Source organism: Sporosarcina sp. QA0331, assembly GCF_055808055.1.
In genome coordinates this window covers 3073014-3130684 of record NZ_CM147850.1, presented here as the reverse complement: position 1 = coordinate 3130684, position 57671 = coordinate 3073014, and the positions used below count along the sequence as shown (strand labels likewise).

The following is a 57671-nucleotide window of genomic DNA, read 5'->3' as shown; positions in this document are numbered from 1 at the left end:
ACGACAGTGACGATGACATTCCAAGAAAGGGACGGAAGTACACTTATTGAAGTGACTGAGTCGGGAATGAATGCGGACGATCCCGACATCACAGCTAAAATGCTTGGCCAAAAAGAAGGCTGGGTGTATATGCTCACATGCTTGAAAGGGTATATGGAAAACGGGATTACGACGTTGCGGGCATCGTTAGTTCATTGAAAGAAAAGGGGGATGGGATGAACGCGCTGCAGGAGAAATTAGACGATCGCTTGAAGAATGCGAACGGGATATGGGCCGTTGCGGTAGAGGATGTAAATGAAGGCACCTTATTTTCAATAAATGGAGACGAATGCTTTTACGCAGCAAGCATCATCAAAGTTCCGATTATGGCGTCGGTATTTGCGGCGGCGGAAAAAGAAGGCGTCCGGTTAGGGGATCGTTTGCCATTACGAAGGGATGACATCGTCGGTGGCAGTGGAGTACTACAGTTCATGTCACCCGGCATTGAGGTGCCGATCTATGATTTGCTGACATTGATGATCATTCAAAGTGATAATACTGCGACAAATATGTTGATTGATTTGATTGGGATGAAAAAGATTCAGGCTTTCATGAAAGAACTAGGGATGGAACGAAGTGAGATTCATCATAAATTGATGATTGTTCAAGCAAATCGGGTGAATAGCAATGAAATATCCGCTTCTGAGATGACTGCATTATTGGCAAAGATTGCCCAGGGGGAGTGCGTTTCGTTGCACGCTTCGGAGCAGATGATGCGCATTATGAAGCAACAACAGCTTTCGAATGGTTTTATCGACAGCTTGCCTGCAATCAATAACCCGATTGTTGGCGCCATTCCAGAGTGGGAGTTTGCTGGGAAGGGCGGTAATGTCGAAGGAATTAAGCATGAGTGCGCGTTGCTTTACGTACGCGGACGATGCATGGCGGTTACCGTGCTCTCCAAAGGATGTGCGGAAGATGAGGCGCAGGGGATGATTGCGCAAATTGGCAGCGACGTGTATTCGTATGCTGTAGGAGAATAGTGGAAAATGCCAGATGAGGGAAAGTCCTTATCTGGTTTTTTCATTTCTGACATCGAATTGTAGTCAATCGGTGATAAACGGTGCCAAGTCGGTGATAAAGTCGTCAGAGTCGGTAATAAACTACAGCGAGTCGGTGATAACAACTTCCGCCCCCCTTGCCATGGCATTCGACCAAATGAATCTTATAATATTTTACGCGTTATGCGTGTTTGTGGGAGTTTATGCGTGTCTGCGCCGATTTATGCGTGAGTTCATAATGTTATGCGCGGATTTCGAGTTTTATGGACTTCTGCAACGGTTTATGCGTTAAATAAACGATTTATGCGTTTTTGCGACGCCAGAGGATGGCCATACAGCAATAAAAGAGGAAAATCATATTTAACGGCGAATAATCTTAGTAAGGAACAGCAAACAGGGGGGATTTACATGGGGGAAACAGTTGCGGTCAAAACGTATGATACGTATGCGCAAGAATATGTTGAGAAACATTTGATTACGGGAGCTATGATTGGCATTGAGGCGGAAGGGCAGCGGGTATATGAGAAAAGCTTAGGCTATCGGAATGTCGAGCAGCAGCTGTCAGCGACGGGGGATACTGTTTTTGGAATCGCTTCGATGACAAAGTCGTTTACGAGTGCGGGCATTATGAAACTGCAGGAGGCAGGAAAGTTATCGGTGAATGATAAAATCGTCGACTACTTGCCAGAATTGAAGAAGCCGGGTACACAGGTGGAGCGGATTACACTCCATCATCTGATGACGCATACGGCAGGCTATCCGCCGCTTGCGACACATGTGTATGCGAGGAAAAATAGCATTGAGCAAGACCCTTCCGCGAAAGATTATGGACTGGATCTGTTGAACAATCCGGGGCCGCATATCGAGACATACGACGAAATGCTTGCGTTTATGGCGACAGTCGATTTTGAATGGCTCGGCGAACCAGGTCAGTTTTATAGTTACTCGAATGATTCGTACGGGTTGCTCGGCGTCATCATTAGCAGAGTGAGCGGTCAGCCTTATGAAGAATTCATTGAAGAAAATATTGTAAAGCCTGCGGGCATGAAAAATAGCTTTTTTGCGATGGAGAGATTGGACCAAACCGAAGACGTGACGACACTTTACATGAAAGCGAAAGATGGCTCGCATGTGTATGAGGCACCGCTTTGGTGGGATGCGCCGTCGATGCGCGCGGTCGGTTATTTGAAGTCGACGGCTAATGATATTCTCCGTTATTTAGAAATGTATTGGAATGAAGGCGTCGTTGCTGGAACGCGGATTTTATCGAAGGAAAGCATTGAGCAGATGATCCATCCGCATATCGAATACGAACCTGGTAAATGCTACGGCTATGGGCTGCGGATCATTCCTGATTATTTCGGCTCGACATTGATCAGTCACGGAGGCGGCTTAAAAGGTGTGTCGTCATATATGTGCGCGATTATCGAGAAGAAAAAAGCGGGCGTGATTTTGACGAATGTTTCGGATGTTCCTGCGGGCGATCTGCTAATGAATGCGATTAATGTTACGGAAGGCAGGGAATTGAACGCCTCCTCTTCAGCATATGAAGTGAAAGAATTCGATGCCGAAGATCTGCAGAAATACGTCGGCACCTATATTTCGAGTGAGGGAATGAACGTAAAGGTGTCACTAAAAGGAGACCGGCTTACTGTTGAATCGAATGAAGTAAGCAGGACGTTAAAATGCATCGGGGAAAATGTTTTTATTGATGAAGATGAGAATGATGGTATTTTGCAATTCGTTGAAAATCGAAGCGGAGAAATTGAGCGTATCGTATATGGGGGAAGGCATATTATGAAGGAGAGGAATTCTTCACTTGCCTAAAAATTGTTGGGCTTTCACGGTTATGTGAGAGCTCTTTTTTATTTCCGGAAGCTGTATGAGGCATATACTAGGGGAATGTCATGGGCATGGATGTTTTGACTACATAGAATAACAGCATCAAGTGTTTTGGAGGTGTAGAAGAATGTCGAATGAAGTTGGTCACGGTACAGGATATGGCGGCGGTTACACTTTAATTGTCGTTTTGTTTATATTATTAATAATTGTTGGAGCTTCCTATTGGGGTGGAGGATACTGAAAAGGTAAATTTTTTTGTTAATAAATTTATAGAAAATGCATGAAAATCGGAAAAATAGAGAGTGGATATTGAATCCTTCTCTATTTTTTTATGTACTAATTTTGTCAATTTCTCTATTGTTGAATTTATGTTATCATGTTCAAGTTGAGAAAAAAATATAACATTTTCATACTTGTTTGATAATACGGAAGTTTGTCATGAGTATTTATTTCGTATATAAACAACCGATTTGTCGAATAACTAAAACGATTACGAAAAGAAGTTTTCGGGAACATATGAGAAAATGTGATTTTTGCTCCGCACAACAACAGTTTATGCACATAGAGAGGGGGAAACCGCTTTGAAATTCCTCATATTCATTGCGGCGTTACTTGTTATATTTTTCCTTGCTTTTATCGCAAGCAACGGCAAAAAGAAGATTAAATACAAACCGATTATCATAATGATCGTTTTGCAGTTAGTTTTGGCTTTCGTCCTATTGAATACGGAAATTGGTCTTTTTCTAGTTAAAGGCGTATCGAGCGTATTCGAGAAACTTTTAGCCTATGCAGCAGAAGGGATCGGCTTTGTTTTCGGAGGGCTCGCGAATGATGGTGCAAGTCCGTTTTTCCTAAATGTCTTAATGCCAATCGTCTTTATCTCTGCACTCATCGGGATCGCTCAGTATATAAGGCTACTCCCGCTGATCATCCGTTTCCTCGGATCCATCTTGAGCAAGGTGAATGGTCTAGGGAAATTGGAGTCTTTCAACGCGGTCGCCTCGGCGATTTTTGGACAATCCGAGGTGTTCATTTCCCTTAAGAAACAGTTGCCGCATATTCCGAAGCATCGGATGTACACGATGTGTACGTCTGCTATGTCAACAGTGTCCGCATCCATTTTAGGGGCATACATGACGATGATTGAACCGGAATATGTTATTACGGCACTCGTTTTGAATCTCTTTGGCGGATTTATCATCGCGAATATCATCAACCCATATGAAGTGACGGAGGAAGAAGATATTATCGATGTGAAGGAAGAAAGACGCCAGTCCTTCTTTGAAATGTTGGGCGAGTATATTTTAGATGGCTTTAAAGTGGCTATCGTCGTTGGTGCGATGCTTATCGGCTTTGTCGCATTGATCGGCATGGTGAATAATGTCTTTGAAGCGGCAGTCGGTGTCAGCTTCCAAACAGCGTTAGGATATGTGTTTGCACCGTTAGCATTCATCGTCGGCGTTCCGGCATCGGAAGTTGTACAAGCCGGTACGATTATGGCGACGAAGTTGCTGACGAACGAATTCGTCGCAATGATCGATTTGTCGGATATGGCATCATCTTTATCGAGCCGAACGGTCGGCATCATTTCCGTCTTCCTCGTATCATTCGCGAACTTCTCCTCGATCGGTATTATTTCGGGAGCTGTTAAAGGATTGAACGAAGAACAAGGAAATACAGTCGCTAAATTTGGCTTGAAGCTGCTCTACGGAGCGACATTGGTCAGTTTGTTGACTGCGGCAGTTACAGGAATCATGTTGTAAGAGGAGGCCCTATGTTGGGCTTCCTTTTTTTATTGCGTATGCGTCAGTTCCCTTCAATGGAAGTAGTCGTGCCGAAGCGTTATCATAATATGGAAGTGATAAAGCCGACTAAAACTATTGGAGTGAGGCAATTGATAAATGATGTAGCGAAGAAATTCAACGGCATCCCTTTGTCGATCCTTGATCTTGCGATGATCAACGAAGGAAGCGATGCCAGGCAATCTTTTAGAAATAGCGTCGATCTTGCCCAGCATGCAGAGAAGTGGGGGTTTAACCGTTTTTGGCTTGCCGAACACCATAATATGCCTGGTGTTGCAAGTTCTGCGACGTCCGTTATTATCGGTCATGTGGCAGGTGCGACAAAAACGATCCGTGTCGGGGCAGGGGGCGTCATGCTTCCAAACCATGCGCCGCTCGTCATTGCCGAACAGTTCGGCACGCTAGATGCGTTATTTCCTGGCAGAATCGATCTAGGCCTTGGCCGAGCTCCCGGCAGCGACCAGGCGACAGCTTATGCGCTTCGGAGGACGTTGCAAAGCACCGGAGACGATTTTCCGTTGCAGTTGGACGAACTGCGCACCTTTTTCAAGTATGATCCTTCCGCACGCGTGCGGGCGATCCCTGGAGAAGGGAGCGACGTCCCGATATGGCTGCTTGGGTCAAGCGACTTTAGTGCGCGACTCGCTGCGGAACTTGGGCTTCCATTTTCATTCGCAGGCCATTTTGCTCCAACATATATGATGCATGCATTGAACTTATACCACCGAAATTTCAAGGCTTCAAAGGATCTTGAAAAGCCATATACAATGCTTGGCATTAATATTATCGCCGCAGATACGGATGAGAAGGCGCGATGGCTTGCCACTTCCCACCAGCAAATGTTTTTGAACATTCGTAAAGGGATTACGACGCACTTCAAGCCGCCAATCGATGACGTGGACGCTGTCTGGTCCGATCTTGAGAAAGCGGTAGTTACTGAGTTGTTGGAATGGCCGTCGACTATTGTCGGCAGTCCTGAAACGGTCAAACGTAAATTGGAAGCGTTCATGGAAATGACGCGGGCGGACGAATGCATTATTAGTTCAGGGATTTTCAACCACGAGGACCGCCTTCGCTCGTACGAAATTATTTCAGAAATGATGGGATGAATAACAGAGCCAAGCAATGGTTGAAAACCGTATGCTTGGCTTTTTTATATTTGATTTCTTTTCTCGTGTTGATCGATTAATCTTGTCCCAACGAGGTCGCCTGTAATGTTTACGGCGGTCGCCCCCATTCCAACGAGCGCGTCAATCGCGGTCAGCAGCGCCACCGCTTCCATCGGCAAGCCGAGTTGGACGAACACGGTCGCAATCATGACAATGCCGGCACCTGGAACCCCTGCCGTACCGATTGAAGCGAGCGTCCCGATCAACACGACCATCAGCATATCGGGAATCGTGAGCGGAGTGCCTGCGACATTGGCGGCAAAGACGGCGGAAACCGCTATACGGATTGCGGCACCGTCCATATTGACGGTCGCGCCGAGTGGAATGCTGAAGCTGTATAGACTTTTGGAAACCCCCATCTTTTTTGCCGCATCCAATGTAAGCGGCAATGTCCCTGTGCTGCTTTGGGTGACAAATGCCGTAATCATCGGCGTACGTGCATGTTTGAAAAACGAGCCTGGTTTTATTCCGAAAAGAAGTAGGAAAATGAAATACAGCGCGATATGAACGAGCAATGCAATATAAAAGACCCCGATCATTCCGCTTAATGAAATAAGTGTATCGATTCCTTGGCTGCCGACTGTATTCGCGATGATTGCGAAAATACCGATTGGCACGTATTGGAGAATCGCCTTCAAGATGATGAGGGATGCTTCATTCAAAGCGTTAACTGTCGTCAATAAGGAATCTCCTAGCGCAACATGTTTTTCAGAGGAGCGCATAGCAGAAATCGCAATTCCGAAAACGAGCGCAGTGAAAATGATGCCGAGCAGATTCATTTCCGTAAATGCCGTGACGATATTGGACGGTACAATATTGAGAAGCACTTGGATGATGCCTGGATTGTCCGGGACTTCGAATGTTTCATGGCCAGTGAGACTCATTCCTCTACCCGGCTGAAAGACAGTTGCGACAAGCAGGCCGACGACGATTGCTAGCGCAGAAGTCACTGTGTAATAAATGAATACTTTACTGCCCATACGTCCTAAGTTGGCAATGTTCGTCTGATTCACCCCGACGATGAGGGTAAATAAAATGAGTGGGATGATAAGAAAGGTGAGCAAGCGAAGAAGCAGATCGCCGAGGGGTACTAAAACGGCAGCTTGTTCCCCCAAAATGAAACCTGCTATAATCCCTAGAACTAAGGCGATTGAAATTTTAAAAATTAACGAAGCACGTAAATATGCAGTGAAAATACTTTTCACCATGACGCCTCCTTTTTAGAACAGCAAGTATTGAAGGAATTCTGAATTCTACGTTAATACAGTGTGGACAACGTGTCAAAATACATGCCTTGAAAAAGGGAAGTGACCGCGAGACGTCGAAAGAGTAGGAAAGGAGGGATTAGCGAATGGTCCTAGTGGAGGAAAAGAAGCAAGTGGAAAAACAACTGCAAGAGAAAGCGAAAGCAGAAGTTCAAGTGCAAGAAAAAGGTCAAGTGCAAGTTGAAAGTAGCGCGGGTCGGAAGGAATTTAGGGAGGCTCCTGTGACGACGGTATTCAAGAAATTCGGCAATAATAAGGATGTCTCTCTCGTTTTTGGGGAGCCGATCGAAGTTGGCTTAACGAAAGTAGTGCCTGTAGCGAAATTGAGATATGGATTCGGCGGCGGTGGTGATGGCAATGGTGCGGATGGCGGCGGCGGTGGCTTTTTAGTTAAACCGGTCGGCGTCTATGAAATTACGCCCGATCGGGTGAAATTCAAATCGACACACGATCCATTGCAAATCGCGGGGATGGCAATTCTTCTCGGACTTTCTTTCGTGTTAGGAAGGAATCTGCGTAAAAAGCGGTAAATGAAAAAGGACTCCTGCCGAGTCCTTTTTTTCATTTCTGCTGACTGGCATTTTTCCGAATGGAACCAATAATAAACCCAAGCGCTCCCAACACAATCGCGGGGACGATCCATCCGATCCCTTCTTCGTAAAGCGGCAAGTAGCTGAGAATATCGGCGACCGGAGCAATAGGTAAACCGAACGCTTTCAGCATATCGAAAAACCCGACAAATCCTGCCGCTGCTAACGCGAATAAATACACTTCCCGATAACCGTTGAAGCGGTTATGAAAGAAACTGATCGTAATTAACACGATTGCGAGCGGATAGATTCCGACAAGAACCGGCAAGGTAATCGAAATTAATTGCGTAAGCCCGATATTGGCAATCAACATGCTGAAGAGGCCGACAACCAGGACAACCGATCGATACGAAAGCTTAGGGAACGTGCTGGAGAAAAAGGTTGCACAGGACGAGACGAGTCCTACTGAAGTCGTTAAACAAGCAAGGAACACAGCAGCGCCGAGCACTACTTGTCCAGTCGTTCCCATCAATGTAAATGCAAGTTGAGTCAAAATTTCTCCGCCGTTTTCGGCATTTGGAGCGACTATTCGGCTTGTTGTACCTAGATAGGCAAGCCCGACATAAACGAGACAAAGCCCGACAACCGCAATAACACCTGATTTCATCGTGATGGAGGCAACTGCTTTGCGGTCTGAAATGCCTCTCGCCTTAATCGCGTTTATAACGATGATGCCGAAGACGAGCGCAGCAATCGCATCCATCGTCAAATATCCTTCAATGAATCCGTTTATGAATGGATTGTGGACGTATGGTTCTTGCGGCGGGCCACTTGTTCCGGCAGGCTTGAGGATTCCGACTGTGACGATGAAAGCGATGAGGGCAAGTAGAATTGGCGTCAGCACATTTCCGAAACGGTCGACTAATTTATTTGGCTTCAGGGAAAGCCATGCTGTTATTGAGAAAAAGAGGACCGTAAACAGAAACAATGCGATCTTTTCCGAGGAATCTGAAAGAAAAGGAGACAGTCCCATTTCAAAAGAGACCGTAGCCGTGCGCGGAACCCCGAAAAAAGGACCAATCGCCAAATAGACAAGGATTGTAAAAGCGATTCCGAAAAGTGGATGCGCCTTGCCTGCGAGATCCCTCAACTGGCTGCCGCTCAAGGCGACCGCGACAACACCGAGGAAGGGAAGACCGACTCCGGTAATGAGAAACCCTGTAATTGTAATCCAAACGTTATCTCCCGCTAGCTGTCCGACTAACGGTGGAAAGATCATATTGCCGGCGCCGAAAAATAGCGCGAACATTAATAATCCTAACTTTAACGTTTCTTTCTTCGAAAAATCATTCATTCAAAATTCCCTCCGTAAAAGCTCATAAATGGATTTTACCATATTAGTCTTTATAACTCGTATGACACTCCTTAAAAAGAGAAAAATTATTAATTTCAGATAATAACCTATTTACAAGTTTGGAAGTATGTTAATATTCAGAAGAGAGCACGATTTTATTATAATGAAATGGAATGAGGAGGAGTCGGGATGTTGAATGTGACGGAAAATCGCTTTGCGAATTACCCTCAACAGCCGCATGGGAGGAAACTGGTAGACAAAGTGTTGACGGGGGTCGAGAGGGAAGAGGAGTTGGAAAGGGCAAGGCTGCTGCCTTCGATCATGGTCGATTTGGAAGCGGTCATTACGCTTGAAATGATTGCAACAGGCGTATTGTCTCCGAATGAAGGGTTCATGAATGAAATCGACTATAAATCCGTGTTGAATGAAGGCAGGTTGGCGAACGGTACAGTATGGCCGGTTCCGCTCAGCTTTGCTCCGATCGGCAATCGCAACAAGGAAATCATCAAGACACTTTCTGTGGGGGATGAAGTGGCGCTTTCCGATGAACAGAACGAGCCGGTTGCGATTTTGAAGATCGAAGATATTTTTGATTATGATAAGGAATACCGTGCTTCCCATTTATTCGGCACGACCGATCGGAATCATCCAGGGGTGGACGCGATTTACAGACGGATGGGCGATGTCGCGCTCGGCGGACCGATCCGGTTATTGCGTCGAGTTGATTGGGGGCCGTTTGAAAAATTGCGGTTGGAGCCGAAAGATACGTGGCATGAATTTTACGAGGTGAAGAAGTTCCGTTCAGCAGCAGGCTTCATTACCGGGGCGAATCCTTTGCATCGAGGCCATGAATATATCCATAAAAACGCGTTGGAAGAAATCGACGGCTTGCTCCTTCAGCCGTTAGTCGAGATGGCGAAGCGTGAATATACACGTCATGAGTTCCGGATGCTATCCTATCGTAGTGTGCTGGATACGTATTATCCGAAAGGGCGGTCCATCCTTGCTCCGCTGCGAGTGACGTATATTTTTGCCGGCCCTCGGGAGACGGTGCTGCATGCGTTGATTATGAAAAACTACGGCTGCACTCATGCGCTTATCGGCCGAGATCACGCAGGAATCGGCGATTATTATGATAAGTATGCGAGCCATAGCATTTTTGACCAGTTCAAACCGGAAGAGCTCGGCATCGACGTAAGGCTTTTCCACGAAGTGTTCTATTGTACGCGTTGTGACAGCCCTGCGACAGAACAGTCATGCCCGCATGATATTCAATATCGGATCAATATTTCCGGAACGGGTATCCGTGAAATGCTTCGTCATGGCATTATGCCGCCGAAGGAAATCGTCCGTCCTGAATCGGCGAGGATTGCAATCCAAGGCGTCCAGCCGAAAGGTCTTGACGAGTTTGAAAGCGCTATCTCGCCTGTAGGGAAGGTCATTAAGAGCATGTTCCCGTTCTACTTGGAGAGGACGAGGCTCGGCGGACGGATTCGAAAAGCGCCTCTGTCGGTCGAGGACTTGACGAATGACGATTTAGAAGCGGTCAATTTGGACGTCCGAGCGAATGCCGACCGTATTTATCGGGAGGTTTTCGAGGAGTATTCGAGCGTTGGCGACACGAACCGGGGCATGCAGCCTGAATGGGTGATGGATGCAAGAGAATCATTGCATACGCAGCAGCAGATGGTCATCCAGGACTTGGAGGAGAAGGTGAAGCAGGCACCTGAGACCGCTTCGGATGAATTCATGTATCAGGATAAAGAGGAAGCGCAGCGGGAATTGGAAGTGGCGAAGAAAATCCTCGGCGACATTCCGAAAGTACTCCGTGCAGCAGACTTCGATTATCGGACGTGGAATGTGCTACCGTATAAGCGTTATCGCGGGGCAGACGAGCCTGAAGAAGAAAAATAAAATCCATATAGAGCGAGTAGTAATATACTTGGAGCTTTCCGCTTTTGTCGCGGAAAGCTTTTTCACGTTTCTGTAGGTCCTTTTGACTTCAAGGAATCATTCTTATGTATGGTCGAATGCAATCCATAAAACACCATTTACATTGCTTTGCGAGGTACCTCGTGTTACGATGTCGATAGAGAGGTGATTGAAATGGATCAAGAGATGATGAAAGGAAGCATCGATTTAATATTATTATCCCTCATCGCGCAACGGCATATGTACGGCTATGAAATCGTTAAAGTGTTGAAAAAGGTCAGTGACGATACGTATGAAATGAGTGAAGGGACTCTTTACTCTGCGTTGAAGCGTTTGGAAAAGAAACGGTGGGTCGACTCCTATTGGCAGGAAACGGAGGGCGGCAGGCGAAAGTATTATCGACTGACCGATGAAGGCGGCGCCGCTTTGGACAGCAAGCGCGAAAATTGGGAGTGGATGAATACGCTTGTGCATAAAAGTTCGGAAGGATTGCTATGAAGCAGCCCTTTCAACGGTTTGTCGAGGGAATTGTCCGGGAAACCGACAGCAATCATGAGGAGCGGAAAGACTTGTATGAAGAACTGCTCTCTCATTTGGAATGTTCATTCATAGATTACCAGAAGCAAGGATTATCAGAAGAGGAGGCTATGCGAACCGCCATGACAAACTTTGGAGAGGAACGGGAGATTGGCAAGCAGCTGCAACAGGCAATGTACCCATACCGAAGGGAAATGATGCTTTCATTATCGGTAGCATCACTGCTTTTCGCGTATAGCGTTTACGCATGTCAGTTATTTGTAATGGGAGATGCGCATATCCCTTGGTTAATCGTTGCCGTCTTCATTAGCACCGCAATACTAGTTATGACGGTTCGGCCGGTTTCTTCATTGAATCGGAGATTGTGGATGAATAGCATGCTGCTCATTCATATCATGACTTTTTTCTATGGATTTTTATTGGCGACTGACGTATATCCACCGTTGTCGACCGGCTTGTCAATCATTGCAGGACTGATTCTTTTGCTTGCGATCGTTCTTGTGTATCGGACGACGATTTACGATTATTCATCAAAACGCCAACAGCTAGTGAAGGATGCAAAACGATTTCATTTTATAAATATCACAACAGGTATATTCATTGTTTTCGCTACATTGTTTTTCTTATGGGCGTTTTTATTTTTCGGTGATATGTCGCCAAAAGTATTCATATTGTTTATACCGCTTGTCCTATGGATTGTTTCCTATGCAAGCCAATTGCAGTTGCTCTCGAAGCAAAAGAAACTGTGGGCGTATGCGATTCTGTTCATGCAAACAGCAGTCGTATTATCTGCGGTCGGATTTTGGGTGTTTGGAGTTGTAGGAGGGATGGCATGAATAAATCAATCAGTTTTCTCATTGGTAGTATCGGCTTCGTTACGATCGTTTTCGTTGTGCTAGGGTTCTTGTTTGAAAAAGAGGAAAATGAAAAGCAAAATGGGCTGACTGCCACTTTCGATGTCTCTGTAGATGGTTCGATTGCATATGTTGCCTATGATGACGGGAAAGCAGGTATTTATTTGCCTGATGGGAATGAATTGCCGATTGTACAGTTTCCTGTCGATCAAACAATTTTAGATATCAGCTTCTCGAAAGATGGTAAAAGACTAGCATATATTGTGACAGATAAAGAGATGAGTCCAGAAAGTGAAAGCTCCGTACATCTTTTGAATGTGGATACGGCTGCTGATCAACTTGCATTTCGTGAGCAAGGAATAATTACGGAACTGGCATTTGACCCGAAAGATTCGGAGCTTCTCTTTTATTTGCACGCCGCGACTTTTACGAACTATTCACCGATTGTAGGCGAAAGGCCACATGATTTTGATGTGCATAGCTTCCATCTTCAAACGCTTGAGCAGACAAAATATACCGATCTGAAAAAGTACAATATGCAGTCATTGCAAGTATCGGCGACAGATGAATCCGTGTATGTCCAAACGGATGACGATGAACATGTACAAACAGCGGACGATGTATTTGCATCCAAGCAGCGTATTTTTAAAATCCCGCTCGATGCGCCAGACGAAAAAACGGTCATAAGTGATCCGGCGGGGGAGGAAGATCTATATGACTTCGTACTGTTGCCGGATAGGGAAGAAATTATTTACCAAGCAGTCGGGGGCACTGGAGAAGATGGCATATTCGAGTACGAGTTGTTCAGCTTCAATTGGAATACGTATGAAAAGAAGCAACTGACCCATTTAAAGGAGTATGCGTCTGAACCAACCGTAGGGCAGGATAATAAAATCTACTTTTTGGTGGACCGTCAATTCGGAGGGCGGCAGCCTGACTATCGAATCTATCAGATGTCCGCAGATGGGGAAAATGTGAAAGAAATCTTGAGTGCACAATAAACGATTTGCATGACTATGAAAAATTGAAAAAAATGGAGGCGTACCCGTTGTCAATAAGCCGATTTCTATGATAAGCTAATTCCTGTTTTGAATATCTTAAATAGAAATGAAGGCGATATATAGATGGCAGCAGTTGCAGCCAACGGCCCGGGGAAGAAACTGAATTTGTTTCATCTGACGTGGCCGATTTTTCTTGAGTTATTTTTGTTCATGTTGATGGGATTGGCGGATACGTTCATGTTGAGTGCGCTGTCTGATGATGCGGTATCAGGCGTTGGGGCAGCGAACCAATATGTGCAAATCGCAATTCTTGTACTAGAAGTAGTCGGTAACGGTGCAGCAATCGTTGTTGCCCAATATTTAGGGTCTAGGCGTTTTATTGAAGCGTCGAAGATTTCTGCGCTTGCAGTTTCTTTGAATCTATTAGTCGGACTTGGCATTAGTGGTATCTTCATTTTGTTCACGAGCCGTATGATGGAAACGATGAATTTGCAAGGGGATGTCCTTGCACATGCGGAAGCGTATTTGGTCATCGTTGGAGGCGGGATTTTCCTACAGGCGATCATCAACTCGCTTGCAGCTGTCATTCGTGTTCACGGATTTACGAAACAGACGATGTTCGTATCACTCGGCATGAACATTATTCACGTCATCGGGAACTATGCGCTCATCTTCGGAAAGTTCGGGATGCCTGCGCTAGGCGTGCAAGGAGCGGCGATTTCGTCGGTCGGAAGCCGTGTAATCGCGATGTTCGTCTTCATTTGGCTATTGTACAAAGTGCTTGAATATCGTATCGAATTCCGTTATTACTTTACATGGTCGAAGGAATACATCAAAAAGATATTGAACATCGGATTGCCTTCAGCGTTCGAACAGATCCTGTACCAAGCATGCCAAATCGTATTCCTCTACTATGTCACTTATCTCGGTACGGAGGCGCTTGCTGCGAGACAGTATGCGACGAACATTTCGATGTTCAGTTATTTGTTTGCACTCGCAATCGGCCTCGGGACAGCAATCATCGTCGGCAGACTCGTTGGAAGCGGAGAAAAGGATGAAGTGTACCAGCAAGTTTGGTCCTCTTTGAAGCGTGCGCTTGTCTTTACCGTCGTGTTAGTGGCGATTGTCATGACGTTCCGTTATCCGCTTATGCGCCTGTTCACCGACAATGAGGAAATTATCGAGCTTGGAGCATCTGTGTTGTTATTAGCATGTTTGCTGGAAACAGGACGGACGTTCAATATCGTCATCATCAACTCGCTCCGTGCATCGGGCGACGCGAAATTCCCGGTTTTGATGGGAGCTCTATCGATGGTCATGATGAGTTTGCCGCTTGGCTATTTCTTCGTGTTCGTGCTAGACCTAGGACTTGTCGGAGTATGGCTAGCTATCGCGGCAGATGAATGGACACGCGCCATCATTATGATGCTGCGTTGGAAAAGCAGAGCATGGGAACGGTATGCGCTTGTTGAGCCTCTTGAAACAGAAGTAGAAGTGAAGCCGGAAGTCGTTTAAATGAAAAAGAAGGCCTCTCATATGTGAGAAGTCTTCTTTTTATTTTTATAATTACCAGAAGAACGGAAGCAAAGCGAAAGTTACGATGGAGCCGAGTGCAATTCCTAAGCCAAACGCTAATCCACGTCCTCCAAAGCCATATCCATATCTAAAACCGTATCCGAAACCACCCAAATTTCGTTGACGACCGAATGGCTCTAAATAGACTTTATTGCCCCTGACACATTGAATAATCCCCCTATGGGTTCGTCCATCCCGAGTCCCAATAACGACAGCTCTTCCGATATGCCTAGTGCACAAAGAATGGTATTGTTGAACTGACATCGTGTTGTCACCCCATTTCGATTGAACATAATACATCATATGTGAGGGATTTTTCTTCAAGGGGGACAAACACACCGTTGCATTCGTTTAGAGTGAAAGGCAGTATTACGACAGCTGTCCAATTTCGGAGGATGAAAGTGTAAAAAGATCCGCTACATGCAAGTCTTTAGCTCTTAGAAAGTTTTGAACCAAATAATAGCCGACAGCGTATCCAGTCATATGGGGACAATTGCCGAGGCCGTATAGCACTTTTTCATGGGTAGCACTCTCTTTCACATGATGTTTGTTTGGATTGACGAAGTCTTTCCACAATCGGGCCAGCTGTTTGTCGGAATAAAGAGAAGTCCACGAAGAAGTAGAGTCCTTCCCGAATCTTTCTGCCACAGCTGCTTCTGCCAACCCTTCCAAAATGATCGTATCTAATAATGTGTACTCTTCTCCCCGTTTCGGAAACTTGTTCAATCGGCACACATGATTGTACTCATGGGTAAGTAACGCCTTCATTTCAGTTTCCGTATTATGAGGTGAAATGAATAAAAAAAGCTTATCAGCATAAGCTAGCCCCGATTTTCCTTTGAATTGACGAATCAACACGCTGTTGTTGGAATCCGATGGGAAGATAAAGATAGGGACAGAAGGACCTTTCCATTTGCTTCTCAATCGCCCTATTTCATTCGACAACATTCCCCATGCATTTTTCTCCTGCAATTTCTTCGTTAACTCTCTCCCTTGTTTTGCAGTCTTGTACATGCCAAACGTCGTTAAGTGATGATGAATATCCGATGAGGAAGCTGATGTGAAGTATTTGATTAATTTAGCGCAAACTTTCGAAGGGTCTCCTTTGCATTCCTCGATCCAATTGTCAGTCCGGATTACGGCCATGCCATGGCACCTCTTTTTGAATTATCATATTCGCATGTTAGAAGGAAGGTCCACAACATGAAAACCAACTAAATTACTATGCATTGTAGGGATTATTCTGCTATAATCTACTAAACATACGTAATGAAGGAGCTGGACAGCTTGCGAGTAGTGAATAATATAGCCGAATTGATAGGCGAAACGCCTGTAGTGAGATTGAATCGCCTTCCTGATCCACAAGGTGCAGCCGTCTATGTGAAGCTTGAATATTTCAATCCGAGCAGAAGCGTCAAGGACCGGGCGGCATACAATATGATAATCGAAGCGGAAAAAGCGGGTTTATTACAACCGGGAGATACGATCATTGAACCGACGTCTGGAAACACAGGGATCGGACTCGCGATGAATGCCGCAGCCAGAGGCTACAAAACAATTATCGTCATGCCTGATTCTTCGACACTTGAGCGAATCAATATTTTAAAAGCTTACGGTGCAACAGTCGTGTTGACACCGAGTGATTTAAAAATGCCGGGAGCCATTCAAAAGGCAGAGGAAATTTCAGCGGAGATTCCAAATAGCTTCATTCCGATGCAATTTGAAAATGTAGCGAATCCGGATATTCACAGGTATACGACAGGACCGGAAATCATTCGAGCGATGGAATCGATGAACCGAAAACTGTCAGCGTTTGTTTGTACAGCGGGTACGGGCGGTACAGTTACAGGGACTGGTGAGTTTTTAAAAGGACACGACAGCGATATTACGGTTCATATAGCGGAGCCGGCAGGTTCTCCAGTACTATCTGGCGGGAAGCCCGGGAAGCATAAGCTTGTCGGAACGAGCCCCGGTTTTATCCCATCGATATTAAACACATCCGTTTACGACGAGATTTTCAAGATCGAAGATGAGGACGCCTATCGAACGGTACGCGAATTGGCGGCGCGTGAAGGCTTGCTGCTCGGTCCAAGCGGGGGTGCTTCCGTATTTGCTGCGATGCAAGTGGCGAAACGATTGACCCCAGCTGATACTGTTGTCTGTATTGCGCCAGACAATGGCGAACGGTATTTATCGAGCGATTTATTTGATGACTAAAGGAGAGGAATAAGCATCCTCTCCATTTTCATAAGTTTAATTCCGACTAAACAAATAAGATAAATAGAGGTGTGGAAAATGTATGTCACAATCGATGGAATCGAGAAGAGTTTCACGAATGAAAGAAAAGAGCAGGTTCTAGTACTGGATCACATTACTATCGATATGGAAAAAGGGAGCTTCGTCTCCATCGTCGGTCCTTCTGGCTGTGGCAAATCGACGCTGCTTTATATGATTGCAGGCTTAGAGAAGACGGATAAAGGCAGCATTCGCATCGCAGGGAATGAAGTGAAGAAGCCTGGTCCCGATCGAGTCGTCGTTTTTCAGGAAGCCGGGCTTTTCCCGTGGTTAACCGTGTTGGAAAATGTGAAATACGGCTTGCTGCTGAAGAAGATGCCGAAGCAAGAGGCTGAGGCAAAGGCAATCGAAATGTTGAAAATGGTCCACTTAAGCAACTATATCCATTCGTACCCGCATCAACTGTCGGGTGGGATGAAGCAAAGAGTATCTATTGCGAGAGCTTTAGTGATGGAACCGGATATTTTGCTGATGGATGAACCTTTCTCTGCGCTCGATGAACAGACGAGAATGGTGCTCCATAAAGAATTGCTGGAGATTTGGAAAAAGACGAAAGTGACGATTTTTTTCGTGACGCACAATATCCGAGAGGCTGTGTTGCTTTCGGAAAAAGTGATCGTGTTCGGCACGCGTCCTGGAAAGGTGAAGGAAATCATTCCAGTTCCGACTTCAACGGACGGCGTGTTGCCCGATAGTGTGACATTGCATACAGAACAACGGATTTTAGCCATTTTGGAGGAGGAAATTGAAAAGGTGTTAAAGGAGGAAATGGGTGATGACTACAGCTTTAAGACGAATCATCTTCATCGCGATGATAGCGGTGATATGGGAAGTCACATCTAGACTTTCGGTATTGCCAGATTTCATGTTTCCGCGTTTGACACAAGTGTTGGAAACTCTTTTTAACGGTCTTGTGAATGGGCAAATTGTAGCGGCAATCGGGAAAAGCATGAGCCGCCTGCTGATCGGATTTGCGATCGCAATCGTTTTAGGTGTCATTATGGGCTATCTCATTTGGCGATATAAATTAGTGGAGGATACACTCGGTTTTCTCGTAACCGCGTTGCAGTCCATCCCGAGCATCGTCTGGTTCCCGCTCGCGATTATTTGGTTCGGGTTGAATGATTTCTCGATTTTGTTCATTGTCACGATCGGCGCTACGTGGACGATGACTGTCAGTGCGACGAGCGGTTTCCGAAATGTACCGACGTTATACCAACGGGTCGCGAAGACATTTGGTTCGACAGGGCTCCATTTCATTCGAACCGTCATTTTGCCGGCATCTGTCCCGCAATTATTATCAGGACTACGCATTGCTTGGGCATTTTCATGGAGGGCATTGATGGCTGGGGAATTGCTTGGGTCAGGCGGAGGGCTAGGGCAATTGCTTGAAACAGGGCGTTCCCTCGGTCAAATGGACCTTGTCATCTCTGTCATGATCATCATTGCGGTGATCGGGACGATTATGGATAATGTCGTATTCTTACGTTTGGAACGTTCTGTACAGAAAAAATGGGGTCTAACATGACCTATACAAAGGAGATATCGACAATGAAAAAGTCAGTAGTCATGACATTGTTAACGGTTTTAGTAGTAGGAATCCTATCTGCTTGCGGTTCTTCCTCGTCTGGCAGCAAATCGGTAAAAATCGGATACTTCCCGAACTTGACGCATATCGCAACAATTGTCGGGCTTGAAAACGGCTATTTTGAAGAGGAATTCGGAGAGGATGTGAAGATTGAAACGAAAACAGTGAGCAATGGTGGTCTATTCATGGAAGCGATGACGACGAAATCAATCGATGTCGGTACAGTCGGTCCTGGTCCATTGTTGAATTTCTACGTGAAAAACCCGACGTTCCGCTTGATTTCAGGCGCAGTGAACGGAGGAGCTGTGCTCGTTGCGAGTGAAGGCGGAGGTGTTTCGGAGCTAGCCGATCTTGACGGCAAAAAAGTCGCCATCCCGGTCATCGGAAGCACGCAGGACGTCATGCTTCGAAAAGCATTGAAAGAAGTGAATCTCGAAACGACATCGAACGGCGGTACAGTCGAATTATTCGCAGCTGCGCCTGCTGACACCGCTACACTTTTCGTTCAAAACTCCGTCGATGCCGCGGCGACACAAGAGCCGTGGGGGAATATACTAGAGACGCAAGCAAACGGCAAGCTGATCCTCGACTGGGATGAATTTGCATGGGGGAAGGAATCGACAAACACAGTCGTTGCGGCAAGCGATGAATTCTTGAAGAATAAAGAGTTTGCGAGCGCTTATTTAAAAGCCCATAAACGGGCAGTCGAGTTCATTCAGCAAAACCCGGAAGAAGCTCAACAATTGGTCATTCAACATATTAAAGATTTGACTGGAAAAGAAATAAATGAGGACGAAACAGCCGCAGCATTTGCAAAGCTTGAAGTAACAACTGAGGTGAATGAACAAGTCATTCAGGAAATGGCGGATATTAGCAAGGAAGCTGGATATGTGACGAGCAGTGATATTGAAGGTATGATTGATCTTTCTTATTTGGAAGAGTAATAAAAATGGGACCCACCATAATTTTGGTGAGGTCCTTTGTACTTTATTCATCAATTGGCTTGTACTTCTTTCGCACGTCTTGCTTTGCCGGTTGCCATCGATATCGAAACGGCAGCGCACAAAAATGCAATGACGACAACTCCAGCCCCGACAGTCGTTGTGCTTGTGACCGAATCGGTTTGGCCTAATACGACAGCGCCGATTCCTGAACCCAATGCGATCCCGACCTGCAATGCGGAATTGTTTAGACTTTGATGGATATCAGACGAAACGGGATCGGTCTCGATAATATAATCCTGCTGCGGCGGTGCAAGGGCCCAGCTTAATGCTCCCCAAATCATCATGATGACAATGAAGAACGGAAACGAAAATGTCGAGTAGGGCAACACGAATAGGATCAAGGCAAAAGAACCGATAATAATGAGAATGCTTTTCTTGGATCCGACCCAACCGGCAAGGTTCCCCCCGAACGCTCCGCCAGCTACTGCTGCTATCCCGAAGAGGAAATAGGAGATACTGATCCAGTATTGGTTCAGGTTCAAATTCATTTCCAAGAATGGTGTAAGATAGGCGTAAACCGTATAATGGCCAGCTAGCATGAACATCGTTGCCAAGTGCGCGAAGACGATTTTTTTATTTGCGAGTGATTTGATTTGCATGGAAAGGGGCTGCACTTCACTCATCGGAATCTTCCCAAGGAAAATAGAAACGAAAACGAATGAGCAGATCGATAGAACCGCAATTCCTAAAAAGACGCTGCGCCAACCGAAAGCGTTCGTAATGAGAATGCCAAGTGGCACGCCTAACACGAGGGAAGAACTGATTCCCATCACAATATAACTGATGGCCTTTGCACGCTTGGGTGCTTCAACGATCCGCGCGGCAATCGTTAAGGAAAGGACGATGAGCAGCGCCGCACTCGTCGCGGTGATGACACGTGCGATCATGACAAATGTGAAAGTGGGACTGAAAAAGGTCATAATGTTTCCGGTGAAAAAGATCACCATCGTAACTAAATAAAGCTTTTTCCTTTCGATTTTAGCGGTCAATGACAATAAAACCGGACCGGCAATGGCGAACACAAGCGCATAGACCGAAATGAGCTGCCCGGCCGTCCCGATAGAAACATTTAAATCATCTGCGATAATCGGCAATATGCCTCCGACGATCAATTCAACAAGTCCAACTGTAATCGTTGATATCGCAAGGATGAAAACTCGTAAATCCATAAAAAAATCCTCCTCTATAAAATAAAAAAATCCCGACTGCAAAGTAAGTTACCTTTGTAGTCAGGAGTTAATGGTTCCTGGTAGAGACCCTCAAACCGTATTATTGAGGTTATACATATATGTTGAAGTTATGAAATTTCCATTCACCAATCTACCATGGTTCGACATAAATATCAAGAGCAATTTCCTTTTTATGATCGATTATGGTTACATAGAAATAACAATTACATCTGTTTTGGAGGAACCAATATGTACGATCCAACTGTTTTCGAAAACTTAAAAGTCGCATTTGAAAACCGGGTGTATGATCTTGATACGATCGATCGCGATATACGGATCGTCAACCGATCAGATCAAATGGATTTCGCGGTTCTAGCACGAAAATTCATTTTACAATTTACACTTTTTCATTTGGAAGATGTGTCTGCCGAAATCATTTTGGAGGCATCTTTACAAGACTTGGCGGATGAAATATTGGAAGCACCCGGAGAAAATCCCGGCTGTTCATTGACAGTACGCTTTCTGAAGCGTGTTCGAGAAGAAGAGGAGCAGTGCGGACAAATCGAGGAAACATTGAATGACATATGGGAAAATGAAGTTCTTGTTACCCAAACGTTAAGTTTCATATACGGAGAGGACGCACCCGGTTACTTGAACAATATTGAAGTGAAATTCAAGGCGAAAATCAATGAGGAGCACATGGGGAAGCTGCCCGATTTTTTAAATAGTGTTCTCGACGCGCTGCGTGTACTGAACGCCATTTGACGATGAAAAAACTTTGCATCTTCTCTATCCCGAATTGGGAAATGGCTATATAATGAAGGACGTATGCATCTTTGTATGATTTATTCGTTTTTAGACTGATTTTTTGATTTTACTTTGACAGAAGGAAAAGGTGTACAACATATGAGTTTATTGACAGTAAGTAATTTAAGCCATGGGTTCGGGGACCGGGCGATTTTTGATGATGTTTCGTTCCGTTTATTGCAAGGGGAGCATATCGGCCTGATCGGTGCGAACGGGGAAGGTAAATCGACGTTCATGAATATCATCACGCGTAAGCTTGAGCCGGATGCTGGAACGGTCGCTTGGGCGAAGCGTGTGCGCGTCGGATATTTGGATCAGCATGTCGTGCTACAACAAGGGATGAGCATCCGTGATGTGCTGCGGACTGCGTTTCAATACCTTTATGATCTGGAGGCGGAGATGAACGCTCTTTTCGCGAAGATGGGCGAAGTCGATGCCGATGAGCTTGAGAAGCTGCTAGAGGAAACAGGGCAGATGCAAGATGAGCTGACGAATAACGACTTTTATATTATCGATTCCAAAGTGGATGAAGTGGCGAATGGACTTGGATTGGATGAGTTCGGGCTTGACCGTGACGTCCACGATTTAAGCGGCGGGCAACGTACGAAAGTGTTACTCGGTAAGCTCCTCCTTGAGAAGCCTGATATTCTGCTTCTTGATGAGCCGACAAACTATTTGGACGTCGAGCATATCGAGTGGCTGCGTAATTATTTGCAGAACTACGAAAATGCATTCATCCTCATTTCGCATGATATTCCTTTTTTGAACAGCGTCATTAACTTGATCTACCATATGGAAAACCAGCAAATTACACGGTACGCAGGGGATTATGATGAGTTTTTGCGTGTCCATGAAATGAAGAAGCAGCAAGTAGAGGCTGCATATAAAAAGCAGCAAAAGGAAATCGCCAACTTGAAGGACTTTGTTGCGCGCAATAAAGCGAATGCAGCAACGAGCCGGATGGCGATGTCCCGCCAGAAGAAGCTCGATAAGATGGATATCATTGAACTGGATGCTGAAAAGCCGAAGCCGCAATTTGATTTCAAGCTTGCGCGTACGCCGGGACGTTATTTATTCCAAACGAAAGACCTCGTCATCGGGTATGATGAGCCGCTGTCAAAGGAACTCAACTTGACGATGGAGCGCGGGCAGAAGATTGCTTTGTCCGGGGCGAATGGTATCGGGAAAACGACGCTATTACGAAGCATTCTCGGTGAAATCCCATCTCTTGCGGGTTCTGTCGAGCTTGGCGACCATATTGAAATCGGCTACTTCGAGCAGGAGATAAAGTCGGAAAATAATCGCACTTGCTTGGAAGAAGTGTGGGATGAATTCCCGCATTTCACGCAGTATGAAGTGCGTGCCGCGTTGGCGCGCTGCGGATTGACGACGAAGCATATCGAGAGCAAGGTGAAAGTGCTGAGTGGTGGAGAGCGGGCAAAAGTTCGCCTTTGCAAGCTCATTAACAGGGAAACGAATTTGCTCGTTCTCGACGAGCCGACGAACCACTTGGATGTCGATGCGAAAGCTGAATTGAAGCGCGCGTTAAAGGAATATAAGGGCAGTGTGTTGCTCATTTCCCATGAGCCTGATTTCTACGAAGGCGTTGTGACGGATGTGTGGAACGGAGAAAACTGGACGACGAAGATGTTTTAGTGGAAGAGACATATTTATAAATGACAATTCTATCGGAGTTTTATAAATTGGAAACTTTAAATAAGATTTGTAATAGGACACCAGCTTGGCTTAGCTGGTGTTTTTATTTTATTGGGTATTACAACATCTACTAAAGAGATGTCATTACTTCCGAAGTTCAAGAATAAACAAGCGTCTCCCAATTATCTTTTAAGATTATGTTTAATGTTGTAATATATACATTATAATATTAAGATGTAACAAAAATACCATTGCGGTGAAAAGAGTGAAGAGATTGAGTAATCCAATTGAGAAGTTGAAAACTAAGATGCATGAGTTAACGGATACACAGAAAAAAGTTGCGGACTATATTATTAAAAATCCCATGGATGTTGCATTTTATACAATTGATCAACTGGCTGGCATTGTGAGCACCAGCACAACAACTATTATGAGGCTAACATTTAGCTTAGGATATTCCGGATACTCCGAATTCCAGAAGGGTCTCCAAGAGATACTGAGAAGCAAGGCGGCTCCACATACGCGACTTGAAGCGAATTTAAAGGATATAACCAACAATGATTTATGGCATCAATACGCAGAATTTCAAATAAATAGCATCCAAAATACATTTGAATTAATAACAAAGGAATCATTAGATAAGACGATAAAGATGCTTGTGAATGCACGGCATATTTATTGTACTGGCGTAAGAAGCGGATTGCCTGTAGCCCAGTATTTAACGCATGGTCTTAATCGTTTATTGGGAAATACAAAATTAAGAAATGCAGATCAAAGCGATTGGATTGACGATGTTGCTGGATTAGATTCTTCTGATGTAGTGATAGCAATTAGTTATCCGAGATATGCACGTCGAGTTGTTGACTTAGTGTCGGAATCGAAAAAAGCAGAAGCAACGATTATCGCAATTACAGATAGTTATTCATCTCCTTTAGCTAAGTATGCAGATGTAATTCTACCTTGTAGCTCTAGTAGCCTCTCTTTTCATAATTCAATCACCTCATCTATTTTCCTTGCAGACTATTTAATTACAGCAATGGCCACACAGAACCATGAGAAAATTAAAGCCAGACTAGATAAAGTAAACGATATTTTAACAAACATCAACTATCACCATTTACCTCCAAACAATTAATGTAAACCTAGACAACTCTCTCGTTATTTATTGAGGAGTGTCTTTTTTTTGAACTAATTTATGAAATGTATTTACTTTTCTAAAGTGGGGTGCTATTCTAAATGCGATGGAAGTAATAAATTTTACATATTGAAATAAGGAAGAAAAATTTACGACAACATGAAAGCGCTTTAGCAATAAGGGGGAGAAGCAATGAGTAGTTCTAATTTTAATTTACCGAAGAATTTAATCGACCGAGTGGGGCACCTAAATTCTACATTGCTATGTGATGGGTTAAAGAATTCAGGTGCAATGGATTATGAAATTAAACCTGTTACTTCAGAACAAAACGTTTTTGGTCCAGCGTTTACAGTTGCATTAGAACCGGGAGATAATTTGTTTTTACATGAAGCTATTCACACTGCTCCTGAAGATTGTGTACTAGTTGTGGATGGAAAAGGCTATAAGCACCGTGCCTATTTAGGAGAACTAATGGCGTTCGCAGCAGAAGCAAAAAATATTAAGGGCATTATCATTGATGGATTGGTTCGTGATTATGATGTGCTATCCAAAATGAAATTCCCTATTTTCGCCAAAGGTTTTATTCCGGCAGGTCCATTTAAAGAAGGGCCCGGATCAATTAACCAAAGGATCTCTTGTGGCGGTGTTGTCGTGAATCCTGGTGATTTAATAGTTGGGGATACAGATGGTGTAGTAGTTATTCCTCAAGATGTATTGGAAAATACAGTTGCGAATGCTGAAAAGAAACTGGCATATGAAAATAACAGAGTCGAAGAAATTATGAAATACAAAAAGTTGAAAAGCGAAGGTTCACCTACAAACAGTATTGAACCTAGTTGGTTAAGAGATAAAATGAAGCAATTTTAAGGCTGTTAATTTGGGAGATGATTGGACATGCAAGTAGGTTTTATTGGTTTTGGTGAAGCTTCATTTAACATGGCATTAGGTTTTAGTGGAGAAGGAAAAGGAGGTATTATTGCATTTGATGCTTCTATTAATAATCCGGTTACTGGAAAGGTAGTACAAGAGAGGGCTAATATAGCGAATGTGAAGTTACTTTTAAGTTTAGAAGATGTAGTTCAACAATCCACAGTAATATTTGCAGCGGTTCCAGCGGACAAGGCACTTGACGTTTGCACAGCAGCATTGCCCTTTATTCAAAAAAATACGCTTTATATTGACGTATCGGCATCCAGTCCAGAGATAAAAAAAGCAATTAATGAAAAAGTTATTCAAAAGGATGCTTTGTTTGTAGACGCCGCTTTAATGGGGCCATTACCAGTTTATAAACATAAAGTGCCGATTTATGCGAGTGGTAATGGAGTTGACCTAATGATGACTTTGCTTGCTGAATATCATATGGATTTGACAAAAATTAGTGATATTGCTGGTGAAGCATCAGCGGTAAAATTAGTGAGAAGTATATTCATGAAGGGTTTATCAGTTCTATGTGTAGAAATGTTAGAGGCAGCACGCAAATTGGAAATTGAACAATTAGTCATTCAATCAGTTTCAGAAACAATGAATAAGACGGATTTTGAAAATACATTAAACCGATTAGTAACGGGAACGGCAATTCATGCAGAGAGAAGATTTACTGAGATGTCTGGTTCTAATCAAATGTTGGAGTCACTAGGCGTGAACTCTGTTATGGCAACAGCAGTACGCCAAAAACTTGAATACATGCTTAACTTTGGGCTGAAAGAAAAATTTAATGGTTTAACACCGTCATCTTGGTCAGATGTTTTGGAACAAATGAATTAAGTTAAGCTGAAAAAATTTACGAGGGGGATTACTAATGGGAACTAAATTTACGAAGATGATTTCGTTTATGGTGTTGGCTTTAATCGTAGTGTTAGCGGGATGTTCGAATGACAAGGCTGGGGATAAAGGTGAACTTGATTATCCTAAAAAACCAATAAAAATAATCAATCCTTTTTCGGCCGGGGGTCCAGCAGATAATACATCTAGAATTCTTGCAAGCCATGCAGAAGAGATCGTTGGCAAGTCTATAGTGATTGAAAATAGAGACGGTGGCGGTGGCAGTATCGGACAAACAGCTGGTGTGACTGCAAAGCCCGATGGCTATACATTAACTTTAATTACTTCTTCAATTGTAAGCAATCCAATCTTCAATAATGTTTCTTATACACATGAAGATTTTGTGCCAATTATTATGACGGTTAATGACCCATTCTTTTTAGTAGTAGGGAAAGATGCTCCATATGATGATGCTGAATCATTTCTTAAGTACGCAAAAGAAAATCCAGGCAAAATTAATGTTGGCGTTTCAGGCGCGCAAACAGTTCCAGCGTTTACAAGTAAAGAGCTTGCAGAAGTTGCAGATATCGATATTACAACTGTTCCATTCGATGGTGAAGCTTTAGCCGTTGCAGCTGTTGCAGGTGGACATATCGATGCATTGATCGGCAATTATTCAGGGTTCGAAAGTCAATTAAAAAGCGGCGCAATGAAAGCAATTCTTCTATTTGATAGTGAAAGATCTGATTTGATTCCGGATGCTCCAACAGCTAGTGAAAAGGGATTAGATATTGTTTCAGGTTCATGGAGAGGTTTTGCGGCTCCAAAAGGAACAGATCCGAAAATAATTGAGTTCTTACACGATAAGTTTAAAGAAATCATTGATCAAAAAGAGTATCAAGACCAAATGACCAATTCAGGAATTAATATTACGTATAAGAATGCAGAAGAATTTAAAGAAATAATCGGTGATACTTATGATAAATATATGAAGTTCGCAGAAAAATAAATGAAAAAGAGAAGGTGATTCTTCTCTTTATTCTTTTCTATTTGTATATCAAGATATTAATTTGAAGTAGGTGAAGTAATGTTTAAAATTAATGGTCTTTTAGCGGGGATATTCTTTGCATTGGGTCTGTTCGCCTTCTTATATTCCTTCCAATTTAGTGAAGCAGCGGCACTTTGGCCAAAGTTTTTCGCAGTCGTTCTTATGATTTTGTCAATAGCTCTTATTGTGGATACAAAGCTTAAACCTGACCGGGAACAGGCTTCGGAAAATACTATATCACAACATGAATATAAACTTTTAGGTATCATTGCAGCGACGACGGTTATTTACATGATTGCGATGGATCTATTAGGTTTCACGATATCATCCATTGCGTTATTGTTTATCTTATTTTGGATTTTTGGATACCGACAACTTAAGAACGTGTTGATTATATCAATTACATCATCTGTGGTTGTAACAGTTATTTTTCAAGTTTTATTAAAAGTTCCATTACCGCAAGGCTTTTTTGAAAGCTTTTATTGAAAGAGGTGAAGCATCTTGTTAGAAATATGGATATCAGCAGCAGGAAACGTTTTTACACCCACTAATATATTTGCAATTCTTTGTGGAGTGCTATTTGGAGTGTTTACCGGAGCATTACCTGGATTAAGTTCTACAATGGCACTCGCAATATTAATTCCTTTTACATTCTCAATGGATCCAGCAACTGGTTTAATATTACTAGGTGCAGTCTACTCAGCATCGGTTTACTCTGGTTCAATCTCAGCGATTCTATTAAATACACCCGGAACTCCATCAGCAGCAGCAACGGTAATAGATGGTTATGAAATGACTAAAAAAGGCGAAAGTGCTAAAGCTTTAGGTATTGCAGCTATTGCATCAGGTTTCGGCGGAATTGTAAGCGTTATCGCATTGTCAGCTTTTGCTCCCTTTTTAGCACAGCAATCTTTACGATTCGGACCGCCTGAGTATTTTGCTTTAGCTGTATTTGGATTAACAATTATTTCAAGTTTGACTGGTAAAAGTCCTGTAAAAGGCTTATTGGCAGGGGTTTTCGGAATCTTGATAGCGACAGTTGGCATGGATCCGATTTCAGGATATCCAAGATTTACTTTCAGTCATCCTGCTTTATTGGACGGATTTGCACTTATCCCTGTCTTAATCGGATTATTCTCAGCTTCACAGGCATTCAGTTTAATGATTTCTAGTAAGTTATCAAGAGATCAGGGAATAGAACTTTCACAAATTCCAACAGTTGCCGGAAGGGTAGTTCCTAAGTTTAAAGAAATTTTGCGATTAACCCCAAACATGGGTCGCTCCTCAATTATTGGCACCATTATTGGAATAATCCCTGGAGTAGGAACAGATCCAGCCGCTTTTATTGCTTACAATGAAGCTAAAAGATGGTCAAAAGATAAAGACTCGTTTGGTAAAGGATCCATTCAAGGAGTTGCTGCGCCGGAATCATCAAATAATGCAGTAACTGGCGGTTCACTTATTCCTTTATTATCACTCGGTATTCCGGGTAATGCAGTATCCGCTGTATTTTTAGGTGGTCTCCTCATTCATGGTTTACGCCCGGGTGCAGAGCTATTTACATATAGTGGAGATATTGTGTATTCCCTATTTTTCAGTTTACTTGTTGCAAACATTCTAATTATCTTTATTGGAATTGGTGGCGCAAGAATTTTCTCGAAAGTATTAGTCGTAAAGCCGATCGTATTAGGACCGATTATTTTACTGTTAAGTATTGTCGGCTCTTATGCGATTCATAATAATGTTTACGATATTTGGATTATGTTGTTATTTGGTGTTATTGGTTTCATCCTAAGAAGATATGGATTTCCACTGGCTCCAATTGTTTTGGCAATTATTCTTGGACCGCTTGCAGAGACAAGCTATAATCAATCCATGTTAATTTCCCAAGACAATTTTGGTCTCTTCTTTAGCAGGCCTATTTCTGCAATATTGTTAATCGTAGCTTTCATCACTTTTATTTCACCGTTTTTAGGCGTCCTTAGGAAGAAAAAGAAAGTAGCATAAGAAAGACGTAAAAAGAAAACCAACCAATTAGAATACGTCCAGCTCAAGATGTCAAGACGTGAAAATGCACCCAGACGATTATATATAAATCGTTTAGGTGCATTTTTTCAAATGTATCCGTTGATCCGCGATTTGTTTTCCTGATGGATTTCTTCTTGCAATCCGTCAATCGCTTCTTTTCGGCGTTCGTTCTTCTCCTTGATGGAAGCAAGTTCTGCACCCTCAGCAGTTTTCGCTGCTTCATTCGCAGCTTCCATATTGCTAATCGTCTTCTTTAATCGGTCCACATTATCTGCAGAATCATTCGGTAAAGGTCTTGGCATGTTCATCCCTCCTTTATTCAATTAACTAGTCTATCCACTTGACGAGAAAATATGTGTAAACTGCTAATCTCGTAACTTTTTTCATGTCGACCCCCATAAAAAGAGAATCCACTTCGAATAACTAGTATGTCCGATAGTGGACAACAACTTAGACGAGGTGATTGATATGCAAAAGAAGTGGAGAAAAACAGGAGCAGCATTGCTTATCGCGGGATTGACAGTTGGAGGGACAAGCTATGCACTTGCAGATGGTGGAAAAGTAACTGAAGTTATCGATCTTAGCGAAATTGGAAAAGACACAGTCTCACCTGTAAGTCCGGTTAGAGAAGTTGTGAAAGCAGATGACACGGAGACGGACGTTGCTGCATCTGAAACGAACGAAGGCGAGACAACGACTGAAACGGACAAAGAAAATGGAACAACGGAAACTGACAAAGAGGGAACAACAGAATCCGATAAAGAACAAGCGACTGAAACAGATGAAAACGAATTGCCTGAAATTCCGGAAGGCTATACAGCAGGAAATCTTGCTGCCTTGGCAAAAGCATATGAAAATGCTGGAAACCAGAATGCGAAAGCGGCCATTAAACGCAATATGGAACGTTCCATTGCGAAATGGGAAAGCAAGCAGCCTGTAGTTGAAACACCAGAAGAGGAAGTTAAAGAAGAAGCGCCGGTAACTGAAGAACCAGCGAAAGTTGAAGAGCCTGTAAAAGAAGAAGCACCGGTGAAAGAAGAACCGGTAAAAGAAGAAAAGCCGGCTAAAGTGAAAGCGAAAAATCCTCAAGCTGAATTGAACGCAAAGCATAAAGAGGAAAAAGAAGCATTGAAAACTGCTCAAAAAGCTGAACGTGATGCATTGAAGGAAGAGCGCAAAGCTGCAAAGGAACAGCAAAAACAAGAGAAAAAAGAGAAGAAAAACTAATTTACCATAGTTTACTGCTTTCCATTTTCCGATTGTCCACTTACAATCGAAGCAATCGGAATTGATGGAAACGGAGGGTTGTCCATGCTTTTGTCCATCATACAAGGGATCTTCAATAAGGAATCTAATACAGCAATAGATAAGCTTGTATGGAAGGCGAAGACTGGCGATGAGAAGGTCATGGATGAGCTTCTCATCGCATTTACTCCGTTCATGAAAAAGACGGCTTCTTTCGTATGCGATCGATTCATTGACGATAGCGATGAAGAATTCAGTATTGCAATGGTCGGATTTCACGAGGCGGTTTTAAAATACAAACCGGAGGAAAATGCTTCACTGAAGACATTTGCCCATTTGATCATGAAACGGCGGCTGATCGATTATATACGAAAAGAAGCAGTGAGAAATGCGAACGTCCTTCTAACGATTGATGACGATGAAAATGAAATGGCCAACGAATATGTCTTCGATGAATCATCGATCTTTTCTTATTCAGAAGAACGTCGAGCGAAGGAACGTCGGGAAGAGCTGGCCGAGTACGGCAGATTGCTTGATGAATACGGCTTATCATTCAAAGAGCTTGCCGCAGTATCACCAAAACACGCTGATTCCAGAAAGACCGCTTTTCAACTCGCACAAATCATAGCGGAGACACCAGAGTTTTATAATCATCTTATGGAGAATAAGAGACTACCAATGAAGCAGTTGGAAGAGATTGTCGAAGTCTCCAGGAAAACGATTGAGCGACACCGGAAATACATCATTGCGGTTACGCTGTTGCTAAACAACGATTTTATATACATAAAGGAATACGTAAAAGGGGAACTCATATGATGCGGACATATAGAGGAATTGTTTGCGAAAAGAAAACAAAATATATGGTGTTCCTAACGACGAAAGGTGAATTTCTGCGGGGAGTTCCGATTGGGGATCCACCCGAGATCGGTGAGGAAGCTGAATTCGCACTCGTTACTCCGTCTATTATGACCGGAAGAAGACCGAAGACGCGTTTAGCTGGAGCCTTCTTAGTTGCGGCAGCCCTTCTATTTTTCTTTGTGTCGTCATTGAGCCCTTTAAACGATAAAGTGATGGCGTATGTACAATTGGAATCTGGCACAGCAATGGAGTTTGGAGTGAACCGGAAAGGTAATGTCATTTCCTTGCGTTATTTGAATGAAGCGCAAAAGGACGATTTAGCAGAATGGAAGAACCGTCCAATCCTTTCCGTGCTCGATAGGGCCATATCTGAATTATCGATGCATGACAATCAAATTATAGTTACGACAGTCTACCCAACTGCCGAAAAGGAGCACGAAGCGCGTCAAGTGATTGGAGCTGCTGTACAGGAAGTGCGTGGAAAGTATGACGACTTGAATTTGCAAGTTGCTGAAAGCACGCCAGAGAAACGAAAAGTGGCGAACAAGAAAAAAATGTCGATTCATCAATTCAACTATGTAGAAAACGAAAAGTCTTCAAGTGGAAATCAACCTGCTAGTAAAAAGGATCAGAAAGAGAAAAAGTCAGAACAGAAGCTGGAAGACAAATCCCCAAAAACGAAGAAAGACAGCACGCCACCTTCAACTCCGCAACAAAAAGAAATGGAGATGAAGCGTACAAATCAGCCTGAAGCTCAGCAAAGTCCGCCGGTGGAGAAAAAGGAAAAGAAGCAGAACGATCATAGAAGTGGAAATGTACCGCCTCATGCAGATAAAAAAGGGCCGCCAGATCACTCATCATCATTGAATAAACAGCCTAATGACCATCAAGGACCACCTGTGAAACAACAACAAAAAGAAAATCCATCAAAGAATCTGCAAAATAATAAATGAGGCTGCTACGACAGTAGCAGCCTCTCTTTTCGTTAAATAAAACTGTCAACCGCTCATACCTCCCGCCAACCGCTCATAAAACGGGAAAAGCGCTCATAAATCCCGCCGAGCGCTCATAAAACGGGAAAAGCGCTCATAAATCCCAACATTATACTTCCTTCAAAATCGCATCCACGGTCGATTCTACTTCTGCACGATTCATTTTCTCATGCCCGCCATGCAACGCGCCGATTGTCCGCTTCGCCAACGCAAGGGGGATTTTGCAGAACGTCAAGATGTTTTTGTTTGAAATAGACTCGATATATTCATCAGCCTTTTTCAAGTTCAGCTCCGCATATTCGAACAGGTCATGCCTGTCCCATCCTTCAGGAAGGAAACGGACGCCGCGCTCCGCATCCTCGTCCTGATTGCGCAGCATATTCACCGCCTGCAATCCTCGACCATACCCAATCGCCAAGTCCCGATCCGTTTTCGTTCCGTCATACTGTTCCCAAATATCGGAAAGCATCACACCGACAAGACCTGCTACATAGTATGTATAGTCATCCAAATCCTCTTTCGTTTGAATCAGGAAATCCCTTCCAACCCATTTCGCCATGCCGTCCGCCATAATGCTTGTCGACTCTTTCACTTTCGCCACGATACTTGTCGGGCATACAGATAGCCAATCGCCAAGTCGCAACGTCACTTCCGGCAATAAGTTTTCATAAGGCTTCAGAAGAGCGCGATACTCAGCAGCGTCGAATAAGTCGGTTTGCAGGAGCTTGCTCGTAGCCTTCAACAAATGTTGTTTGCTCTCCGGATGCAACTCCTCATGATCCTCTATTTCATCAATCGCACGCATGCATAAATAGGCAGAGCCTACCGTTTTTCGCAGTGTTGGATTCAATAACTTAATCGGAATATAGAAAGTCCTGCTCGTCAGCTTTAAAACGTGCATCGCTTCCTTTTGTAATTTAGCTTCGTTCATAATGATGGTCCTCCTTCATTTCTGGAAGCAGTTCTTATCATTATCATACACTATTCTACGAAGCACTTGCCAACCCTATTGTTGGGAATCAATATTTTTTTGGAATTTCCTATTGACAATGAATAAATGGTAATGGTATCCTGGAGAAGTAAGTTATTCTAAATTATGAAAAGGAGGTACGGAAACATGAAAAACGCAATGCTAATCCAATCTAATTTCATACTTGATCCGTGCCTGACTAAACTCTCCTTCTAATTATAGACTGAGGAATGGCATGGTATGCCGTTCTTTTATATGAGCACACGCTTATGCAAAAGGCGTGTGCTTTTTTGTGTCTTCTTTTGAAGGAAAATTCGGTGTTTTCACGCTTTGCGTGTAGCATAAATACAAAACGAAAAGGAGTGTTTCTGATGATGAAAGTAGGACAGCGGCAGAAAGTATTGAAGGTGGAGTCTCTGAAAAGTGGATAGCGATGCACCACGCAAGTGAATTGATTCAAATAAAAAATAAAGGAGGAAAAGCAAAAATGATTTATCAAGGCGCAAAACATGAACGTTATGAACAAATAACAAACAAAAAATTGATGGAGTGGGAATCTCCGAAATGGATAGATAGTAATGGCGACACGAAAGGTGAACGCCGATTGTAATCTCGTTTAAGGTCCCTCTCCAATTAGGAGAATAATGATATGTATACAATTGATAGAGAAGTAATTCAACGACAAATGGAAGAAATGCGACTGGAAGTCGAGCAGTATCGACTTGGCCAAAAAGCGATCAAGCGAAAACGAAAAGAGCGGAAAAACATCCCGTTCTGGGCGATTTTCTTTAGCTACTCCAACTAATAAAAAGCGTTCCCTCAAATGAAAGAGGGGGCGTTAAAGAGTGTAGACAAAGTCGTTATTGGACTTTGTCTACACTCTTTTTAAGGCAAGTGACAATGGGCAGGAATTTCCTCGGCCTATGGAAAACGCTTGCCAGCCTTTGTCGACAGGCTGAAGCGTTCCCTCATACGAAAAAGGGTATGCTTTTTTCGTATGAGCATATTCTTTTGTAAAAATATCTTGAATGTGAGACAATCACAAACGTCAAGTAATGATGCCCTAGCTTCAAATGGAACACATACAATGATGTATCGTGGCTATGCTAGAGGTAAATAGTGAATTAAAAGGAGTCCAACATCATGACAATTAAAGTAAAAGCAATCATAGGTAGTAATAGCCCGACTTCATACAACCTGAAACTGGTTGAGTATTTACGGAAAAAATATGCGGACAAGCTAGAGATCACGCCTGTTTTCATTAATAATGTTGATATGTTTTCCGTTGAACGAGAAAACAATCAGCCTGAAGACGTCAAGGATTTCTTGGACGATGTAAGGGATTCAGACGCTGTCCTATTTGCAGTCCCTGAATATAACTTCTCAATTCCTGGTGTATTGAAAAATGCGGTCGACTGGCTTTCAAGAAGCAACTTCGCAATCAAAGACAAGCCTGCTTTCATCATCGGCTCTTCCATGGGCGTATTAGGAAGTGTACGTGCGCAAATCCACCTACGTGAGATCTTGACGAACCCGATGCTCTCTCCTGCACTATTGCCGAACAATGAAGTGTATATCGGTTCAGTACATGAGAAAATGGACGAAAATGGTCAATTGACCGACCAAGCGACAATTAACTTCTTAGATAATGTTGTCAACAATTTCATCGCATTTTATTCAAAAACAAAAGCGTTAGCTGAAATCCATTCGTAATCTACAAAGCCGCCTCGAGTCCTTCGAGGCGTTTTTTTGTATCCATTCATCCAATAGCTGAATCCCTCTGAACATCCACTTCCTATTTACCAAAGGAAGGAAAAATGGCATGATATGAAGAAGAGGTGAAACGAATGATTCGAATAGCTGCTGTCAGTTCAAAGGAATTTATTGATCAGATAATGAAGTACGAAAAACGGATTCCAAATATCTTCATTACACCTTACATATATGAAAATCCGTTGGAAAGTGAGTCTGTAGTCAGGCAGATTAGCGATTGTGATGTTGTCCTATTTGCCGGTCCGTTGCCGTACTATATTGCGAAAAACTACGTGAAAGAGAGGAAGTGGCCAGCCGTGTATATTCCGTCAGATGAATATACATTAACTACCACATTATTCCACACGCTCGTAAACCGTCAGAGGGGATTGAATCGCCTGTCAATAGATATACATACCGAAAAATATATTGCGCGAGTCGCAGAAGAGATCAATTTAAGCCCATCGGATTGGTTTATCTTAGATTCTAGCCAAAGTATTATGGAAGATGCCGTGCAGTTTGATGCGGATGCTATCATCCAGTTTCATAGGGAGTTATATGAAAGTGGCCAAACTGAATATGCTCTGACGAGTGTTGATTATGTATATAGTAGACTTCAAGAAATGGGCGTGCCAAGCTCCTGTCTGATCGTTCCGGAAAAAGCAGTTTTTGATTCGATTAATAAAGCCATTACATACGGAAAACTGGCAATTAGCCAAAACGCAGGGATTGCTATTGGCATTGTTGTGTTTCATCAAAAAGACAGTTTGATATACGATTTTGGAAGTCTTAAACAGGATGCGACAATCGTTCTCCAACAGATGCTCCTTGAACTGGTGAAGGCGACTGAGACATCCGTCCGTCTTATCGGGATGGACCAATTCATCATCTATGGCACAAGAGGAAGTGTTGAACAGTTGGTTGGCACGGATATGTTACAGCCTTTCCTTCAAAAAATCGATCAATTCATGGATATAACCGTGAGCATGGGATTCGGTTTCGGTCTAACTGCAAAAGAGGCAGAGGAGAATGCACACGCCGCCTTGTTCCATGCGAGAAAGGAAGTCGGGCGCAACAGTGTCTTTCTTGCATCCGGCGAAAAAGAGATTATCGGTCCACTAAATGCCGAAAAGAAGGAATTTGCTTTGCAAAGTAAAGATACAAGGGTGCTTGAAGTCGCCGAGCTGACAAATACGAGTGTGGCAACTGTGACAAAGCTGCTGCAGTTTTCAAAAATGAGAAGGGGCAATGGTTTTACAACTATTGCGCTATCAGAATATCTTGGAATCAGCCGGAGAAGCACTGAACGTTTGGTAAAGAAATTCCTTGATAATGGGCTGGCTAAAAAAATAGGAGAGGAACAGCCGTATACCCAGGGGCGTCCTCGTGCTGTTTACCGCATCGATTTGGATTGATGTGGTTTTTTTGTGATGAGAATGAGTTTTCTTTAAATTTAGTATTGACCGCTTTGATTGACTATAGTAAATTTTAAATATTGATTTAACGTCTATATATCGACATATGACGTTATAAAAAGAAGGAGGCGGGATAAATGAGGATAAAATCTGTGTCTGTATCCGTCATTCGGTTGCCGTTCAAGCAACCGTTTACAATCGCATACGAAACCTATACGGATATGCCATCGGTCATTGTAAAAGTATTGACGGAAAGCGGAATGATCGGTTTCGGAGAAGCTGTGCCAGATCAGCATGTAACCGGGGAAACATTGGAAAGTACCTATACGAATCTTGTACACTATTTGGCTCCCGCCGTTTTGGGAGAAAATCCTTTTGATATGGAACGGATTCATCACAAAATGGACGAAGTGCTGTATGGAATGCCAACAGCAAAAGCGGCGATTGATATTGCTTGCTATGATCTGATGGGGAAAATCGCAAACCAGCCTGTCTATAATCTGTTGGGAGGCACGTTCTATCCTTCATTGACAATTCCTCATGTCATTGGAATTGATACGCCTGGTGTAATGGCGAAAGAGGCAATAAAAGCCGTTGGTCAAGGATTTGATCAGTTGAAGGTGAAGGTAGGAACGGATGCCGAATTGGATATTCGGCGTGTTAGGACCATCCGTGATGCCATAGGAACGAAAATCCGACTCCGGGTAGATGCCAACCAAGGATGGCGAACAAGCTCGCGAGCTATTGCCATATTGAAAGAGCTGGAAGATTGCAAGTTGGACTGGATTGAACAGCCTGTTATAGCAAAGGATCTTATAGCTCTGGCAGAAGTCGGGAGGATGTCCAAAGTGCCTGTCATGGCAGATGAAGGAATCCATACCTATAAGGAATTGCGGGAAATCATCTCGCTTCAGGCAGCCGATTTCATCAATATCAAATTAATGAAATGCGGGGGAGTCTATCCTGCATTAAAGCTAGTGAACCAAGCAGAAATGGCAGGTATTGAATGCATTATCGGTTCTATGATAGAGTCGTCGATTGCGACAGCAGCAGGTGCACATCTCGCTATCGCCAAGAAAAACATCATCGCGAACGAAATGGCAGGACCATTGATTTTCTCTAAAGATATTTCACCCTTGGACTACGAGAGGAACCATTTGTATCTAAGGGATTTTCCTGGTCTTGGGTTGACCATAGATGAAAGGATAGTGGACGAACTCCTTGTAGCTACTGAAACGATAGGTGAATGATTTTGGGGTTATTGGGACCGTTTACAAGTGAAATGATTAAAAGAAAAGGGGTTGGGAGAAATGGCTACGATTACGGAAGGACCAAAGAATAAAAAGAGATTTGAAGCGCCGCATCCGTTCGTCATCCTATTTGCCGTCATTGTCATTATGGCGTTGATAACTTACATAGTGCCTGCCGGGGAATATGATCGTGTAACAAATGATCAAGGGCAAACGTATGTGGTTGACGGATCGTATCATCTCATAGAGGCGAGTCCGACAAGTCTAATGGGGATTTTTAAGGCGGTCCATAGTGGAATGGTACAAAGTGCGCCGATTATATTTTTCATCTTCATCGTTGGTGGAGCGTTCAATGTATTCAGGGAAACAAAATCGATCGAAGGTGCTTTCGGAAGTATATCGGATAAGATGAAAGGTAAAGAGATGTACCTTATTCCTGTTATCATGTTGTTCTTTGGATTGACAGGCGCAGCGGCAGGAATGTTCGAAGAAACGCTGCCTTTCATTCTCATTATGGTACCCTTGGCAATCATGATGGGTTTCGATTCGCTTGTCGGAGCTGGAATGGTTATCATCGGGGTGGCTTCTGGATTCACAGCAGCTTTCATGAATCCGTTTACGATTGGAGTTGCGCAAGGAATTGCTGAATTGCCGATCTTTTCGGGAATGGGGCTGCGGATCGTTTTTTGGTTCATTTATATGGCAGTTGCCATCGCATTTGTAATGCTATATGCCTGGAAAGTAAAGAAGGATCCTACAAAAAGCCTTGTTTACAATGAAGATAAAAATAGAAATATCGATATGGAACAGCTCAATCAGCATTCCCTATCTAAAAAGCAAGGGATCACATTAGGTGTATTAGGCGCTACATTGATTGTGCTTGCGCTTGGTGTCGTAAAGCTTGGTTGGTTCATCCCGGAAATTTCTGCATTATTCATCGTCATGGCACTTGTCATCGGTTTGATAAACGGCATGGGGATCAATGGAACAACGAAATCATTCGTTAGAGGGTGTGAAGAGCTCGTTGTAGGGGCGCTCGTCATCGGCTTTGCATATGGTGCGTTAGTCATTATGCAGGACAGCAATACGATTGATACGGTCCTATACGGAATTACGAATCTCGTTTCACATTTGCCATCAAGTTTTACTGCAATCGGTATGTATGTTATGCAATGCTTGCTAAATATTATCGTAACATCAGGCAGTGGACAAGCGGCACTAAGTATGCCGATCATGACACCATTATCGGATTTGCTTGGAGTAAGCAGGCAAACAGCCGTCTTGGCATTTCAAATGGGCGACGGACTAACAAATATCTTTACCCCTACTAGCGGTTTGCTGTTAGCGTCGCTAGCAATGGCAGGCATTTCGTTCGCAAAGTGGTTTAAATGGATCTGGCCGCTCATCTTGATTCAATTTATACTTGGAGCTGTTTTTGTAACGATTGCGCATGTTTTTGTTTGGACTGTTTAATAGTTGAGGAGGCTTTCTAATGTTAGAAAAATTATATGATCGGTACGATGAACTATTCCCAGAGTTAGTCGACATACGGAGACATTTCCATATGCACCCTGAACTTTCGCATCATGAGGTGGAAACACCTAAGAAGGTCGCAGAGTATTTGATTAATTTAGGGCTTGAAGTTCGGACGGAAGTTGGGGGAAGAGGAGTAGTCGGGTATTTGCGTGGAGGAAAACCAGGCAGGACAGTGGCCTTACGCGCAGACTTCGATGCTTTGCCTATTCAGGATGAAAAGGAAGTTGACTATAAATCTACCGTCCCAGGCGTCATGCATGCTTGTGGACATGATTTGCACACAGCAGCATTGCTAGGTGTCGCTAAAGTATTATCGGAAGTGAAAGAAGAGATTGCGGGAACAGTCGTTTTTCTTCACCAATTCGCCGAAGAGACTACACCGGGAGGCGCGAAATTCATGATCGAGGATGGATGCCTCGAGGGCGTTGATGTTGTCTATGGTGCACACGTCATGTCGCATGAACCCATCGGCATGGTAAATGTAATTGAGGAATATGCCTCATCTGCACAAGATGATTTTGAGATTACGATTTTTGGTAAAGGGGGACATGGTTCATCCCCCCATGAAACTATCGATCCATTAGTGACAGGAAGTCAATTGGTTGTTAATCTGCAACAGATCGTCAGCAGAAGAGTTAGTCCGCAGAAGGCTGCTGTGGTAACAGTCGGCTCTTTTCAAAGCGGACAGGCAAACAACATTATCCCTGACCGTGCGGTTATTAAGGGAACGGTAAGAACTTACGATGAAAACGTGCGTGATGTAATTGAAAACGCTTTGAAACTTATTACAAAATCGACATGCGAGGCGGCAGGTACTACATATTCTATTGATTACAAAAGGGATTGTCCTTCAATTTATAACGATTCCGAAGAGACGAAACGGGTGGAAAATGTCGCAATCCGTATTTTCGGTGAAGATAAGGTTCGTCATGGCGAGCCGATGATGGGCAGTGAGGACTTTGCGTATTATCAAAGAGTGGTTAAAGGGAGCTATTTCATTGTTGGCGGCGGAAATCCCGATGTAAATGCAGTCTACCCGCACCATCACCCAAAATTCGATGTGGATGAACGTTCCATTCAATCTATTGGTAAAGTTTTTATAGGTACTGTTTTTGATTTTTTGAATGAAAATTAATTGTTTCTAAATGGTTCTTTATATAGTAGAAAAGTTAAACAGCGGCTTTAGCTAAAGCCGCTGTTTTTCACGATCATATTACATACGCGTTTCCTACATTATTTCAGTACTTCATGGAGGTTGGTGCTTCCCACAGCTGCGTTCAATGCTTGTTTCAAGTCAGCAATTAAATCTGTAGCCTCTTCCAATCCGACCGAGAAGCGCAATAGCCGTTTATCGACACCGCGTTTTTCACGCTCTTCTTCAGGAATATCCGCATGGGTTTGCGTCGTCGGATATGTGATCAAGCTTTCGACGCCTCCGAGACTTTCGGCAAATGTGATCAGGCGTAGATTTTGCAAGAACGGATCAACCCAATCACTTTCTCGCAGCCTGAATGAAATCATACCGCCTTTCCCTGCATACAGAACATCATCGATAAGTGGTTCGTTTTCCAAATAAGTGACGAGCTCCTTCGCATTCGCATCATGTTGCTTCATTCGTACATGCAAAGTTTTCAAGCCGCGGATGACAAGCCATGAATCGAATGGAGAAAGAGTCGCGCCCATCGCATTATGATTGTCGCCTAAACGCTTGGATAACTCTTCTCCTTTAGCAACGACGAGTCCTGCAAGCACGTCATTATGGCCGCCGATATATTTCGTTGCGCTATGAATGACAATATCAGCCCCAAGATCAATCGGACGTTGGTAATAAGGCGTCAAAAACGTATTGTCGACGATGACCAGCAAGCTGTGCTTTCTTGCAAGCTCTACATATTGTTCGATATCGATTTCGAGCATGAGCGGGTTTGTCGGCGTTTCGATGAAAATCGCTTTTGTGTTTTCAGTAATCAGCTTTTCGGTTTCCTCGACGTTGTCAAAAGAAGAATAGGAAGTTTGGATATTATACAGAGCCTCATATTGATCAAATAAACGGAAGGTGCCGCCGTATAGGTCGTCGGGAGCGATTAGTTCATCTCCAGATTTGAATAGGGACATGACGAGCTGGATTGCCGCCATGCCCGAGCTACACGCATATCCGCGGTCACCGTTTTCAAGGTTGGCGATGCCTTCTTCAAGAATCGTCCGAGTAGGGTTTTTCGTACGTGTATAGTCAAAGCCAGTGGAAAGCCCTAATCCGTCATGCTTGTACGCTGTCGAAAAATGAAGGGGAGGATTGACCGCTCCCGTTCTTGGATCGCTCTGATTTCCTAGTTGTACCAATTTCGTGTTGATGCTCTGCTTCGTCAAATTGTCCATCTCCTTTGTGTATGAAAAAAAGAGGCCTCTCTGAATAAGAAGAGGGCCTCCAACGATGGTTGAAATCAATCTTCTTATCTTCAAGACGTTCTACGCCTTTTGGAATTAGCACCATACCAAAATCGGGCTGGTTGCTGAGACTTCATCGGGCCAATCCCTCCGTCTCTCGTGATAAGAATCAAAATATAGTATTGTTAGAAAAAAGATTTATCTAAAGTTATCATGCTTCTCACAAGATTGCAAGAAGTTTTGGAAATGAATGTCCATTGCCGTTTGTTATAATGGTGGGTGTTGAATGAATGAGAAGGAGGATTTCCATTGGCTTGGCTTTATGTTTTATTGGCAGCGATCGTTGAGATTTTTTGGGTGATTGGACTTCGTTATTCCGACAATGCACTCGAATGGACGGGAACCGTCATTGCTATCATCATCAGTTTTTACGCAATTATTAAAGCGTGCGAGAAATTGCCGTCAGGGACGGTGTATGCGGTATTTACCGGTTCCGGAGCGGCGGCTATTGTCCTTATAGACTTTCTGTTTTTCCATGCGGAGTTTTCTTTTACAAAGGTGATTTTTATCGCGATTATTATCATAGGAGTGATCGGAATCAAAATGACGACGGTCGAATCCGAAGAGCCGGAAGGGGGCGAATGAGATGGCATGGGTATATTTGGTTTTAGCTAGTTTCGGGGAGATTTTTGGCGTTATGGCCATCAATCTGTATTTGCAGAAAAGATCGTTGCCCCGTCTGCTGCTCATTGTCGGAACGTTTTCGGTCGGATTTTGGTTTTTGTCACTCGCAATGCGCGATATTCCGATGGGGACGGCCTATGCGATTTGGACCGGTCTTGGTGCGGCGGGTGCTGTCCTGATGGGCATTTTGTTTTTCAAGGAAGCGGCCGGATGGAAACGGATTTTATTCCTTTGTTTGATCATCGGAGGAGCGGTAGGGTTGAAAGTATTTGGGTAAAGGGGGAGCGCTATGGCGAAGCAGTATGATTTTACAGAAGGCCCGCTGGCGAAACAGCTGATTTTTTATTCGGCTCCAATCATTTTAACGAATCTACTGCAAGTGTCTTATCAATTTATCGACAGTTTGTGGGTCGGAAATCTAATTGGCGCCAATGCGCTCGGGGCGGTTGCGATTTCAGGCACAGTCGTTTTCACCGTCCTTTCCTTTGTCATCGGACTGAATAACGCGGCACTAACGATTCTGTCTCAGCAAAAGGGCAAAGGAAGCGAGACGGGATTGCGCAATTATTTGAACGCATTCGTCGTTATGCTTGCGATCATGTCCGTAGTGCTGAGCTTTGCGGGTTTCTTTCTGGCGAAGCCGATTTTAGCATTGCTAGGAACACCCGAATCGATGATTGACATGGCTACATCTTATTTGCGTGTTAACTTTTTCGGCATCCTGTTTCTTTTCGGATATAACTTCATCAACACAGTGTTCCGGTCTGTCGGCGATTCGAAGACACCCATCTATTTCGTATTGACTGCCGTCCTTTTGAATACAGTGCTGGATCCGATTTTCATCGCCGTCTTTGGATGGGGCGTCGAAGGGGCAGCAATCGCGACGATCTTGTCTCAAGGGGTCGCATTTGCGACAGGGGCCATTTATTCCGTTCGAAAGAAATTGGTGCCTTTTTCAAAACCGCATTGGCCAGCTAAGAGGGAAGTACTTGATATTTTGAAATTGGGCATACCGGCAGGCTTGCAAATGAGCGTCGTTTCAGCCGGAGTTATGGCCATCATGAGTGTCGTCGCTTCTTTTGGCCCGGCGGTTGTTGCAGGGTACGGGGCGGCTCAACGGCTCGACAGTTTAATCATGTTGCCGGCGCAAGCGATCGGGACGGCTGTAAATAGTATGGCGGGTCAAAATATCGGGGCTGGAAAGTGGGACCGAGTCCATCGAATTGCTTTCATCGGCTTTCTTTATAATGTTGGCATCATGTTCGCCATCGCCGGGCTTATCTTCGCTTTTGCGGGTGTCGGAATCCGCCTTTTCATAAATGATGCAGAAGCTGTCCGTTTTGGAACGGACTATTTGAAGATGATTGCATTATTCTATCCTTTTTTAGGTATCAATTTTGTGTTGAACGGTGCAGTTCGTGCATCCGGGGCAATGTTCCAAGTGCTTGTGCTCAATATTATCTCGTTTTGGATTTTAAGATATCCTGTCACTTACTTCTTGTCGGGCTTCATGGGCGAGAAAGGGATCGCTGTTGGGATCGGCATCAGCTTTGTCATAAGCAGCATCGTCGCATTTCTTTATTACCGGTTCGGAAAGTGGAAGCAAGCTGAAGTTTTTGGGGATTGAATCGATTTATTCGAATGTTAATTCCCGTCGAATTAAGGGTAAATAGTGTATACTGTTACTATCAGAAGAATTCGGAAGAAGGAGTTTTGGCATGAGCTCGAAATATGCAGATGACAGTTTGGCACTACATACAGATCTTTATCAAATTAATATGATGGAATCGTATTGGGCGGATGGAATTCATGAACGGAAAGCGGTATTTGAGCTGTACTTCAGAAATTTGCCATTCGGTAACGGCTATGCGATCTTTGCGGGGCTTGAGCGGATCCTCGACTATTTGAAGGGATTCCATTTCAGCGAAAGTGATTTGATCTATTTGAAGGAAGAGCTTGGCTACCAAGATGACTTCCTAGACTATTTAAAGGATATCCGTTTCACGGGCGATGTTTATTCGATGAAGGAAGGGGAACTTGTATTTGCAAATGAACCGATCCTTCGCGTGGAGTCAACGTTGGCGGAAGCTCAGCTGATCGAGACTGCGCTTCTCAATATCGTCAATTTCCAGACGCTCATCGCAACGAAGGCGAGCCGCATTAAGCAAGTCGTCAAAGATGAAGTCGTCATGGAGTTCGGAAGCCGGCGCGCGCATGAAATGGATGCGGCGGTTTGGGGAGCACGAGCAGCAGTCATTGGAGGGGTAGAGGCGACGAGCAATGTGCGTGCTGGAAAGCGATTTGGCATTCCGGTTGCTGGCACACATGCCCATTCGATGGTTCAAGCGTATAAAAGTGAATACGAAGCTTTCCATTCGTATGCTAAGCGCCATAAGGACTGTGTTTTCCTCGTCGATACGTACAATACGCTGAAAATAGGTGTTCCGACGGCAATCCAAGTAGCGAAGGAGCTCGGTGACAAAATCAATTTCATTGGCATCCGCCTCGATAGCGGCGATATCGCGTTCCTGTCGAAGGAAGCGCGGAAAATGCTGGATGCAGCAGGATTCCACGATGCGAAAATCGTTGTCTCAAATGATTTGGACGAGTACACGATCTTGAATTTGAAAGCACAAGGGGCGAAGGTTGATTCATGGGGAATCGGCACGAAGCTAATCACCGCTTACGATCAACCGGCTCTTGGCGCAGTCTATAAAATCGTTGCCATCGAAAACGAAAAAGGTGAAATGGAAGATACGATCAAAATTTCATCAAATGTTGAGAAAGTGACAACGCCTGGCCAGAAGAAGCTTTATCGCATCATTGATCGGGAGAACGGAAAGGCGGAAGGCGACTACATTACGATGCAGGATGAAGATCCGACAGTTGAAAAAAGGATTAAAATGTTTCATCCTGTGCATACGTTCATTTCCAAATTCGTAACGAATTTTGATGCAGTGAATTTGCATACGAAAGTTATCGAAGGTGGAAACGTGATTTATAAAAACCCCACATTGAATGAAATGCGCCAGTTCGCCCACGATAATTTGGATTTACTATGGGATGAATACAAACGTTCTTTGAATCCAGAAGAATATCCGGTCGACTTGAGCCAAAAATGTTGGGACAATAAAATGCGCAATATCCGTGACGTGCAGGACATGGTGGATGAGTTTTCAATGAGATGAGGAGGTGCGGACAATGACGTTTCAAGAACAGGTCATAGCGGAGCTGAAAAGCATGCCGTCAATTGACCCCCAAGAAGAAATCCGCAAATCGATTGATTTCATGAAGGACTATGCAGTGAAAAATACATTTGTGAACGGCTTTGTTCTCGGCATTTCTGGCGGGCAAGATTCTTCGCTCGTCGGAAGGCTTGCGCAGATCGCCGTTGATGAATTGAATGAAGAGAACGATACGGATCGTTATAAGTTTATCGCCGTCAGATTACCGTACGGGAAGCAATTTGATGAAAATGATGCGCAGGATGCCCTTGATTTCATCAAGCCATCCATGCTCTATACGGTTGATATTAAAGAGGCGGTCGATGCAAGTGAAAGAGCATTGAAGAAAGCGGGAATTATCATTTCCGATTATACGAAAGGGAATGAGAAAGCCCGTGAGCGTATGAAAGTCCAATATTCGATCGCAGCTTCGCATAGCTGTGTCGTTCTCGGAACCGACCATGCGGCAGAGGCAGTGACAGGTTTCTACACGAAATTCGGTGACGGCGCAGCCGACCTCATGCCAATCTATCGTTTGAATAAGAGGCAAGGCCGCCAGCTTATGAAAGTGCTCGGAGCCCCGGTGCATTTGTATGAAAAAGTGCCGACCGCAGATCTCGAAGACGACAAGCCGGCATTGCCTGACGAAGTTGCACTTGGTGTCACGTATGAGGAGATCGATGACTTCCTCGAAGGGAAGCCGGTTTTGGACAAAGCTCTTGAAACGATTGAAAAGCATTATAAACGGTCGGAGCATAAGCGTCATATGCCGATTACGATATTCGATGATTTTTGGAAATGAATTTCAATAGTTCGCGAAATATACAGATGAAGGAATGCATGAAGCTTTCCTTCATCTGTTTTTATGCGTATTTTTGTCATATCTTGTCTTATAGTGTTTTCAATAGGTTGTAGCCGGTTCGTTATTACGGTATTATAAAGTTACATTTTGTAAATTTTCGGACATGTTTTTGCTAAATTTTGGGCAAGTTATAGAGAGAAGCTGGAATGGGAGGAAGAAGAATGACATATGCACAAGTGATCGACAAAGTTCTTGCGAATATAGATAAGGTAATGATCGGCAAGCGGGATATTGCAGAGTTAAGCGTAACCGCCTTGCTTGCAGGCGGACATGTCCTGTTGGAGGATGTGCCGGGAGTAGGAAAGACGATGATGGTAAAGGCGCTTGCAAAATCGATCGGCGCCTCTTTTAAACGTATACAGTTCACACCGGATTTATTGCCATCTGATGTTCTTGGCGTCTCGATCTACAATCCAAGGGAAATGGAATTTGAATTCAGACCGGGACCGATTGTCGGAAACATCGTTCTAGCTGATGAAATCAATCGGACGTCTCCAAAGACGCAAGCCGCGTTACTCGAAAGCATGGAGGAATCGTCCGTGACGGTGGATGGGGAAACGATCCGAATCCCTCAGCCGTTTTTCGTCATGGCGACCCAGAACCCGATTGAATATGAAGGGACGTATCCGTTGCCAGAAGCTCAATTGGACCGGTTCCTCTTCAAATTGAAAATGGGTTATCCAAAAAGGGGTGAAGAGATTGAAGTTCTATCCCGAGCAGAAAAATCGGTACCGATCGAACAGTTGGAAACGGTCTTATCGATTCATGAATTGGCGGAGCTCCAACAAGCGGTGAAGGAAGTGAATGTCGATCATACAATCAAAACATATATTGTCGATTGTGCATCGGAAACCCGCAACAATGCGCATGTCTACCTCGGAGTGAGTCCGCGTGGATCGCTCGCGCTCATGAAATCATGCCAAGCGTATGCACTCATTAAAGGAAGAACGTATGTAACGCCTGACGATGTGAAATATTTGGCTCCATTTGTATTTGGCCATCGGATGATCCTTCGTTCGGAAGCGAAGTACGAAGGGATTACTGCAAATGAAATTGTCGAACGGATCCTTACAAGGGTAAGTGTGCCTATCGACCGGGTTGGATCGAAATGAGTAAAGGGAAAAGATTGCTATCGATGACTGGCCGCTTCGTTTTCATCGTCGGCCTTTTCTTTTCCGTCTATGTCTTTGCAATGTTCCAAGGCGGTAAAGTGAGTTGGACGATTTTCTATATGCTTACTCCTTTCCTCTTGTATTCAATCGTTCTATTTGTCTATCCGATGAATAATATAAAAGCTGAACGGCTTATCCGGACAAAAACGATCGAGAGTGGAGGGAAGCTCGCCGTTACAGTTAAACTTACGCGGACGGTCCCTTTCCCTTTATTATATACAGTCGCGATTGAAAAATGGGCGGACCCTGCTATGGAGTTGAAAACGAAAAAACTTTCAAAACATATTTTCCTATTCGGGTTTAAAAAAAGCGTGGAATTTTCTTATGAAATCGATAAGCTTCCGAGAGGGGAGCATATTGTGGAGGGCGTTGAAATAGAAGTTTCCGACTTTTTTGGTTGGATTCAAAAACGTGCATTTCTGGAATTGAAAGATGTTATTCTTGTTTATCCAAATACGACGTCGATCAAATACGTACCGATCAACGCTCAATACGACCGTGGATCACTCGTCTCCCCGTTCTCGCTCGTGAAAGATACGACGATGGCGACAGGAGTAAGGGATTACCAGGCTGGTGACCGAGTCACTTGGATCCATTGGAAGTCTTTCGCCCGGACGCAAAATCTGATGACGAAGGAATTTGAAGATCGGCAATCGGAGGATATTATTGTCCTGCTAGACGGAAGGGAATCAAACCTTTTCGAAGAGCAGGTGGAGCTTGCGGCCTCCATTGTCGAAGAGGCGACAAACCATCAGGCGAATATCGCTTTCGCTTCCGTAGGTGCAGAGACGGTTACGTTTCCGTTCATCCATTCATCAGACCAGCTGCATGATGTTTTTGTACATTTAGCTAAAGTTAGGCCAGCCGCTGCAGGAGACGTACAGCCGCTTTCATCTACACTAGAAGCATCTGCCGGCAGTGTAGTTATTGTGACAAGCAATCCTGATTGGCCGTTCCTCCAATCAATGATGAGTTTCGTGAAAAATACAAGATCGGTCATCTGTTTCGTACTCGTCGACCCGGAAGTTGCATTGCCGACGCAATTTCAAGAGCAAATTAGATACGCCAAGGCGAAAGGGATAACAATTCATGCCCTTAGCAGAAAGCAGTTTTCAGAGGCATTTAAGGAGGTGGCTAGTTAATGAATGAAGGAAGAACGGATATGCGTTTCCTTATACTTATGTATGTGCTGGCTTTCATCCTGCTCTGGGAATGGCTATTGCCTGTCATTGAATTGACCGATACGGAATATATAGCGGTCTTCCTTTATTTCATCGCCATCTCCTTCCTGTTTGGGTTACTTAAAATGAGATGGTGGCTATCCGTTCCGTTGAAGATCATCTATCTATTTTGGTCCCTTCACTATGTGTTTTTCGAAACTGCCATTCTATCGCGAGAAACGGTCGCAATGCTTACGAATGATCTGGTATCGAATGTCGGCATAATTGCCGCGTGGAATTGGGAGGGCATTACGAATCCGTTCCGGACGGTCCTCTTTTTTGTCCTCTTATGGATGACGATTTATTTGATACGCCATTGGATCGAAGTGCGGAAAAGCATCCTCCTCTTCTACGCAATGACAGTCATTTTCATAGCCGTTTTAGATACATTCAGCTCCTATTCGGCCGATGGGGCGATTTTTAGGATTATGGTATCGGGGCTTCTATTGATTGGATTGCTGACGATCTCCCGCATTTCCGACAGACATGGACGGAAAATGAACACGGGTATGTTCGCCACTTTCTCCCTTCCTTTATTGTTCGCGGTTATATGCAGCAGCGCATTTGCGAGCTTCATGCCGGATCGGGGTCCGGTCTGGGCCGACCCTGTCCCTTTCTTGAAATCGCTCGTCCAAGGTGAAGGGATCGGCAGTGGCAGCGTCGTCTCGAAAAGCGGATATGATACGGACGATTCAAGGTTAGGAGGCGCTTTTTCGCAAGACAATACGGTCGTTTTCAAAGCAACCGTTCCTAAGAAGCAATACTGGAAAATTGAAACGAAAAATACGTACACGTCAAAAGGTTGGGAACAGCAATCCGTCGATACGATGCCCGTTAACATTGTCCCGGGTTCATTGCTTGCCTATGACGGTGCAGATAGTTTGCTTGAAGGAAGCGATTTTCTTCGCGCTGAGATCAATATGAATGAACAACTGCCATATCTTGTCTATCCATATGGCACGTCCAAAATCCATACGAGGACAGACGTCGTCTTGCAAAATCGGCAAGATACGGGCCAATTTTGGGTGATGAAAGACGGAGAAGACACTGAGCTTGATTCATTCGGAATTGACCTGGTTGAGAAAAAATACAGCTTGAAGGCACTGCGCGAGACTTCGATGGATGACTATGCACTGGAATCCGAGGATTTCACTGAATTCTTGCAGCTGCCTGAGGAATTGCCAGACCGTGTCCGCGAATTGGCGCTCGATGTTACAGGGAAAGAGGAAAGCGTGTACGAAAAAGCGAAGTCGATCGAACGCTACTTCGCTAGAAACGGTTTCATGTATGATCAGCAGAACGTGGCTGTGCCAAAAGGAAATGAAGATTACGTCGATCAATTCCTGTTCGATACGAAACGCGGATATTGTGATAACTTTTCAACGTCCATGGTTGTCATGCTGCGTGCATCCGATATTCCTGCACGTTGGGTAAAAGGATTCGCTCCGGGTGAAGGAAAAACGAACTCAAGAGGCAAGATTGAATATACAGTGACGAATAATGAAGCGCATTCCTGGGTAGAAGCTTATATTCCAGGGTTCGGCTGGATGCCTTTCGAGCCGACTATCGGGTTTTCGAATATGACAGGCATCGAATATGACTTGGAAATGGATGTAAGTGATCCTGAAGTACCGGAAATGGAAGAGCGTGAGAGGCCTGAAGTCGACCGGGCCGAAAATCCGGTAGTGAAAGATGAAGATGATAGCTTCGTTGCTTTATTCGAGAAGACGAACAAGTTCTTGCGTGAAAATGCGTGGGTTGGAATTCTCGGGATTGCCATCGTTCTCTTTATTGCATGGAAAGTTTATCAGCATCGCGGGAAATGGATCCCTAAGCTTTTGATCAACGCGTATCGTAAAAAGAAAGCGGATTGGGATATGTACACGAAACAATATAAAAGTCTATTGAAGCAGTTGGATCGCTTCGGTTTTAAACGGACGGATAGCATGACATTGTCCGAGTATGCGAAATCGGTGGATTCGCACTTCGGCGGCCGCAGAATGGGACAGCTCACGGAAGCTTATGAACGAGGCCTTTATGGTGGATATACAAACCATGATGATTGGGCAAGTTTGCAGGAAATATGGGAAGATTTAATCAATAGGGCTACCTGTTGATTTTTGATCGCCGGAAGCGTAAGATTGAAAAAAAGAACAACCGATATGCCCTCATATAGGTCCGATAATATGGTTCGGATGTTTCTACCAGGCCACCGTGAATGGCCTGTCTATGAAGGCAGGACAGCCATGTCTGTTTCTGCCTGTAGTAGACTGTTGAGACGCGTGGAAAGAAGGACTTTCTGACGCGTCTTTACTGATTTATGAGGCTTCGGAAACTAATTGGAAGAGGTGGATCAATTGTCGACGGCTCCTTTATTGATCGAACAGGAAAAAATTGTTGTTCTGGATTTCGGTGGTGCATATAACCAACTAATCACACGCACGATCCGTGAGTTGGGGGTTTACAGTGAATTGCATCCTCATACCGTTACAGCTGAGGAAATTAAAAATATGCAGGCTGTTGGAATTATTCTTTCTGGCGGATCTAAAGATGCTGGGCTTAGTATCAATTCTGAAGTGTTCAATTTAGGCATCCCTGTACTTGAGATAGGCTCAAACGGCAAATCAATTGCGTTTGTAGAAGAAGAAAAATATCCATATAACGAGCAATCACATCCAGAAGTCGGACAACCAGCGGATGTAAAAGAAATGCTGCGTCATTTTGCTTTTGAAATTTGCAAAGCAAAAGACAGCTGGACGATGAAAAGCTTTATCGATATCGAAGTCGAAAAGATCCGTTCTCAAGTAGGCGACCGTAAAGTCCTTTGCGCACTTAGCGGCGGCGTCGATTCATCGGTTGTAGCGACATTGATCCACCGCGCGATCGGCGATCAGCTCACTTGCATTTTTGTTGACCACGGTCTTCTTCGAAAAGGTGAAGTGGAAAGTGTTGTTGACACATTCAGCAATAAATTCCACATGAACTTCATTAAAGTAGATGCTCGCAAACGCTTCTTGGACAAGCTGAAAGGCGTCACTGATCCTGAACAAAAACGGAAAGTGATCGGTAACGAATTCATTTACGTATTCGACGAGGAATCTGCGAAGCTAGAAGGAATCGACTTCCTTGCGCAAGGTACAATTTACGCAGACATTATCGAAAGCGGAACAGCAACAAATGAAGTGATCAAATCCCATCATAACGTCGGCGGATTGCCGGAAGATATGGAGTTTGAATTGATCGAGCCGTTGAAAGCATTATTCAAAGACGAAGTACGTGCGGTAGGAGCAGAGCTTGGCTTGCCTGCAGACATCGTGCATCGCCAGCCATTCCCAGGTCCTGGCCTTGGCGTTCGGGTGCTTGGGGAAATCACGGAAGAGAAACTTGATATCGTCCGTGAAGCCGACTGGATTCTCCGTGAAGAGATAGCGAAAGCTGGACTAGATCGGGAAATCTGGCAATACTTCGCAATCTTGCCGGACATCCGCAGCGTTGGAGTAAGGAATGAAAAACGTTCTTACGACTATGCAGTCGGTTTGCGTGCAGTACATTCCGTAGATGGTATGACAGCGGATTGGGCGCGTATCCCTTGGGACGTCCTTGAGAAAATCAGCACACGCATCACATCGGAAGTCGATCACGTAAACCGTGTCGTCTACGATATTACTGCAAAACCACCAGGCACAATCGAGTGGGAATAAATAAAAATTGAATAACTGCATCGTATATCTTTGGGGATATGGCCCAAAAGTCTCTACCAGAACGCCGTAAATGTTCTGACTACGATGATTGAATTAAAGCGAAAATCGTTTTAATTTGGTTGTCATGGGGAAGTATGCGAGTAAGTATCGTATACTTCCTTTTTTTGTCGTTAAAATGGATTTTCGAACTGTTCGAGGATCACCATTATTTTAAAATACATAAAAGGACGGTTATCATGAAGAAATATTTTGAGTTTGACAAGCTTGGAACAAATTATCGGAGAGAGATCATCGGGGGACTTACGACTTTCCTTGCGATGGCATATATATTGGCAGTCAATCCGATCATGCTTTCATTGGAAGGAGTGCCTGATCTGCCCGATGCTATGCGCATGGATAAAGGCGCTGTTTTCGTTGCCACTGCATTAGCAGCGGCGGTAGGATCACTTTTCATGGGGGTGATTGCTAGATATCCTATCGGTTTGGCTCCAGGTATGGGGCTGAATGCATTCTTCGCGTTCACGGTCGTGCTTACTTATGGAATCCCATGGCAGACTGCATTGACAGGCGTATTATTCTCTGGACTTATCTTTATTATTCTTTCAATATCTGGATTGCGTGAACTGATTATCAATGCGATACCTGCACAATTGAAATATGCGGTCGGCGCGGGGATAGGCCTTTTCATTACTTTCCTCGGATTTCAAAATGCGAATATTATCGTTGCTGATCCGAACACGCTCGTGGCGCTTGGAGATTTGACAGCGGGACCAACATTGCTTGCGATCTTCGGGTTAGTGATTACGGTCATCATGATGGTACGGCAAATTAAAGGTGCCATTTTTTATGGAATGATAATAACGACAATCGTTGGGATGATTGTCAGCCTAATTGAAATTCCGACGAAAGTGGTCGACAAAGTGCCATCCGTCGCTCCGACGTTCGGTGCAGCGTTTGAAGCGATCTTCAATGACCCGGCATCTTTGATGACAACACAATTTCTTGTCATTGTTATTACATTCTTGTTCGTCGACTTTTTTGATACTGCAGGGACGTTGGTTGCTGTAGCGACACAAGCAGGATTAATGAAGGATGAAAAATTGCCACGTGCCGGTAAAGCATTGCTTGCGGATTCAATGGCGACAGTGACAGGATCGATTTTTGGAACATCAACAACAACTTCCTTTGTTGAATCGACAGCAGGTGTAGCAGCCGGTGCCAGAACAGGATTTGCTTCTATTGTAACGGGAACACTTTTCCTATTGGCTATGTTCTTCTCACCATTATTGTTTGTCATCACGCCTGAAGTGACAGCACCAGCACTTATCATTGTCGGTGTGCTAATGGTATCGGCATTGGGGAATATCGAATGGACGAAGTTCGAAGTCGCGGTGCCGGCATTCTTCACGATCATCATGATGCCGCTGACATATAGCATCGCAACCGGTATCGCAATCGGATTCATCTTCTACCCGATTACAATGCTGCTGAGTGGAAGAAGAAAAGAAATCCATCCGATCATGTACGGATTATTCATCTTATTCATTTTGTATTTTATCTTTATTAAATAAAGTAGAGTTCTAAAAAAAAGCAAATGCATAACAAATGGAACGGTTCCTATGTGGCCGTTCTTTTTTTGTTGGGATTCTTTATATGTACTCAGATACTATTAACTGAATAGGGATATGTTTTTTTGAAATACAAGGTTCGAGTAATTGTACTGATATGACAGGCTTTTATAAGAAGAAAACGAATGAAGTGAAAATTATCCCCTAAAACTGTTGACACTTTATTATTCGTTTGGTATAGTAATAAAGCAGTCGAGAGAACGACATAAAACGACAGCTTAAGACAGTAAATATGAACCTTGAAAACTGAACAGCAAAACGTCAACAAATAAAGTCTCGTAGCCGACCCCGTCGGTGAAAAGACAAAACGAATCTTTGGATTCGAAATTGACATCTTAAATGATGCCAGCAAGAAACTCGAGCTACTCGAATTTCTCTATTATGGAGAGTTTGATCCTGGCTCAGGACGAACGCTGGCGGCGTGCCTAATACATGCAAGTCGAGCGGATTGAAGGGAGCTTGCTCCTGATATTAGCGGCGGACGGGTGAGTAACACGTGGGCAACCTGCCCTGCAGATGGGGATAACTCCGGGAAACCGGGGCTAATACCGAATAATCGGTTCTTCCACATGGAAGAACTCTGAAAGACGGTTTCGGCTGTCACTGCAGGATGGGCCCGCGGCGCATTAGCTAGTTGGTGGGGTAACGGCCTACCAAGGCGACGATGCGTAGCCGACCTGAGAGGGTGATCGGCCACACTGGGACTGAGACACGGCCCAGACTCCTACGGGAGGCAGCAGTAGGGAATCTTCCACAATGGACGAAAGTCTGATGGAGCAACGCCGCGTGAGCGAAGAAGGTTTTCGGATCGTAAAGCTCTGTTGCGAGGGAAGAACAAGTACGGGAGTAACTGCCCGTACCTTGACGGTACCTCGTCAGAAAGCCACGGCTAACTACGTGCCAGCAGCCGCGGTAATACGTAGGTGGCAAGCGTTGTCCGGAATTATTGGGCGTAAAGCGCGCGCAGGCGGTCCTTTAAGTCTGATGTGAAAGCCCACGGCTCAACCGTGGAGGGTCATTGGAAACTGGAGGACTTGAGTACAGAAGAGGAAAGCGGAATTCCACGTGTAGCGGTGAAATGCGTAGAGATGTGGAGGAACACCAGTGGCGAAGGCGGCTTTCTGGTCTGTAACTGACGCTGAGGCGCGAAAGCGTGGGGAGCAAACAGGATTAGATACCCTGGTAGTCCACGCCGTAAACGATGAGTGCTAAGTGTTAGGGGGTTTCCGCCCCTTAGTGCTGCAGCTAACGCATTAAGCACTCCGCCTGGGGAGTACGGCCGCAAGGCTGAAACTCAAAGGAATTGACGGGGACCCGCACAAGCGGTGGAGCATGTGGTTTAATTCGAAGCAACGCGAAGAACCTTACCAGGTCTTGACATCCCGCTGACCGGCATGGAGACATGCCTTTCCCTTCGGGGACAGCGGTGACAGGTGGTGCATGGTTGTCGTCAGCTCGTGTCGTGAGATGTTGGGTTAAGTCCCGCAACGAGCGCAACCCTTGATCTTAGTTGCCAGCATTCAGTTGGGCACTCTAAGGTGACTGCCGGTGACAAACCGGAGGAAGGTGGGGATGACGTCAAATCATCATGCCCCTTATGACCTGGGCTACACACGTGCTACAATGGACGGTACAAAGGGCTGCGAACCCGCGAGGGGGAGCCAATCCCATAAAACCGTTCCCAGTTCGGATTGCAGGCTGCAACTCGCCTGCATGAAGCCGGAATCGCTAGTAATCGTGGATCAGCATGCCACGGTGAATACGTTCCCGGGTCTTGTACACACCGCCCGTCACACCACGAGAGTTTGTAACACCCGAAGTCGGTGGGGTAACCCTTACGGGAGCCAGCCGCCGAAGGTGGGACAGATGATTGGGGTGAAGTCGTAACAAGGTAGCCGTATCGGAAGGTGCGGCTGGATCACCTCCTTTCTAAGGATAATTACGGAATATGAACCTCCGGTTCATACGTTGACGTTTTGCGTTCAGTTTTGAAGGTTCATCTTTTGATGATCTTTCAAAACCTTGTTCTTTGAAAACTGGATAAAACGACATTGAAGCAACAAAACATCAAGTAATCAACCGAGTCGATCACTTTTGTGATTGAACAATACTTTTTTAACGATTATTAAATGTATATCGCTATACATTTGTAATCACCCGAGGGTTTCAAGACGCAAGCAGTGCTAGGAAGCGATGGAGAGAGGGAAGGAGCGTACTTCAGTACGTGACTGACTGATCGACTGAGCTGACAACGCAATGCGCAGCGGATTGAAAGCCGTATAAAGGTTAAGTTAGAAAGGGCGCACGGCGGATGCCTTGGCACTAGGAGCCTATGAAGGACGGCACTAACACCGATATGCTTCGGGGAGCTGTAAGTAAGCTGTGATCCGAAGATTTCCGAATGGGGAAACCCACTGCCCGTAATGGGGCAGTACGTTCACGTGAATACATAGCGTGAACGAGGCACACCCGGAGAACTGAAACATCTAAGTACCCGGAGGAAGAGAAAGAAACATCGATTCCCTTAGTAGCGGCGAGCGAAACGGGAAGAGCCCAAACCAGGAAGCTTGCTTCCTGGGGTTGTAGGACACTCTATACGGAGTTACAAAGGGACGGATTAGACGAAGCGGCCTGGAAAGGTCCGCCATAGCGGGTAAAAGCCCCGTAGTCGAAAGTCCGTCCTCTCCAGAGTGGATCCTGAGTACGGCGGAACACGTGAAATTCCGTCGGAATCCGGGAGGACCATCTCCCAAGGCTAAATACTCCCTAGTGACCGATAGTGAACCAGTACCGTGAGGGAAAGGTGAAAAGCACCCCGGAAGGGGAGTGAAAGAGAACCTGAAACCGTGTGCCTACAAGTTGTCAGAGCCCGTTAATGGGTGATGGCGTGCCTTTTGTAGAATGAACCGGCGAGTTACGATTCCATGCAAGGTTAAGCAGCGAATGCGGAGCCGCAGCGAAAGCGAGTCTGAATAGGGCGAATGAGTATGGGGTCGTAGACCCGAAACCAGGTGATCTACCCATGTCCAGGGTGAAGGTAAGGTAACACTTACTGGAGGCCCGAACCCACGTACGTTGAAAAGTGCGGGGATGAGGTGTGGGTAGCGGTGAAATTCCAATCGAACCTGGAGATAGCTGGTTCTCTCCGAAATAGCTTTAGGGCTAGCCTCAAACGAAAGAATCTCGGAGGTAGAGCACTGTTTGGACTAGGGGCCCATCCCGGGTTACCGAATTCAGACAAACTCCGAATGCCGATGATTTATGTTTGGGAGTCAGACTGCGGGTGATAAGATCCGTAGTCGAGAGGGAAACAGCCCAGACCGCCAGTTAAGGTCCCCAAGTATCCGTTGAGTGGAAAAGGATGTGGCGCTGCCCAGACAACCAG

At 44.4% G+C, this 57671-nt stretch carries 52 protein-coding genes, 2 rRNA genes and 4 riboswitches (2 of these 58 cut by a window edge); of the genes, 46 read left to right on the top strand and 8 right to left on the bottom strand.

The window, feature by feature from the left end; all coding sequences use genetic code 11:
* The 6 genes from AC0L13_RS15855 to AC0L13_RS15830 all read left to right on the top strand — a co-directional run.
* Nucleotides 1–198: the 3' end of an SRPBCC family protein gene (locus AC0L13_RS15855; RefSeq protein ID WP_473647059.1), read on the top strand. The gene continues 228 nt to the left of window position 1, outside the view; only the last 198 of its 426 coding nucleotides appear in the window; its start codon lies off the left edge, out of view; it ends in the stop codon at nt 196–198.
* Nucleotides 138–1022 (top strand): serine hydrolase, encoded by an 885-nt coding sequence (locus AC0L13_RS15850; RefSeq protein ID WP_473641258.1) that lies wholly within the window; start codon nt 138–140, stop codon nt 1020–1022. Before AC0L13_RS15855 ends, AC0L13_RS15850 begins: the two co-directional genes overlap by 61 nt.
* A gap of 426 nt (nt 1023–1448) precedes the next feature.
* A complete protein-coding gene (locus AC0L13_RS15845) occupies nt 1449–2867 on the top strand; it encodes a serine hydrolase domain-containing protein (protein WP_473641255.1) in 1419 nt (472 codons plus the stop codon).
* Between the two features lie 142 nt (nt 2868–3009).
* Nucleotides 3010–3123: a YjcZ family sporulation protein gene (locus AC0L13_RS15840; protein ID WP_473641253.1), complete on the top strand. Its 114-nt coding sequence runs from the start codon at nt 3010–3012 to the stop codon at nt 3121–3123.
* A gap of 340 nt (nt 3124–3463) precedes the next feature.
* Nucleotides 3464–4645, top strand: a complete 1182-nt coding sequence (locus AC0L13_RS15835) for a NupC/NupG family nucleoside CNT transporter (RefSeq protein WP_473641251.1) — start codon at nt 3464–3466, stop codon at nt 4643–4645.
* Between the two features lie 89 nt (nt 4646–4734).
* A complete protein-coding gene (locus AC0L13_RS15830) occupies nt 4735–5793 on the top strand; it encodes an LLM class flavin-dependent oxidoreductase (RefSeq protein ID WP_473647056.1) in 1059 nt (352 codons plus the stop codon).
* 44 nt (nt 5794–5837) lie between these two features.
* Here AC0L13_RS15830 and AC0L13_RS15825 read toward each other — a convergent pair whose 3' ends face one another.
* Nucleotides 5838–7058 (bottom strand): dicarboxylate/amino acid:cation symporter, encoded by a 1221-nt coding sequence (locus tag AC0L13_RS15825; protein ID WP_473641249.1) that lies wholly within the window; start codon nt 7056–7058, stop codon nt 5838–5840.
* Between the two features lie 146 nt (nt 7059–7204).
* Here AC0L13_RS15825 and AC0L13_RS15820 point away from each other — a divergent pair, with 146 nt between their 5' ends.
* Nucleotides 7205–7648, top strand: a complete 444-nt coding sequence (locus tag AC0L13_RS15820) for a hypothetical protein (RefSeq protein ID WP_473641247.1) — start codon at nt 7205–7207, stop codon at nt 7646–7648.
* 31 nt (nt 7649–7679) lie between these two features.
* Here the strand turns inward: AC0L13_RS15820 and brnQ are convergent, their stop codons facing one another.
* Nucleotides 7680–9002, bottom strand: a complete 1323-nt coding sequence (gene brnQ / locus AC0L13_RS15815; RefSeq protein ID WP_473641245.1) for a branched-chain amino acid transport system II carrier protein — start codon at nt 9000–9002, stop codon at nt 7680–7682.
* Nucleotides 9003–9191: 189 nt separating this feature from the next.
* Here brnQ and AC0L13_RS15810 point away from each other — a divergent pair, with 189 nt between their 5' ends.
* The 5 genes from AC0L13_RS15810 (at nt 9192) to AC0L13_RS15790 (ending at nt 14841) form a co-directional block, all read left to right on the top strand.
* Nucleotides 9192–10916, top strand: a complete 1725-nt coding sequence (locus tag AC0L13_RS15810; protein ID WP_473641243.1) for a sulfate adenylyltransferase — start codon at nt 9192–9194, stop codon at nt 10914–10916.
* Nucleotides 10917–11108: 192 nt separating this feature from the next.
* Nucleotides 11109–11432: a PadR family transcriptional regulator gene (locus AC0L13_RS15805; RefSeq protein WP_440500937.1), complete on the top strand. Its 324-nt coding sequence runs from the start codon at nt 11109–11111 to the stop codon at nt 11430–11432.
* Nucleotides 11429–12307, top strand: a complete 879-nt coding sequence (locus tag AC0L13_RS15800; protein ID WP_440500939.1) for a permease prefix domain 1-containing protein — start codon at nt 11429–11431, stop codon at nt 12305–12307. The genes AC0L13_RS15805 and AC0L13_RS15800 overlap by 4 nt, the downstream gene beginning before the upstream one ends.
* Nucleotides 12304–13326 (top strand): hypothetical protein, encoded by a 1023-nt coding sequence (locus tag AC0L13_RS15795; RefSeq protein ID WP_473641241.1) that lies wholly within the window; start codon nt 12304–12306, stop codon nt 13324–13326. Before AC0L13_RS15800 ends, AC0L13_RS15795 begins: the two co-directional genes overlap by 4 nt.
* A gap of 123 nt (nt 13327–13449) precedes the next feature.
* Nucleotides 13450–14841 (top strand): MATE family efflux transporter, encoded by a 1392-nt coding sequence (locus AC0L13_RS15790; protein WP_440500942.1) that lies wholly within the window; start codon nt 13450–13452, stop codon nt 14839–14841.
* 51 nt (nt 14842–14892) lie between these two features.
* On the opposite strand, the gene AC0L13_RS15785 is transcribed toward AC0L13_RS15790, so the two are convergent.
* A complete protein-coding gene (locus AC0L13_RS15785; RefSeq protein ID WP_440500943.1) occupies nt 14893–15165 on the bottom strand; it encodes a hypothetical protein in 273 nt (90 codons plus the stop codon).
* 105 nt (nt 15166–15270) lie between these two features.
* Nucleotides 15271–16047, bottom strand: coding sequence for a DUF2268 domain-containing putative Zn-dependent protease (locus AC0L13_RS15780; protein ID WP_473641237.1), 777 nt, complete (start codon nt 16045–16047; stop codon nt 15271–15273).
* A gap of 141 nt (nt 16048–16188) precedes the next feature.
* On the opposite strand from AC0L13_RS15780, the gene cysK reads away from it, so the two are divergent.
* The 4 genes from cysK (at nt 16189) to AC0L13_RS15760 (ending at nt 19728) form a co-directional block, all read left to right on the top strand.
* On the top strand, nt 16189–17118 hold the full coding sequence (cysK, locus tag AC0L13_RS15775) for a cysteine synthase A (RefSeq protein ID WP_473641235.1): 930 nt from the start codon (nt 16189–16191) through the stop codon (nt 17116–17118).
* 78 nt (nt 17119–17196) lie between these two features.
* Nucleotides 17197–18039, top strand: coding sequence for an ABC transporter ATP-binding protein (locus AC0L13_RS15770; RefSeq protein ID WP_440500947.1), 843 nt, complete (start codon nt 17197–17199; stop codon nt 18037–18039).
* Nucleotides 17972–18724 (top strand): ABC transporter permease, encoded by a 753-nt coding sequence (locus tag AC0L13_RS15765; protein WP_473641232.1) that lies wholly within the window; start codon nt 17972–17974, stop codon nt 18722–18724. Before AC0L13_RS15770 ends, AC0L13_RS15765 begins: the two co-directional genes overlap by 68 nt.
* A gap of 23 nt (nt 18725–18747) precedes the next feature.
* Entirely contained in the window at nt 18748–19728 is a 981-nt protein-coding gene (locus AC0L13_RS15760) for an ABC transporter substrate-binding protein (protein WP_473641230.1), read from the top strand.
* A gap of 50 nt (nt 19729–19778) precedes the next feature.
* On the opposite strand, the gene AC0L13_RS15755 is transcribed toward AC0L13_RS15760, so the two are convergent.
* Nucleotides 19779–20957, bottom strand: a complete 1179-nt coding sequence (locus tag AC0L13_RS15755) for an MFS transporter (RefSeq protein ID WP_473641228.1) — start codon at nt 20955–20957, stop codon at nt 19779–19781.
* A 37-nt stretch (nt 20958–20994) separates the two neighbouring features.
* Nucleotides 20995–21094: riboswitch (purine riboswitch) on the bottom strand.
* Nucleotides 21095–21206: 112 nt separating this feature from the next.
* On the opposite strand from AC0L13_RS15755, the gene AC0L13_RS15750 reads away from it, so the two are divergent.
* From AC0L13_RS15750 to AC0L13_RS15715, 8 genes are all read left to right on the top strand, one after another.
* A complete protein-coding gene (locus AC0L13_RS15750; RefSeq protein WP_440500954.1) occupies nt 21207–21722 on the top strand; it encodes a hypothetical protein in 516 nt (171 codons plus the stop codon).
* Nucleotides 21723–21863: 141 nt separating this feature from the next.
* Nucleotides 21864–23420, top strand: coding sequence for an ABC-F family ATP-binding cassette domain-containing protein (locus AC0L13_RS15745; RefSeq protein ID WP_473641226.1), 1557 nt, complete (start codon nt 21864–21866; stop codon nt 23418–23420).
* Nucleotides 23421–23694: 274 nt separating this feature from the next.
* Complete coding sequence (locus AC0L13_RS15740; protein ID WP_473641224.1) at nt 23695–24555, top strand: MurR/RpiR family transcriptional regulator; 861 nt, start codon at nt 23695–23697, stop codon at nt 24553–24555.
* 192 nt (nt 24556–24747) lie between these two features.
* A complete protein-coding gene (locus AC0L13_RS15735) occupies nt 24748–25422 on the top strand; it encodes an RraA family protein (RefSeq protein WP_473641222.1) in 675 nt (224 codons plus the stop codon).
* Between the two features lie 27 nt (nt 25423–25449).
* A complete protein-coding gene (locus tag AC0L13_RS15730; protein WP_473641220.1) occupies nt 25450–26319 on the top strand; it encodes a DUF1932 domain-containing protein in 870 nt (289 codons plus the stop codon).
* 34 nt (nt 26320–26353) lie between these two features.
* Nucleotides 26354–27325, top strand: a complete 972-nt coding sequence (locus tag AC0L13_RS15725) for a tripartite tricarboxylate transporter substrate binding protein (RefSeq protein ID WP_473641218.1) — start codon at nt 26354–26356, stop codon at nt 27323–27325.
* A 78-nt stretch (nt 27326–27403) separates the two neighbouring features.
* Nucleotides 27404–27850: a tripartite tricarboxylate transporter TctB family protein gene (locus AC0L13_RS15720; protein WP_473641216.1), complete on the top strand. Its 447-nt coding sequence runs from the start codon at nt 27404–27406 to the stop codon at nt 27848–27850.
* A 15-nt stretch (nt 27851–27865) separates the two neighbouring features.
* On the top strand, nt 27866–29371 hold the full coding sequence (locus AC0L13_RS15715) for a tripartite tricarboxylate transporter permease (RefSeq protein WP_473641214.1): 1506 nt from the start codon (nt 27866–27868) through the stop codon (nt 29369–29371).
* Between the two features lie 107 nt (nt 29372–29478).
* On the opposite strand, the gene AC0L13_RS15710 is transcribed toward AC0L13_RS15715, so the two are convergent.
* Entirely contained in the window at nt 29479–29694 is a 216-nt protein-coding gene (locus AC0L13_RS15710; RefSeq protein ID WP_440500958.1) for a small, acid-soluble spore protein tlp, read from the bottom strand.
* Between the two features lie 166 nt (nt 29695–29860).
* On the opposite strand from AC0L13_RS15710, the gene AC0L13_RS15705 reads away from it, so the two are divergent.
* From AC0L13_RS15705 to AC0L13_RS15695, 3 genes are all read left to right on the top strand, one after another.
* A complete protein-coding gene (locus tag AC0L13_RS15705; RefSeq protein WP_440500959.1) occupies nt 29861–30619 on the top strand; it encodes a hypothetical protein in 759 nt (252 codons plus the stop codon).
* A gap of 84 nt (nt 30620–30703) precedes the next feature.
* Nucleotides 30704–31453 (top strand): RNA polymerase sigma-I factor, encoded by a 750-nt coding sequence (gene sigI, locus AC0L13_RS15700; RefSeq protein WP_473641211.1) that lies wholly within the window; start codon nt 30704–30706, stop codon nt 31451–31453.
* Entirely contained in the window at nt 31450–32448 is a 999-nt protein-coding gene (locus tag AC0L13_RS15695) for an anti-sigma factor domain-containing protein (protein WP_473641209.1), read from the top strand. The genes sigI and AC0L13_RS15695 overlap by 4 nt, the downstream gene beginning before the upstream one ends.
* A gap of 148 nt (nt 32449–32596) precedes the next feature.
* Here the strand turns inward: AC0L13_RS15695 and AC0L13_RS15690 are convergent, their stop codons facing one another.
* Nucleotides 32597–33418: a squalene/phytoene synthase family protein gene (locus AC0L13_RS15690; protein WP_440500964.1), complete on the bottom strand. Its 822-nt coding sequence runs from the start codon at nt 33416–33418 to the stop codon at nt 32597–32599.
* A 526-nt stretch (nt 33419–33944) separates the two neighbouring features.
* Between AC0L13_RS15690 and AC0L13_RS15685 the strand changes: the two genes are divergently transcribed.
* The 7 genes from AC0L13_RS15685 (at nt 33945) to AC0L13_RS15655 (ending at nt 40545) form a co-directional block, all read left to right on the top strand.
* Nucleotides 33945–34067, top strand: a complete 123-nt coding sequence (locus AC0L13_RS15685) for a hypothetical protein (RefSeq protein WP_473641207.1) — start codon at nt 33945–33947, stop codon at nt 34065–34067.
* 39 nt (nt 34068–34106) lie between these two features.
* On the top strand, nt 34107–34262 hold the full coding sequence (locus AC0L13_RS15680; RefSeq protein ID WP_473641205.1) for a hypothetical protein: 156 nt from the start codon (nt 34107–34109) through the stop codon (nt 34260–34262).
* 338 nt (nt 34263–34600) lie between these two features.
* On the top strand, nt 34601–35170 hold the full coding sequence (locus AC0L13_RS15675) for an NADPH-dependent FMN reductase (RefSeq protein ID WP_473641203.1): 570 nt from the start codon (nt 34601–34603) through the stop codon (nt 35168–35170).
* Nucleotides 35171–35304: 134 nt separating this feature from the next.
* A complete protein-coding gene (locus AC0L13_RS15670; protein WP_473641202.1) occupies nt 35305–36624 on the top strand; it encodes a transcriptional regulator in 1320 nt (439 codons plus the stop codon).
* A 137-nt stretch (nt 36625–36761) separates the two neighbouring features.
* The gene (locus tag AC0L13_RS15665) at nt 36762–37874 is read left to right on the top strand and encodes a mandelate racemase/muconate lactonizing enzyme family protein (protein WP_473641200.1); all 1113 of its coding nucleotides are present in this window, start codon (nt 36762–36764) and stop codon (nt 37872–37874) included.
* Nucleotides 37875–37934: 60 nt separating this feature from the next.
* Nucleotides 37935–39347, top strand: coding sequence for a YfcC family protein (locus AC0L13_RS15660; RefSeq protein WP_473641198.1), 1413 nt, complete (start codon nt 37935–37937; stop codon nt 39345–39347).
* A 19-nt stretch (nt 39348–39366) separates the two neighbouring features.
* Entirely contained in the window at nt 39367–40545 is a 1179-nt protein-coding gene (locus tag AC0L13_RS15655) for a M20 metallopeptidase family protein (RefSeq protein WP_473641196.1), read from the top strand.
* 98 nt (nt 40546–40643) lie between these two features.
* Here AC0L13_RS15655 and AC0L13_RS15650 read toward each other — a convergent pair whose 3' ends face one another.
* Nucleotides 40644–41786: a methionine biosynthesis PLP-dependent protein gene (locus AC0L13_RS15650; protein WP_473647054.1), complete on the bottom strand. Its 1143-nt coding sequence runs from the start codon at nt 41784–41786 to the stop codon at nt 40644–40646.
* Between the two features lie 71 nt (nt 41787–41857).
* Nucleotides 41858–41964, bottom strand: a riboswitch (SAM riboswitch).
* A gap of 140 nt (nt 41965–42104) precedes the next feature.
* On the opposite strand from AC0L13_RS15650, the gene AC0L13_RS15645 reads away from it, so the two are divergent.
* The 12 genes from AC0L13_RS15645 to AC0L13_RS15590 form a co-directional block, all read left to right on the top strand.
* Entirely contained in the window at nt 42105–42440 is a 336-nt protein-coding gene (locus AC0L13_RS15645) for a DMT family transporter (RefSeq protein ID WP_473641194.1), read from the top strand.
* Between the two features lies 1 nt (nt 42441).
* Nucleotides 42442–42756, top strand: coding sequence for a DMT family transporter (locus AC0L13_RS15640; RefSeq protein ID WP_440500976.1), 315 nt, complete (start codon nt 42442–42444; stop codon nt 42754–42756).
* A gap of 12 nt (nt 42757–42768) precedes the next feature.
* A complete protein-coding gene (locus AC0L13_RS15635; protein WP_473641191.1) occupies nt 42769–44106 on the top strand; it encodes an MATE family efflux transporter in 1338 nt (445 codons plus the stop codon).
* Between the two features lie 91 nt (nt 44107–44197).
* Nucleotides 44198–45667, top strand: coding sequence for a nicotinate phosphoribosyltransferase (locus AC0L13_RS15630; RefSeq protein WP_473641189.1), 1470 nt, complete (start codon nt 44198–44200; stop codon nt 45665–45667).
* A 13-nt stretch (nt 45668–45680) separates the two neighbouring features.
* On the top strand, nt 45681–46505 hold the full coding sequence (nadE, locus tag AC0L13_RS15625; protein ID WP_473641187.1) for an ammonia-dependent NAD(+) synthetase: 825 nt from the start codon (nt 45681–45683) through the stop codon (nt 46503–46505).
* Nucleotides 46506–46726: 221 nt separating this feature from the next.
* Nucleotides 46727–47677 (top strand): AAA family ATPase, encoded by a 951-nt coding sequence (locus tag AC0L13_RS15620; RefSeq protein ID WP_473641185.1) that lies wholly within the window; start codon nt 46727–46729, stop codon nt 47675–47677.
* Nucleotides 47674–48879 (top strand): DUF58 domain-containing protein, encoded by a 1206-nt coding sequence (locus AC0L13_RS15615; protein WP_473641183.1) that lies wholly within the window; start codon nt 47674–47676, stop codon nt 48877–48879. Before AC0L13_RS15620 ends, AC0L13_RS15615 begins: the two co-directional genes overlap by 4 nt.
* Complete coding sequence (locus tag AC0L13_RS15610) at nt 48879–51074, top strand: DUF4129 domain-containing transglutaminase family protein (protein ID WP_473641181.1); 2196 nt, start codon at nt 48879–48881, stop codon at nt 51072–51074. Before AC0L13_RS15615 ends, AC0L13_RS15610 begins: the two co-directional genes overlap by 1 nt.
* Before the next feature lie 31 nt (nt 51075–51105).
* Nucleotides 51106–51207: riboswitch (purine riboswitch) on the top strand.
* A gap of 107 nt (nt 51208–51314) precedes the next feature.
* A complete protein-coding gene (guaA, locus tag AC0L13_RS15605; RefSeq protein ID WP_473641179.1) occupies nt 51315–52658 on the top strand; it encodes a glutamine-hydrolyzing GMP synthase in 1344 nt (447 codons plus the stop codon).
* A riboswitch (purine riboswitch) is annotated at nt 52659–52760 on the top strand. It abuts the gene before it with no gap.
* Between the two features lie 134 nt (nt 52761–52894).
* A complete protein-coding gene (locus AC0L13_RS15600; RefSeq protein WP_473641177.1) occupies nt 52895–54229 on the top strand; it encodes an NCS2 family permease in 1335 nt (444 codons plus the stop codon).
* A gap of 435 nt (nt 54230–54664) precedes the next feature.
* Nucleotides 54665–56215, top strand: a 16S ribosomal RNA gene (locus AC0L13_RS15595).
* Between the two features lie 355 nt (nt 56216–56570).
* Nucleotides 56571–57671: ribosomal RNA gene (locus AC0L13_RS15590) — 23S ribosomal RNA — on the top strand; it runs 1833 nt beyond the window's last position.
* Together the 16S and 23S rRNA genes form the textbook arrangement of a ribosomal RNA operon.

What these genes read in the sequence shown, in the direction of transcription:
- AC0L13_RS15850 (WP_473641258.1), top strand. Translation starts at nt 138, where the DNA reads ATGCTTGAAAGGGTATATGGAAAACGGGATTACGACGTTGCGGGCATC.
- AC0L13_RS15845 (WP_473641255.1), top strand. Translation starts at nt 1,449, where the DNA reads ATGGGGGAAACAGTTGCGGTCAAAACGTATGATACGTATGCGCAAGAA.
- AC0L13_RS15840 (WP_473641253.1), top strand. Translation starts at nt 3,010, where the DNA reads ATGTCGAATGAAGTTGGTCACGGTACAGGATATGGCGGCGGTTACACT.
- AC0L13_RS15830 (WP_473647056.1), top strand. Translation starts at nt 4,735, where the DNA reads ATGGAAGTGATAAAGCCGACTAAAACTATTGGAGTGAGGCAATTGATA.
- AC0L13_RS15820 (WP_473641247.1), top strand. Translation starts at nt 7,205, where the DNA reads ATGGTCCTAGTGGAGGAAAAGAAGCAAGTGGAAAAACAACTGCAAGAG.
- brnQ (WP_473641245.1), bottom strand. Translation starts at nt 9,002, where the DNA reads ATGAATGATTTTTCGAAGAAAGAAACGTTAAAGTTAGGATTATTAATG.
- AC0L13_RS15810 (WP_473641243.1), top strand. Translation starts at nt 9,192, where the DNA reads ATGTTGAATGTGACGGAAAATCGCTTTGCGAATTACCCTCAACAGCCG.
- AC0L13_RS15805 (WP_440500937.1), top strand. Translation starts at nt 11,109, where the DNA reads ATGGATCAAGAGATGATGAAAGGAAGCATCGATTTAATATTATTATCC.
- AC0L13_RS15800 (WP_440500939.1), top strand. Translation starts at nt 11,429, where the DNA reads ATGAAGCAGCCCTTTCAACGGTTTGTCGAGGGAATTGTCCGGGAAACC.
- AC0L13_RS15795 (WP_473641241.1), top strand. Translation starts at nt 12,304, where the DNA reads ATGAATAAATCAATCAGTTTTCTCATTGGTAGTATCGGCTTCGTTACG.
- AC0L13_RS15790 (WP_440500942.1), top strand. Translation starts at nt 13,450, where the DNA reads ATGGCAGCAGTTGCAGCCAACGGCCCGGGGAAGAAACTGAATTTGTTT.
- AC0L13_RS15785 (WP_440500943.1), bottom strand. Translation starts at nt 15,165, where the DNA reads ATGTCAGTTCAACAATACCATTCTTTGTGCACTAGGCATATCGGAAGA.
- AC0L13_RS15780 (WP_473641237.1), bottom strand. Translation starts at nt 16,047, where the DNA reads ATGGCCGTAATCCGGACTGACAATTGGATCGAGGAATGCAAAGGAGAC.
- AC0L13_RS15770 (WP_440500947.1), top strand. Translation starts at nt 17,197, where the DNA reads ATGTATGTCACAATCGATGGAATCGAGAAGAGTTTCACGAATGAAAGA.
- AC0L13_RS15765 (WP_473641232.1), top strand. Translation starts at nt 17,972, where the DNA reads ATGACTACAGCTTTAAGACGAATCATCTTCATCGCGATGATAGCGGTG.
- AC0L13_RS15760 (WP_473641230.1), top strand. Translation starts at nt 18,748, where the DNA reads ATGAAAAAGTCAGTAGTCATGACATTGTTAACGGTTTTAGTAGTAGGA.
- AC0L13_RS15755 (WP_473641228.1), bottom strand. Translation starts at nt 20,957, where the DNA reads ATGGATTTACGAGTTTTCATCCTTGCGATATCAACGATTACAGTTGGA.
- AC0L13_RS15750 (WP_440500954.1), top strand. Translation starts at nt 21,207, where the DNA reads ATGTACGATCCAACTGTTTTCGAAAACTTAAAAGTCGCATTTGAAAAC.
- AC0L13_RS15745 (WP_473641226.1), top strand. Translation starts at nt 21,864, where the DNA reads ATGAGTTTATTGACAGTAAGTAATTTAAGCCATGGGTTCGGGGACCGG.
- AC0L13_RS15735 (WP_473641222.1), top strand. Translation starts at nt 24,748, where the DNA reads ATGAGTAGTTCTAATTTTAATTTACCGAAGAATTTAATCGACCGAGTG.
- AC0L13_RS15730 (WP_473641220.1), top strand. Translation starts at nt 25,450, where the DNA reads ATGCAAGTAGGTTTTATTGGTTTTGGTGAAGCTTCATTTAACATGGCA.
- AC0L13_RS15725 (WP_473641218.1), top strand. Translation starts at nt 26,354, where the DNA reads ATGGGAACTAAATTTACGAAGATGATTTCGTTTATGGTGTTGGCTTTA.
- AC0L13_RS15720 (WP_473641216.1), top strand. Translation starts at nt 27,404, where the DNA reads ATGTTTAAAATTAATGGTCTTTTAGCGGGGATATTCTTTGCATTGGGT.
- AC0L13_RS15710 (WP_440500958.1), bottom strand. Translation starts at nt 29,694, where the DNA reads ATGCCAAGACCTTTACCGAATGATTCTGCAGATAATGTGGACCGATTA.
- AC0L13_RS15705 (WP_440500959.1), top strand. Translation starts at nt 29,861, where the DNA reads ATGCAAAAGAAGTGGAGAAAAACAGGAGCAGCATTGCTTATCGCGGGA.
- sigI (WP_473641211.1), top strand. Translation starts at nt 30,704, where the DNA reads ATGCTTTTGTCCATCATACAAGGGATCTTCAATAAGGAATCTAATACA.
- AC0L13_RS15695 (WP_473641209.1), top strand. Translation starts at nt 31,450, where the DNA reads ATGATGCGGACATATAGAGGAATTGTTTGCGAAAAGAAAACAAAATAT.
- AC0L13_RS15690 (WP_440500964.1), bottom strand. Translation starts at nt 33,418, where the DNA reads ATGAACGAAGCTAAATTACAAAAGGAAGCGATGCACGTTTTAAAGCTG.
- AC0L13_RS15685 (WP_473641207.1), top strand. Translation starts at nt 33,945, where the DNA reads ATGATTTATCAAGGCGCAAAACATGAACGTTATGAACAAATAACAAAC.
- AC0L13_RS15680 (WP_473641205.1), top strand. Translation starts at nt 34,107, where the DNA reads ATGTATACAATTGATAGAGAAGTAATTCAACGACAAATGGAAGAAATG.
- AC0L13_RS15675 (WP_473641203.1), top strand. Translation starts at nt 34,601, where the DNA reads ATGACAATTAAAGTAAAAGCAATCATAGGTAGTAATAGCCCGACTTCA.
- AC0L13_RS15670 (WP_473641202.1), top strand. Translation starts at nt 35,305, where the DNA reads ATGATTCGAATAGCTGCTGTCAGTTCAAAGGAATTTATTGATCAGATA.
- AC0L13_RS15665 (WP_473641200.1), top strand. Translation starts at nt 36,762, where the DNA reads ATGAGGATAAAATCTGTGTCTGTATCCGTCATTCGGTTGCCGTTCAAG.
- AC0L13_RS15660 (WP_473641198.1), top strand. Translation starts at nt 37,935, where the DNA reads ATGGCTACGATTACGGAAGGACCAAAGAATAAAAAGAGATTTGAAGCG.
- AC0L13_RS15655 (WP_473641196.1), top strand. Translation starts at nt 39,367, where the DNA reads ATGTTAGAAAAATTATATGATCGGTACGATGAACTATTCCCAGAGTTA.
- AC0L13_RS15650 (WP_473647054.1), bottom strand. Translation starts at nt 41,786, where the DNA reads ATGGACAATTTGACGAAGCAGAGCATCAACACGAAATTGGTACAACTA.
- AC0L13_RS15640 (WP_440500976.1), top strand. Translation starts at nt 42,442, where the DNA reads ATGGCATGGGTATATTTGGTTTTAGCTAGTTTCGGGGAGATTTTTGGC.
- AC0L13_RS15635 (WP_473641191.1), top strand. Translation starts at nt 42,769, where the DNA reads ATGGCGAAGCAGTATGATTTTACAGAAGGCCCGCTGGCGAAACAGCTG.
- AC0L13_RS15630 (WP_473641189.1), top strand. Translation starts at nt 44,198, where the DNA reads ATGAGCTCGAAATATGCAGATGACAGTTTGGCACTACATACAGATCTT.
- nadE (WP_473641187.1), top strand. Translation starts at nt 45,681, where the DNA reads ATGACGTTTCAAGAACAGGTCATAGCGGAGCTGAAAAGCATGCCGTCA.
- AC0L13_RS15620 (WP_473641185.1), top strand. Translation starts at nt 46,727, where the DNA reads ATGACATATGCACAAGTGATCGACAAAGTTCTTGCGAATATAGATAAG.
- AC0L13_RS15615 (WP_473641183.1), top strand. Translation starts at nt 47,674, where the DNA reads ATGAGTAAAGGGAAAAGATTGCTATCGATGACTGGCCGCTTCGTTTTC.
- AC0L13_RS15610 (WP_473641181.1), top strand. Translation starts at nt 48,879, where the DNA reads ATGAATGAAGGAAGAACGGATATGCGTTTCCTTATACTTATGTATGTG.
- AC0L13_RS15600 (WP_473641177.1), top strand. Translation starts at nt 52,895, where the DNA reads ATGAAGAAATATTTTGAGTTTGACAAGCTTGGAACAAATTATCGGAGA.